The 57403-nt window shown below is 53.0% G+C and carries 56 protein-coding genes (1 of these 56 cut by a window edge); 34 read left to right on the forward strand and 22 right to left on the reverse strand.

Features of this window, described 5'->3' with window-relative positions; genetic code table 11:
- The 4 genes from R3I13_RS21685 to R3I13_RS21700 all read right to left on the reverse strand — a co-directional run.
- The coding region (locus R3I13_RS21685; protein ID WP_346320332.1) for a DUF6443 domain-containing protein at positions 1-477 on the reverse strand (477 nt) is incomplete at its 3' end.
- A gap of 208 nt (positions 478-685) precedes the next feature.
- On the reverse strand, positions 686-2116 hold the full coding sequence (locus R3I13_RS21690) for a hypothetical protein (protein WP_346320071.1): 1431 nt from the start codon (positions 2114-2116) through the stop codon (positions 686-688).
- The gene (locus R3I13_RS21695; RefSeq protein WP_346320072.1) at positions 2074-4404 is read right to left on the reverse strand and encodes a hypothetical protein; all 2331 of its coding nucleotides are present in this window, start codon (positions 4402-4404) and stop codon (positions 2074-2076) included. The genes R3I13_RS21690 and R3I13_RS21695 overlap by 43 nt, the downstream gene beginning before the upstream one ends.
- Before the next feature lie 491 nt (positions 4405-4895).
- The gene (locus R3I13_RS21700; RefSeq protein ID WP_346320073.1) at positions 4896-6692 is read right to left on the reverse strand and encodes a long-chain fatty acid--CoA ligase; all 1797 of its coding nucleotides are present in this window, start codon (positions 6690-6692) and stop codon (positions 4896-4898) included.
- 202 nt (positions 6693-6894) lie between these two features.
- On the opposite strand from R3I13_RS21700, the gene ggpS reads away from it, so the two are divergent.
- A complete protein-coding gene (gene ggpS / locus R3I13_RS21705) occupies positions 6895-9168 on the forward strand; it encodes a glucosylglycerol-phosphate synthase (RefSeq protein WP_346320074.1) in 2274 nt (757 codons plus the stop codon).
- Positions 9169-9218: 50 nt separating this feature from the next.
- Here ggpS and R3I13_RS21710 read toward each other — a convergent pair whose 3' ends face one another.
- The 3 genes from R3I13_RS21710 to R3I13_RS21720 form a co-directional block, all read right to left on the reverse strand.
- A complete protein-coding gene (locus R3I13_RS21710) occupies positions 9219-9683 on the reverse strand; it encodes a DUF5362 family protein (RefSeq protein WP_346320075.1) in 465 nt (154 codons plus the stop codon).
- An 18-nt stretch (positions 9684-9701) separates the two neighbouring features.
- Positions 9702-10334 (reverse strand): hypothetical protein, encoded by a 633-nt coding sequence (locus tag R3I13_RS21715; RefSeq protein ID WP_346320076.1) that lies wholly within the window; start codon positions 10332-10334, stop codon positions 9702-9704.
- 168 nt (positions 10335-10502) lie between these two features.
- A complete protein-coding gene (locus tag R3I13_RS21720) occupies positions 10503-12236 on the reverse strand; it encodes a cellulase family glycosylhydrolase (protein WP_346320077.1) in 1734 nt (577 codons plus the stop codon).
- Between the two features lie 220 nt (positions 12237-12456).
- Here R3I13_RS21720 and R3I13_RS21725 point away from each other — a divergent pair, with 220 nt between their 5' ends.
- The 13 genes from R3I13_RS21725 to R3I13_RS21785 all read left to right on the forward strand — a co-directional run bounded on the left by R3I13_RS21725 (position 12457) and on the right by R3I13_RS21785 (position 25646).
- Positions 12457-13701: an HlyD family efflux transporter periplasmic adaptor subunit gene (locus tag R3I13_RS21725; RefSeq protein WP_346320078.1), complete on the forward strand. Its 1245-nt coding sequence runs from the start codon at positions 12457-12459 to the stop codon at positions 13699-13701.
- Positions 13698-15245 (forward strand): TolC family protein, encoded by a 1548-nt coding sequence (locus R3I13_RS21730; RefSeq protein ID WP_346320079.1) that lies wholly within the window; start codon positions 13698-13700, stop codon positions 15243-15245. The genes R3I13_RS21725 and R3I13_RS21730 overlap by 4 nt, the downstream gene beginning before the upstream one ends.
- On the forward strand, positions 15223-15888 hold the full coding sequence (locus R3I13_RS21735; RefSeq protein WP_346320080.1) for an ABC transporter ATP-binding protein: 666 nt from the start codon (positions 15223-15225) through the stop codon (positions 15886-15888). Before R3I13_RS21730 ends, R3I13_RS21735 begins: the two co-directional genes overlap by 23 nt.
- 16 nt (positions 15889-15904) lie before the next feature.
- Complete coding sequence (locus R3I13_RS21740) at positions 15905-17143, forward strand: FtsX-like permease family protein (RefSeq protein ID WP_346320081.1); 1239 nt, start codon at positions 15905-15907, stop codon at positions 17141-17143.
- 9 nt (positions 17144-17152) lie between these two features.
- Positions 17153-18325, forward strand: a complete 1173-nt coding sequence (locus tag R3I13_RS21745; protein WP_346320082.1) for an ABC transporter permease — start codon at positions 17153-17155, stop codon at positions 18323-18325.
- An 18-nt stretch (positions 18326-18343) separates the two neighbouring features.
- Positions 18344-19717, forward strand: a complete 1374-nt coding sequence (locus R3I13_RS21750; RefSeq protein ID WP_346320083.1) for a sigma-54 dependent transcriptional regulator — start codon at positions 18344-18346, stop codon at positions 19715-19717.
- On the forward strand, positions 19698-20939 hold the full coding sequence (locus R3I13_RS21755; protein ID WP_346320084.1) for an ATP-binding protein: 1242 nt from the start codon (positions 19698-19700) through the stop codon (positions 20937-20939). The genes R3I13_RS21750 and R3I13_RS21755 overlap by 20 nt, the downstream gene beginning before the upstream one ends.
- Positions 20940-21046: 107 nt before the next feature.
- Positions 21047-22444, forward strand: a complete 1398-nt coding sequence (locus R3I13_RS21760) for an ATP-binding protein (RefSeq protein WP_346320085.1) — start codon at positions 21047-21049, stop codon at positions 22442-22444.
- Positions 22445-22462: 18 nt separating this feature from the next.
- Complete coding sequence (locus tag R3I13_RS21765; protein WP_346320086.1) at positions 22463-24124, forward strand: FAD-dependent oxidoreductase; 1662 nt, start codon at positions 22463-22465, stop codon at positions 24122-24124.
- Position 24125: 1 nt separating this feature from the next.
- Entirely contained in the window at positions 24126-24395 is a 270-nt protein-coding gene (locus R3I13_RS21770; protein WP_346320087.1) for a UBP-type zinc finger domain-containing protein, read from the forward strand.
- Positions 24396-24476: 81 nt separating this feature from the next.
- Positions 24477-24686 (forward strand): hypothetical protein, encoded by a 210-nt coding sequence (locus tag R3I13_RS21775; RefSeq protein ID WP_346320088.1) that lies wholly within the window; start codon positions 24477-24479, stop codon positions 24684-24686.
- Between the two features lie 43 nt (positions 24687-24729).
- Positions 24730-25338, forward strand: a complete 609-nt coding sequence (locus tag R3I13_RS21780) for a hypothetical protein (RefSeq protein WP_346320089.1) — start codon at positions 24730-24732, stop codon at positions 25336-25338.
- Between the two features lie 62 nt (positions 25339-25400).
- Entirely contained in the window at positions 25401-25646 is a 246-nt protein-coding gene (locus tag R3I13_RS21785; protein WP_346320090.1) for a hypothetical protein, read from the forward strand.
- On the opposite strand, the gene R3I13_RS21790 is transcribed toward R3I13_RS21785, so the two are convergent.
- The gene (locus R3I13_RS21790; protein ID WP_346320091.1) at positions 25643-25984 is read right to left on the reverse strand and encodes a cytochrome c; all 342 of its coding nucleotides are present in this window, start codon (positions 25982-25984) and stop codon (positions 25643-25645) included. The genes R3I13_RS21785 and R3I13_RS21790 overlap by 4 nt on opposite strands.
- Positions 25981-27423: a PQQ-dependent sugar dehydrogenase gene (locus tag R3I13_RS21795; RefSeq protein WP_346320092.1), complete on the reverse strand. Its 1443-nt coding sequence runs from the start codon at positions 27421-27423 to the stop codon at positions 25981-25983. The genes R3I13_RS21790 and R3I13_RS21795 overlap by 4 nt, the downstream gene beginning before the upstream one ends.
- Positions 27424-27732: 309 nt before the next feature.
- Here R3I13_RS21795 and R3I13_RS21800 point away from each other — a divergent pair, with 309 nt between their 5' ends.
- From R3I13_RS21800 to R3I13_RS21820, 5 genes are read left to right on the forward strand one after another with little or no spacing between them, the layout of a single operon-like run.
- Positions 27733-28713 carry a glycosyltransferase gene (locus R3I13_RS21800; RefSeq protein ID WP_346320093.1) on the forward strand — a complete coding sequence of 327 codons (981 nt, stop codon included), beginning with the start codon at positions 27733-27735 and terminating at the stop codon, positions 28711-28713.
- Positions 28710-30596, forward strand: coding sequence for a glycosyltransferase (locus R3I13_RS21805; protein WP_346320094.1), 1887 nt, complete (start codon positions 28710-28712; stop codon positions 30594-30596). Before R3I13_RS21800 ends, R3I13_RS21805 begins: the two co-directional genes overlap by 4 nt.
- Before the next feature lie 19 nt (positions 30597-30615).
- A complete protein-coding gene (locus tag R3I13_RS21810; RefSeq protein ID WP_346320095.1) occupies positions 30616-31176 on the forward strand; it encodes an HAD family hydrolase in 561 nt (186 codons plus the stop codon).
- 4 nt (positions 31177-31180) lie between these two features.
- The gene (gene rfaE2, locus R3I13_RS21815) at positions 31181-32650 is read left to right on the forward strand and encodes a D-glycero-beta-D-manno-heptose 1-phosphate adenylyltransferase (protein WP_346320096.1); all 1470 of its coding nucleotides are present in this window, start codon (positions 31181-31183) and stop codon (positions 32648-32650) included.
- 3 nt (positions 32651-32653) lie between these two features.
- A complete protein-coding gene (locus R3I13_RS21820; RefSeq protein WP_346320097.1) occupies positions 32654-33736 on the forward strand; it encodes a glycosyltransferase family 9 protein in 1083 nt (360 codons plus the stop codon).
- Here R3I13_RS21820 and R3I13_RS21825 read toward each other — a convergent pair.
- The 4 genes from R3I13_RS21825 to R3I13_RS21840 all read right to left on the reverse strand — a co-directional run bounded on the left by R3I13_RS21825 (position 33706) and on the right by R3I13_RS21840 (position 37792).
- Positions 33706-34668, reverse strand: coding sequence for a glycosyltransferase family 9 protein (locus tag R3I13_RS21825; protein WP_346320098.1), 963 nt, complete (start codon positions 34666-34668; stop codon positions 33706-33708). The two genes, R3I13_RS21820 and R3I13_RS21825, sit on opposite strands and share 31 nt — an antisense overlap.
- Complete coding sequence (locus R3I13_RS21830) at positions 34665-35624, reverse strand: glycosyltransferase (protein ID WP_346320099.1); 960 nt, start codon at positions 35622-35624, stop codon at positions 34665-34667. The genes R3I13_RS21825 and R3I13_RS21830 overlap by 4 nt, the downstream gene beginning before the upstream one ends.
- 1 nt (position 35625) lies before the next feature.
- Positions 35626-37338 (reverse strand): carbamoyltransferase C-terminal domain-containing protein, encoded by a 1713-nt coding sequence (locus R3I13_RS21835; protein ID WP_346320100.1) that lies wholly within the window; start codon positions 37336-37338, stop codon positions 35626-35628.
- Positions 37339-37522: 184 nt separating this feature from the next.
- Positions 37523-37792: a helix-turn-helix transcriptional regulator gene (locus tag R3I13_RS21840; RefSeq protein ID WP_346320101.1), complete on the reverse strand. Its 270-nt coding sequence runs from the start codon at positions 37790-37792 to the stop codon at positions 37523-37525.
- A gap of 276 nt (positions 37793-38068) precedes the next feature.
- Between R3I13_RS21840 and R3I13_RS21845 the strand changes: the two genes are divergently transcribed.
- The 3 genes from R3I13_RS21845 to R3I13_RS21855 all read left to right on the forward strand — a co-directional run bounded on the left by R3I13_RS21845 (position 38069) and on the right by R3I13_RS21855 (position 40558).
- Positions 38069-38929, forward strand: coding sequence for an AraC family transcriptional regulator (locus R3I13_RS21845; protein WP_346320102.1), 861 nt, complete (start codon positions 38069-38071; stop codon positions 38927-38929).
- A gap of 53 nt (positions 38930-38982) precedes the next feature.
- Positions 38983-39381 (forward strand): DinB family protein, encoded by a 399-nt coding sequence (locus R3I13_RS21850; protein ID WP_346320103.1) that lies wholly within the window; start codon positions 38983-38985, stop codon positions 39379-39381.
- A gap of 196 nt (positions 39382-39577) precedes the next feature.
- The gene (locus R3I13_RS21855; RefSeq protein WP_346320104.1) at positions 39578-40558 is read left to right on the forward strand and encodes an alpha/beta hydrolase; all 981 of its coding nucleotides are present in this window, start codon (positions 39578-39580) and stop codon (positions 40556-40558) included.
- 230 nt (positions 40559-40788) lie between these two features.
- On the opposite strand, the gene R3I13_RS21860 is transcribed toward R3I13_RS21855, so the two are convergent.
- From R3I13_RS21860 to R3I13_RS21870, 3 genes are read right to left on the reverse strand one after another with little or no spacing between them, the layout of a single operon-like run.
- Complete coding sequence (locus R3I13_RS21860; protein WP_346320105.1) at positions 40789-42537, reverse strand: c-type cytochrome; 1749 nt, start codon at positions 42535-42537, stop codon at positions 40789-40791.
- 1 nt (position 42538) lies between these two features.
- Positions 42539-43636, reverse strand: coding sequence for a plastocyanin/azurin family copper-binding protein (locus tag R3I13_RS21865; RefSeq protein ID WP_346320106.1), 1098 nt, complete (start codon positions 43634-43636; stop codon positions 42539-42541).
- A gap of 9 nt (positions 43637-43645) precedes the next feature.
- Positions 43646-44929: an enolase C-terminal domain-like protein gene (locus tag R3I13_RS21870; protein ID WP_346320107.1), complete on the reverse strand. Its 1284-nt coding sequence runs from the start codon at positions 44927-44929 to the stop codon at positions 43646-43648.
- 211 nt (positions 44930-45140) lie between these two features.
- Between R3I13_RS21870 and R3I13_RS21875 the strand changes: the two genes are divergently transcribed.
- From R3I13_RS21875 to R3I13_RS21890, 4 genes are all read left to right on the forward strand, one after another.
- Positions 45141-45698: a dihydrofolate reductase family protein gene (locus tag R3I13_RS21875; protein ID WP_346320108.1), complete on the forward strand. Its 558-nt coding sequence runs from the start codon at positions 45141-45143 to the stop codon at positions 45696-45698.
- A gap of 42 nt (positions 45699-45740) precedes the next feature.
- Positions 45741-46238: a response regulator transcription factor gene (locus R3I13_RS21880; protein WP_346320109.1), complete on the forward strand. Its 498-nt coding sequence runs from the start codon at positions 45741-45743 to the stop codon at positions 46236-46238.
- A gap of 98 nt (positions 46239-46336) precedes the next feature.
- Positions 46337-46873 (forward strand): DUF4199 domain-containing protein, encoded by a 537-nt coding sequence (locus R3I13_RS21885; RefSeq protein ID WP_346320110.1) that lies wholly within the window; start codon positions 46337-46339, stop codon positions 46871-46873.
- Positions 46874-47019: 146 nt separating this feature from the next.
- Complete coding sequence (locus R3I13_RS21890) at positions 47020-47754, forward strand: class I SAM-dependent methyltransferase (RefSeq protein WP_346320111.1); 735 nt, start codon at positions 47020-47022, stop codon at positions 47752-47754.
- Between the two features lie 48 nt (positions 47755-47802).
- Here R3I13_RS21890 and R3I13_RS21895 read toward each other — a convergent pair whose 3' ends face one another.
- Positions 47803-48210 carry a hypothetical protein gene (locus tag R3I13_RS21895; protein WP_346320112.1) on the reverse strand — a complete coding sequence of 136 codons (408 nt, stop codon included), beginning with the start codon at positions 48208-48210 and terminating at the stop codon, positions 47803-47805.
- 120 nt (positions 48211-48330) lie between these two features.
- Positions 48331-50190, reverse strand: a complete 1860-nt coding sequence (locus tag R3I13_RS21900) for a heparinase II/III family protein (RefSeq protein ID WP_346320113.1) — start codon at positions 50188-50190, stop codon at positions 48331-48333.
- A gap of 187 nt (positions 50191-50377) precedes the next feature.
- Between R3I13_RS21900 and R3I13_RS21905 the strand changes: the two genes are divergently transcribed.
- Entirely contained in the window at positions 50378-50590 is a 213-nt protein-coding gene (locus R3I13_RS21905) for a hypothetical protein (RefSeq protein WP_346320114.1), read from the forward strand.
- An 11-nt stretch (positions 50591-50601) separates the two neighbouring features.
- Here R3I13_RS21905 and R3I13_RS21910 read toward each other — a convergent pair whose 3' ends face one another.
- Positions 50602-51006, reverse strand: a complete 405-nt coding sequence (locus R3I13_RS21910; protein ID WP_346320115.1) for a hotdog domain-containing protein — start codon at positions 51004-51006, stop codon at positions 50602-50604.
- 95 nt (positions 51007-51101) lie between these two features.
- On the opposite strand from R3I13_RS21910, the gene R3I13_RS21915 reads away from it, so the two are divergent.
- Positions 51102-51680: an alpha-ketoglutarate-dependent dioxygenase AlkB gene (locus R3I13_RS21915; RefSeq protein ID WP_346320116.1), complete on the forward strand. Its 579-nt coding sequence runs from the start codon at positions 51102-51104 to the stop codon at positions 51678-51680.
- Here R3I13_RS21915 and R3I13_RS21920 read toward each other — a convergent pair.
- The 3 genes from R3I13_RS21920 to R3I13_RS21930 are packed head-to-tail and all read right to left on the reverse strand — an operon-like array spanning position 51664 to position 52598.
- On the reverse strand, positions 51664-51828 hold the full coding sequence (locus R3I13_RS21920; RefSeq protein ID WP_346320117.1) for a Gfo/Idh/MocA family oxidoreductase: 165 nt from the start codon (positions 51826-51828) through the stop codon (positions 51664-51666). The genes R3I13_RS21915 and R3I13_RS21920 overlap by 17 nt on opposite strands.
- Positions 51829-51863: 35 nt before the next feature.
- Positions 51864-52109 carry a hypothetical protein gene (locus tag R3I13_RS21925; protein ID WP_346320118.1) on the reverse strand — a complete coding sequence of 82 codons (246 nt, stop codon included), beginning with the start codon at positions 52107-52109 and terminating at the stop codon, positions 51864-51866.
- Between the two features lie 9 nt (positions 52110-52118).
- The gene (locus R3I13_RS21930; protein WP_346320119.1) at positions 52119-52598 is read right to left on the reverse strand and encodes a hypothetical protein; all 480 of its coding nucleotides are present in this window, start codon (positions 52596-52598) and stop codon (positions 52119-52121) included.
- A 318-nt stretch (positions 52599-52916) separates the two neighbouring features.
- Between R3I13_RS21930 and R3I13_RS21935 the strand changes: the two genes are divergently transcribed.
- The 6 genes from R3I13_RS21935 to R3I13_RS21960 form a co-directional block, all read left to right on the forward strand.
- Complete coding sequence (locus tag R3I13_RS21935; RefSeq protein ID WP_346320120.1) at positions 52917-53351, forward strand: DUF2147 domain-containing protein; 435 nt, start codon at positions 52917-52919, stop codon at positions 53349-53351.
- A 98-nt stretch (positions 53352-53449) separates the two neighbouring features.
- Positions 53450-54058, forward strand: coding sequence for an START domain-containing protein (locus R3I13_RS21940; protein ID WP_346320121.1), 609 nt, complete (start codon positions 53450-53452; stop codon positions 54056-54058).
- A complete protein-coding gene (locus R3I13_RS21945) occupies positions 54055-54843 on the forward strand; it encodes an SDR family NAD(P)-dependent oxidoreductase (RefSeq protein WP_346320122.1) in 789 nt (262 codons plus the stop codon). The genes R3I13_RS21940 and R3I13_RS21945 overlap by 4 nt, the downstream gene beginning before the upstream one ends.
- Positions 54840-55826: an NAD-dependent epimerase/dehydratase family protein gene (locus tag R3I13_RS21950; RefSeq protein ID WP_346320123.1), complete on the forward strand. Its 987-nt coding sequence runs from the start codon at positions 54840-54842 to the stop codon at positions 55824-55826. Before R3I13_RS21945 ends, R3I13_RS21950 begins: the two co-directional genes overlap by 4 nt.
- The gene (locus R3I13_RS21955) at positions 55826-56908 is read left to right on the forward strand and encodes a histidine kinase (RefSeq protein ID WP_346320124.1); all 1083 of its coding nucleotides are present in this window, start codon (positions 55826-55828) and stop codon (positions 56906-56908) included. The genes R3I13_RS21950 and R3I13_RS21955 overlap by 1 nt, the downstream gene beginning before the upstream one ends.
- Positions 56905-57403 carry the 5' portion of a LytTR family DNA-binding domain-containing protein gene (locus R3I13_RS21960; protein ID WP_346320125.1) on the forward strand. Its footprint extends 260 nt past the window's final position, so the window shows 499 of its 759 coding nt (coding positions 1-499); its start codon is at positions 56905-56907; its stop codon lies off the right edge, out of view. The genes R3I13_RS21955 and R3I13_RS21960 overlap by 4 nt, the downstream gene beginning before the upstream one ends.

Genomic DNA, 57403 nt, shown 5'->3' on the forward strand with positions numbered 1-57403 from the left:
GATCACCTGGCCTTCTTTGTCTTTGTATTCCACCACGGCGTTGCCGGCTTCATCGGTGGTCACGTTTTTATAGAGTTCGCCGGCGTTGTAGCGGGTGATGCTGGCCGGCACACTGCCGTCGGCGGCTGCGATCGTCCAGATGCGCACCGAATCGCTCACCGCGTTGACCAGGTATTGCTGGCTCACGCCCACATTGGATCCGGCCCAGCTGTTGCCGGGGGCCATCGTTTGCAGCACACGGTTAAGGGGAGAAGCTTCAAAGACGGTCTGGTTATAAAATACCTGTTCACCGGGGTAGATCGGTGTGCCGGAGGTAGGCGCGTAGAAATTCTTCTGATCGTTGAAAGGGTTAGTCTTAAAAGCACCATCACCGGCCGTGGATACATAGGGCAGGTATTGATACTGCTCGCGGCCAAAGGCATCGTAGATCACCGGGGCCACTACATCTTTTTTTGCCGGGGAGCCGCCTTTGGTCACCGTTTGCAAANAGCCGGTTGTGTTTGCGTGTTGGGTTTCTGAGCAAATGTTTGACCTGCCAAGAGTAACAAACAAATTACAACGGGTATTGTTTTCGGGAATCTTTCAAAGGTTATAATCATACTTCATAAGTATTGGCTGTTATTATCGGATATCTTCAAATGCTCGTAGAAAGCCTACTTCAAAGGCAAATTCCAGAAATCCCAAGCTAAAACATCGCCTGAAGCTTGTATTCGTGCTGCCTTAGTATCTTTCCTTCGTCATCTTTTACAGTCCGAAGCCTTCCCAGTTCGTCATAATCATAAAACTTCAGCCGATGTGCTCCGGTACATTCAGAGCTCATACCAAGTAATGTTTTGAATGCAAACGTCCGCATTACAGCACCTTGCGGATGTAATCGCAATTCGTCAATACTTCCGCTGCCTGTAACCTGGATAGTAGTTTGCCCTGTCACCAAATGCTCATGCAACGTCCAAGTAATTCCATTCCTTACAATGCTGCGAAGCAGTTTAGGGTAACCAGTCTGAGTACCCGGAACATTGTACGCGCCGTTTCTACTCCAATAGGTTACAATGTATTTTGTATTTGCGGAAAGTCCCGCTTTAGAAAATGAAAACCCTGTCCCTGAAAAACACTTTTCACCGGTAATTCCACCAGTTATTCCTACAAATGATGAAGCCCCCCAATTTCCGTTTTCTATAGTTTCAAAACTTGTGTATGCAATGTCTTGCTGTTGAGCTCCTGTTACCTCGGCTATAAGTAATGTACCTGCATAGCCCCAGATAAGAGAAACAGGAATATCATCCGTCTTCCTTAACTGTACCGGGTTCCCTTTTTCATACTTTGTAAACTCCAACCTCTCTTCAGGCAATGCAGATAATTGAGAGACTTTAACCTTCCATGGCGTCACGTAGTCGCCACTCTGCCAAAAATAATCAGTCACTTTGGTCTGCATCAATACATTATTTGTTAATCCCTTTTCCTCGATAACCGGCAATATGTTGTTCAGCTCCAGCATCCTGCATATGGCCTGTTCACTTTCCGACAAGTTAATCTTAATATTAGCGATACAACTAACACGGTTAAACCGGCAAGTGGCATTGTTATTTGCTGTAGCTAGTTCCAAAGTTTTCATTTGTGATTGATCGTTCAAAAACTGCGTCTTGGCATAACTTATCTTCTCAGGATAAAGCGGCATATATGCAGCATCCCGCAGGCGAACATAGTAGTAAAATGTGTCCAACCATTGCTTTTGCTGAGCAAAATAAGTACCACGGGCATTTAACAAGCCTGCATCAAGCTGCGTATCACAATTAGTACAAGCCGTAAAAAAATTATAATCTTGCGGCCTTTTAAAATAATTTACTAGACTATCGCCTTTGCTATTTTTACTGCGAATACCGGTAACCTGGATATGTAACAGATTGTCATAGTCAAACTTCTGGCTTTCTGTTACTGCACTACCGGTTTCCGGATGATAGACCGTTGAGTGGAGCTCAGAACGGACAATACGGGGAGAACGATACGTTAATGTATCAAGCTTGAAGCGAGTGTTCCAAAACGCTTCACAATAGATGCAGTTATTTTCCGGAAAGTTTAAAGCGGGTGCTCCGTCATAATCTCCGCCGAGCCATAACATCTCAGAAACATATGAACGAACTTCATTGTTTTTTCCAGTAAGTCCATCATCAAGGTTTTATAAATCATAGAGTCACGTTGGATCAACTGCATACCTGATTCGGTATTCCGGTAGATCTTCTTTGTCAGCAGTTGATTGCGTATATGGTCATAATCCAGCTTATAGAAAGGCATCCACCTTGGTACATAATCGGTTGCCAAATTAAAGCGGTATGAAATTTTCCCAAGCGTGTCACCACTTTCAGGATCTTTGTCATATTCCTCAACGATCTCGTTCGCCAAAGACGTTCCATATATAGACCCTAATGGAACCGAAAGATTCTCATGCCAGGTTTTATAAAATGGTCTCGGAGCATCATGTACCCCTGCACCACGGCGTAATCTATCATGAGAAAAAGTAGAGTTGGCAAAGCCATTAAAATCCCCGTTAAAATAATCGGAATTCCAATAACTTCTGGGATAAGCATATTCTTTCAATGAGCGCTTGCCGGTACCGTCAGCGTGAATAATCTGCTTTATTCGCATTCCGCCCCCCAATACTGTTTCTACGACGGGAACTGTTGTATGTGAAAGATATTGATCACCTTTGACAACTGCATCAAGATTATATTGCGGAAGTTGCCCGGTTCCTACATTGCCGGGATCGGGTAATACCAGTTGATATGTATGCCCTACTATCAGATCAAAAAAACGCTTTTCAATACTTGTTTGCTGATTATAAGCCGGCAACCATATTTCAGCAACAAGCGTTTGCCCGCTTGTTACATCCAACAATCTTACACGAACCGTATTTGGAACACACCATGGCTGTTGAGGAGAACCGGGGGTACAGGTACGATTGATATTCAATGTAAGTTCCGCATTACTTTGAACACCCCCACCGCGATTTTTTGTAGTCAGTGGCTGAGTAACTGTAAATGTAACCGAAGGCTGAGCGTTTCCGTATGTTGGAATCCAGGTATATACCCTGTGGCTTATAGTGTTCCAAATAGTATCATTGCGATAGGTCTGGTAAGTCGTTTTGTTCGGTTCAAAAATAAACTCAGAACTCCCGCCGGTGGGGTATGTTATTTTCTTTATCTGTCCATATTGCATATACTCTTCATTTGGCATCCTGCGCTCAATGACAGATACCGGAGCCGGCATTCCGTTTATTCCGTCTACCCAAAGCAGATCTGGGTTATTATCTTTACCATTGTAGAATCCCCAAAGGTCCCGGCCATTTGAATTATAAGGAGGCCGAACATATTGTCCTGAGGCATTGCCAACATAGTCGATCTTAAAGGCAGGTAGCGGAATTCCATTTGTACCTACCTGCCTTAGACTATCAAGCTTCTCCGCATCGCGAAAAAACTGCCATCGGAAAACTTGTTCTTCTAAAGCTGAATTTATTGCTACAACTTTTATTTCCTGAAGCCGCCTGTTCGCATCATAAGTGAATCTCACTTCGCCATTCTTAAATCGAATGGTTTGCAGCAATCGGACGTTTGTAGTATAATCATACTTGTTACTGGCCGGAGACTTGGAAAACTGCAGGCTTAGAGGATTAGTGTCATCATGGACCGTTCCCGTAAGTGTAACGGGGTTACTTTCTGTCACATCATTTCCCGGTGTTGTATATATAAATCTGATAGTATCGTTTTTATCAGGAGAGACCATGCCCGCAAGGAACCATGCCGCACGATGTTCAGCACTCCATGAAGCAAATCCCTCATATCGGTAAAAGCCTTCTACACAACTATTCCCTTCATAATCCTTACCAAACATATATTCCGTACCGTCTGAATCGGTAATACGGAAATATCCGTCATAGATAGAATTCGTATCAATTTTGATGGGGTCATAGGGAATAGTCATAAAGCCCGGATGCATGTCAACATACTTTTTGTTCTTGTGCATAAACTTTCCGGTTTTACCGGGTAAACTATACATAAATATATCCGGCTGCAAGTCCGTCTGATACATACCGGTCACATATTGACTGAAAATTGCCTGGCAGCGGAGTTTTTCGTTAAACCCAGGATCGTCGTTATCCAATACCTGTTTCAGAAAACCATACTGAGAATTTTCGTCAGGTATTCCCTGAACGACTCTATTGATAACCCCACCAGCATTAAGGGCCCACCCCAGTCCAACAGGGCTTGCCTTATCTGTAACACGGATGCCACCACCATGAAAACTAATGCTGATTGGCAACTTTTGATTACCTGTCACCACTTCGTAGATAGGTATTTGAATATTAGGAATACCACTTTGTAAAGTCACCGGAATTTCCCCGTATCTTCCCAAAGATGCAGCTGTTGGAGAGGGTGAAGCGTAACCGGGTAAACGAAACTGATTTTCCGGGGCAGGTAACTGTGCGTAGAGCTTCTCTATGCAAATGGCGAACGAAAGCAGAAGAAAAAACCTTTCATGAATAGTTTATTCGTTGAATATTGCCGCAATAAGACGTTTTGAACAGATAAATCATATAATCCGAAAGCACGTAACGGTACGCTGGTAAAGTTGGTTTCCAGTTGCCGGTTGTATAGTCAAGGACTTAAACCAGGCAACAGACAAGTTAACAAAATACTTAGCTGTATAATTACCGGGTTAGCACTACCAACAATAAACAATACACCATAGGTAAGGTCACTTGTATTCCGCAGTCAGATAACTTATTAAGTGGTGGGTAACGTAATCAGTTACCTGTCTTAAAGAATAGGGATACCATTTCACTAGATATTTCGCTGCAAAGTATAAATTTATTTCTAATAATGAAATTTTCTTATAAATAAGATCTACCCCTCATAAATCTCATCCACCACCCCCTTATACTTCTCCAATATCGCCTTCCTCCTCAAACTCAATTTCGGCGTCATCTCCCCTGTTTCCACGCCCCATTCATGCGGCATCAGCCTGAATTTCTTCACCTGCTCCACATGATTGAAACCTGCATTATACCGCTCGGCGATCTTCTCGTACATCGCGATCACTTCAGGGCGTTTGCATGCGTCTTCGTTGGACACAAAAGGAATATTATTCTGTGCCATCCAATTCTTTAGTATGTTAAATGAAGGCACTACCAGCGCACTGACGAATTTACGTTCGTTGCCCACTACCATGATCTGCTCGATGAAGGGGCTTTCTTTCATTTTATTTTCGATGGGCTGCGGGGCAACGTATTTGCCGCCGCTGGTTTTGAACAGTTCTTTCTTGCGGTCGGTGATCTTGAGGAATTTCCCATCCACCAGCGTGCCGATATCACCGGTGTGCAGCCAGCCGTCGATGATGGCTTCCGCGGTGAGGTCGGGACGTTTGTAGTAGCCTTTCATCATGCTGGGACCTTTCACGCAGATCTCGCCGTCTTCGGTGAACATCAGCTCCACGCCTTCGATGAGCGGACCGGTGGTGCCGAACTTTGTATTGCCGGGCGGGTAACGGCGGTTAACACTGATCACGGGACTGTTCTCAGTTGGACCGTAGCCTTCATACACCGGTATTTTTGCGGCGTTGAAAATGCGCAGTAGGTTTTCCTGGCAGGCCGCGCCGCCGGTCACGATGAAAGCGACCTTTCCACCCAGCGCTTCGCGCCATTTGGAAAAGATCAGTTTATTGGCAATGGCCAGCTGGATGTTATACCAGAGACCGCCGCTGATGTTGTTGTCATACTTTTTGCCCAACGCCACTGCCCAGAAGAACAGGCCGCGTTTGATGCCTGTCAGCTCGTTGCCCTTGCTCATGATCTTCTCATACACTTTTTCCAGCAGGCGGGGCACGGTGGTGAAACCATCGGGTTTTATCTCGCGCAGGTTATCCGCGATCTTGTCCAGGCTCTCTGCGTAATAAATGCTGATGCCGCTGAAAAGATAGATGTAAGTAACCATCTTCTCGAAAATATGATTGAGTGGCAGGAAGCTGAGCACCTTGCAGGACGGGTCGTCCGGGAAGGGGAAGCTTGCTTTGGAGAAAAATACGTTACTCGCGATATTCTTATGCGACAGCATCACGCCTTTTGGCGTGCCGGTGGTGCCGGAAGTGTAGATCAGCGTAGCCAGGTGCTCTTCGCTGATCGTAGGGCGGATGGCCTCCACTTTGTTCAGCAGGTCGTCCGTCGATGCATCGAGGATCTTGTTCCAGTGCGCCGCGCCGGGCACTTCGTCGAATGTATAAATGTTCTGCAGGCTGGGCACCTCTCCCATCAGCGCCCTGATCTTGTCGTACATTTCTGTATTGCTCACGAAAATGTACTTTGCCCCCGAATCGTTCAGGATGAATTTGATCTCCAGCGGGTTGGTGGTGGGATATAAAGGCACCAGGATAGCGCCCGTCTGCTGCACCGCGAGGTCCGCGATCACCCATTCCGGCCGGTTATTGCTGATAATGGCGATCTTGTCCGCATTTTCAGGTGTAAGGTCGTTGCCGCTTACACCAAGACTGAGCAGCCCCGCGGAAAGGCGGTTAACGGTCTCCTGCACCTGTGCGGTGCTCCATGGTTTCCACTCGCCGTTCACCTTGGAAACGAGCATGTCTGTTTTCGGGAATTTCTGCTGCTGGATAGCTACCGCGTCAAATAATCGTTTTGGCTGTATCATCATAGCCAAGTTAGTAAAAATATTCAGCAGTACAAGTGCCTAATAGTCACCTTTTTCGCCAAGTTGTCACCCTTTCTCTCCCTATTTATCCGTACCTTTGTGGTCCCAATCAACAACCGATACTTCTTGTATCTACCTCAGAAAACCATGGCATTAGCCAAAGCCAGCAGCTTTAATGCCTTATTCTTTCACCAAATAAACAAGCATGATCTTAGCAACAGACCTGGACGGTACATTTTTAGGCGGAAGCGCGCAACACAGGGAACATTTATATAAAATCATACGGGAAAACGACGATTTCCGGCTCATATTCGTAACAGGGCGCGGCGTTGAAAGCGTGCTCCCTTTGCTCAGCGACCCCGTGATCCCCAGGCCTGATTATATCATCTGCGACGTGGGCGCCACGGTGCTCGACGGGCATACACTCCGTCCCGTCCAACCCATCCAGAACAATATCGAGCTGAAATGGCCCGGCAAACGCGCCGTGATGGACGCGTTGAAAAATGTCAAAGGCATCCGCCAGCAGGCCGTGCCCCAGCAGCGCCGTTGTTCTTTTTATTTTGATGACGAACGGATCAAGAACCAGGTTTCCCGGCTGGAAGCAGAACTGGGCTGCGATATCATCCTTTCCGCAGGTAAATACCTCGATGTACTGCCTTCTTCCGTGAACAAAGGAAGCACGTTGCAGCACCTGGTGAACCTCCTGCAGGTGCCGCAAAACGAAGTGCTCGTGGCGGGCGATACGCTGAACGATCTTTCCCTGTATGGGCGCGGTTTTCACGGCGTGGTAGTAGGCGAAGCGGAAGAAGCGCTCACCGAAGCAGCCAGCCTGCTGGATGATGTTTATATTTCAGAAACAACAGGCGCGGGCGGCATCCTGGAAGCATTGGCGCATTTCAAGCCTTTCAGGCCTTTTTATAAAGAAATGCCCGATGTAGTTACTTCGGAAAAAGAATCTTCACAACTCGTGATGCTTTATCACCGCTTTCCATTCGAAACAGTGGAAGAGAACGGGAAGAAAGTACGCCGCGCGCCCAAAAGCCCGAATGGCATATTGCCTACGCTTACGAACTTCTTCAAGACCGGCAGGCCCGGCCTCTGGATCGCCTGGCAGGAAGCGCAGGAGGAACAGGAAACGGCGCCTAATTTTCATATCGACAAAACGGTCTATCCCCATTTGCAGGCCAGTCCTGTGATGCTGCAAAAGGAAGACATTGATATCTTTTATAAACTTTTTTCGAAGGAAGCCTTCTGGCCCGCCATTTTTTCGTTCATCGAAAAGGTGCAGTTCAACCATACCCATTGGGAACATTATCTGAAAGTGAACCGCATTTTCGCGGAGAAGGCCGCGGCGGAAGCCGAGCCCAATGCAATGGTGTGGATACACGACTACAACCTCTGGATGGTGCCCGGTTACCTGCGCCGGATGCGGCCTGACCTCAAGATCGGTTTCTTCCACCACACGGCTTTCCCCGCTGCCAATACTTTCAACATCATCCCCTGGCGGAGCGAGATCATCCACAGCCTGCTACAGTGCGACTATGTGAGCTTTCACATCCCGCGTTACGTGGAAAATTTCGTGGACGTCGTGAAAAGCCTGATGCCGGTGAAGATCACCGAAGAAGTGAATACCGCCCCGCGCTTCCTCACTTACAGCTGCGCCATGGGCGCCGGCGTGATGACGCGCGAGATAGACACCGGCCGCCGCAAAGTGCGCCTGGGCGCCAATCCCGTTGGCGTACATGTGGATTATATCCGCGAACTGACGGAAAAACCCGCCACGCAGGCCATGATCGCACAGCTCAGGAAGCCCACCCACGGTAAAAAGACCATCCTCAGCATAGAACGGCTGGATTATGTGAAAGGCCCGCTGGAAAAGCTCAAAGCCTTCCACCAGTTCCTGGAAGAACATCCCAATCTTCACGGAAAGGTAGAGCTGATCAACATTTGCACGCCTCCTGCCAGCGGCATGAAAATATACGAACAGGTGCAGCAGGAAATGGAGCAGCTGATCGGCAAGATCAACGGGCAGTATTCCACTATGGACTGGGTGCCCATTCATTTCTTCTTCCGTTCTTTCTCCTTCGAAGAAGTGCTGGCCTATTATGCGATAGCAGACGTGGCCTGGATCACGCCGCTCCGCGACGGGCTGAACCTCGTGGCGAAGGAATACGTTGCAGTGCAGGGCCAGGACCCTGATTCAGCGGGCGTATTAGTGCTTTCTGAATTTGCCGGCGCCAGCGTGGAACTGCCCAATGCCGTGCTCACCAACCCATACGATAATGTATCCATGATCAATTCCTTACTGGAAGCTATTTCCATGAACCGCGCCGAAAGGCAGATCAGGATGAAGCGGCTGTACCAGATCATCAGCCATTACAACATCGAGTTCTGGGCAGATGAGTTCATGCACGAACTGAGCGGGTTCAGCGAGGAAGCGGCGCTTCCCGAAAATGAAGAAATTCTGATAGCAGAATAATAAAAGGCCTTGCAGATCGCAAGGCCTTTTCTTTATTCCAGGAAACCTGTTTATGCGTTCATATAAAATATCCCGATCACGATCGACCCGAGTATCATCAGCGCCCCGAATGCAAGGCCAATGATCATGATCACGCCCATGAATTTAAACAGCGATTTGAGGTTGAGGAATGCCGCGCCCAGCACTGCCTGGTCTCCTGCCTGGAGCGCCTGCTTCGTCCTGTTCGAAAACCGTAGCAGGAAAAGGCAGGGAAAAATATACAGGATGCCCGTCAGCAAATAAATGATCAGCACAAAACTGCGGCTGGCCGTAGCGCTGGTGCCATACATATCTCCCATCTGCGCCATGTAAGGGTTTTGCGCGGGCATTAAGCCGAATATCAACGCGAAGAGGAAAAAAAAGCCGCAGCCTATAAACCCGACAATCGCCAGGAACTTTGCCCAGCGCGCGGTTTCAGAGAGATAACCGGATATCTCGGCATCCACGTTCAGGTCGAACAGATTGATCTTTTCCATGTATTCAGGTTTTAGGATTTAATATGCGGCAGGCGTCATCACCCTGATGTCTGCTTCAAAATACCCGCGCATTTCCTGGAATACATCCAGCAGCGCACGGTGATCTACCGCCAGTTCGGGCCTTTCAAGCTCTTTGAACTTTTCCCCGCGTTGAAGGCGCGGCCAGAAAATGTATTGGTAATAATGCGCAACAAACGCCTCAATCACAGGGTGCTCGCGGAATGCCTGCAGGTGGTCGGTCGTTTTAAGGGAATTGGCATAATCGCCGAAGAGGTCGATGAAATTGGATAAGGCGTCCATCACTTTCAGGCTGAGCTTTTTCCGGCGCAGGGCGTTGGCAATGTAGTCCATGTCGTACATGTTGCTCACGGAAGGCTCCAGGCCATTCACCTGGTCCAGCCAGCGGACGATCTTATCGGTATGTTGAAGGGAAGTAAGCCTGGCCTCTGCCTCCGCGGGCAGATGCGCAAGGTCCGTTGTCGCAAAAATGCCGGTTTTCCTGAACATCAGCAGCTTGTCTCCCGTGGAGTTGTCCGTATACCAAACGAGGTAATACGTTTGCGTGAATGCAGACGACCTGTAGGCTATGATCCATGTATCACAAGCCACGCAGCTGGTCTCGAACCGCTTTATGACAGATTGTTCGGGCATTTGTGTTGCTAAATAGGCAATTTTCACATCTAATATATATTAAATTTTTATTACTTCATAATTTATGTTGAACAAATGCATTATGGTGGGAAATAACAATGCCGGGCTGGAAACCCGGCCCGGCACTGCATATGGATATAACTGTTTAATACTGAATGGCCACGCGGTTCATTCGAACCGGATCTCCCGCAGCCTGTAACCGCCTGCTTCCGCGCGTACCCTGAAAGGCAGCGGACCTTTCTTTAAAGGCACACCGGGTATTTCCAGCACCTGCCAACCGCTTTCGTTGCCCAGCGCTTTCGCAGGCGCAAGTGTCGCGCCATTGCCCAGCAATTGAATGCTTGCGCCCACGGTATCAGCCGCCACCAATAATTTTACGGTATAAGTGCCCGTTTTCCGCACATCTATCGTGTATTGCAGCCATTCGCCTTTCGCAATATTGATCACGGCATACCCGGTATCATCCCGGCGGATGTCTACCCCATCGTTACGGAAAGCGCCGCCACGGTTGCCGCCGGTGTGGTTCGGATTGGATACGCGGTAGTTGGCAGTATCGGTATCGTAATAAGCGAAACCGTTTGCACCGTAATCATATTCCACTGCCGGGATCACTGTGCCGCTCTTCAGTTCAACCTTTGCATAGGGAATGGCTGCAGGATTGGCCGGCTGGCGCAGCATGGCATCCAGTACGTCTTGATGAAGCACGTTGTGATGAAAATTAGTCGCCATAGCAAGGTCCATCAGGCCACGGTATGCAGAATCCGCATGGGGCCTGGGCTTTGAAGGGTCCTGCCAGTACGCGAGCATCTGCTGGTAGTTGGCATTGCTTTTCACTTCCAGCGGGTTGTTGATACCGATCTTCTTCAGCGGCCACCAGGCCCAGCCGATATTGTTCTTCTCCAGCAGGCGGATGGCTTCGGTAAACCAGACGTTGGAGTTTTCGCCGGTTTCGCCGATCCACACGGGCACGTTATTTTCCTGCCGGTAACGGAGGATGTGAGCGATGGATTGATCATCGTTATAGTTCCAGTATTTGTGGAAACTCATCACCATATTCTTATCCCACAGCGGCAACACGCCGCTATAATTATTACCCCAGCCGTTGCCTTCAATGATCACGATATGTTTTTGATCCACTTCGCGGATAGCGGCGGTGATCTCCATCATCAGCTTGCGGAGGCGGGCATTGTCCTTTTCTTTCGTGCCGTTCTTGTCGCCCGCGGGATCGGTGAAACCGAAGTTGGGCTCATTGATGATATCGTAAGCGCCGATCCAGGGCTCGTTCCTGTAACGCTCTGCCAGCTTGCGCCAGAGGGCTACTGTTTTGCGCTGGTGCGCTTCATCTTCCCAGAGGGAAGGCTTGGAGCCGTCGCGGTCGGATATGTTGAGATCGTTGCCCTGCCCGCCGGGGGCGGCGTGCAGGTCGAGGATAAGATAGAGGCCATTGTCCCGGCACCAGGCCAGCAGGCTGTCCGTCATCCTGAAACCTTTTTCGATCCAGGTATCTTTTCCCGGTATCGGTTCTTGATCTGCCGGCAGCGTATAAAGATTGAAGTGCATGGGCAGGCGCACGGAGTTGAAGCCCCATTTTTTCATGGCTTCAATATCCGCCCTGGTGGTATGATTCGCCAGCCAGGCATCATAAAATGCCTCCGTTCTTTCCCGGCCAACAAGCGCGGCTATACGTTCTTTGATGCGGTACTGCTGCCCTTCGCGCGGCACGCGCAGCATATAGCCTTCCTGCAGCATCCAGCCGCCCAGGCCGATGCCGCGGAGTAAAACGTTTTCACCTTTTTCATTGACGATCTGCTGCCCCGAAGTCTTGAGGAAGCCCTGCGCGAAGAGGCTGGCGGGTATAAGGAATAGCAATGCCGAAAGCATCGTTCTTAATACAGTGTACATGGAATTTTAAATTTGATGTAATGACTGTCCCAAAATAATATATTCCCGGCAACGTTTGCAGGAATTCAGTTTACCAGCCGTCATAAAATTCCGGAACCGGAAAGTTTGTCCGTTATCGGACAGTTTTCGCAAGCGGATTTTTCATAACCAAATGATTTTAAACTATTTAATCCTGGCATTCTCATTGAAATAACAGGGCGGATAAATTTCAAACCGCCATATGGATAAAGAACTTCCTGCCGCCTGGGTTGCACAACGGAAAAGAAAACGCCTCCTCATACTGCTGGCCTGCGCCGGCGCGATTGCCGCGGGCGTGTTTCTGATCCGCAGCCTGCTGCATCCTTCTATCAGCCGCTCCGCCATTACTATCGCCACCGTGGAAACCGGCAGCATCGAAAACACGCTGAATGCGGCGGGAGAGATACTGCCGGAATTCGAAGCAGTGATCACCAGCCCGGTAAATGCCTCCATCCAGGAAGTGCTGGCCGACGCCGGCAGCAGCATCAAAGCCGGGCAGAGCCTGCTGAAGCTGGACAAATCCGGCATTGAAAGCGAATACGAAAAAGGGAAATTCCAGCTGGAATCCAAACAGAACGAGCTGCGAAAGCTCAAGCTGGCGCTGGATAAAAGCTACTTCGACCTTCAAAGCAACAACGAGATCAAGCAGCTGCGCATCAATGCGCTGCAGGCAGACCTGGAAAACAGCAAACGTTTGTTCAAAGCCGGCGGCGGCACGCGCGAGGATGTGGAGCAGGCTGAAATGAACCTCAAAGTAGCCCGCCTCGAAAAAGTGCAGCTGGAAAACGAGATACACAACAAGCAGCAATCCATGAAAGTGGAAATGCGCGAATCCGAAATATCCGCCGCCATACAGGCGCAGGAACTGAAAGAATTAAAACGGAAACTGGACCAGGCCAGCGTCACTGCCAGCCGCAGCGGCGTTGTGACCTGGATCAATAAGAACATCGGGACCATGGTGCGCGAAGGCGAAGCGCTGGCGCGCATTGCAGACCTGGGGAGCTTTAAAGCAACGGGCACTATAGCAGACAGCTACCTTAACCAACTCTCCGCCGGCATGCCGGTGGTGATACGCATACAGGATAAAGACGTGCGCGGCCGCATACAGACCGTATACCCGGCCGTGCAGAACAATGCCGTTACGTTCGACATACAGCTGGAAGAGCCGCATCACCCGCAGCTGCGGCCCAACCTGAAGGTGGACGTATTCCTCGTCACCGCCACCGGCAACAACGTGATGCGGATTACCAACGGGCCTGCGTTCAAAGGCGCTTCAGGCCAGCAGGTGTTCGTGGTGCAGGGTAATAAGGCAGTCCGCCGCACGGTGCATACGGGCATGAGCAATTTCGATTACGTGGAGCTCAAAGACAATGTGCGCCCCGGCGACGTGATCATCACCTCCGACATGAGCCAATTTAAGAACGCCCGCGAAATCACGTTGAAATGAAAAGGATGCTGATCATACTGCTCTGGGTAAAAGCATACGCAATGACGCTGCCTGCAAAGGCCATTGCTCAGACGAATACTTTGGAACACGATACTATACAGCCGGCAAAGGGCTCCGCACCGCAGAACGAAATGGAAGACACCATATCGCTTACCCTCCGGCAGGTCGTGAATATGGCGCGCAGCGGCTCCATCGCTTCCAAACAGGCTATCACCGTCAGGAAAACGAAGTACTGGGAATGGCGTACCTACCGCTCCAATTACCAGCCGCAGCTGGCGCTTACCGGCACATTGCCCGGGTTCATGAAAACCACCACCCCGGTTACCCAACCCAACGGCAGCGTGAAGTTTGAACCCATCCACAACAACAACTCCACGCTCAACCTGGCCTTCAGCCAAAGCATTACCGCCACCGGCGGCAAGATATACGGCGCCACGGAGCTGCAGCGCTTCGACGATTTCGACCGCAACACCACGCTTTACAACGCGATCCCCTATACGATCGGTTACAGCCAGCCGCTGTTCCAGTTCAACCAGCTGAAATGGGACAAACGCATAGCGCCCCTCCTCTACCAGGAAAGCCGCCAGCAGTATATTGCAGACATGGAGCTGATAGCCGTAAAGGCCAGCGGTTATTTCTTTGACCTGCTGCTGGCCCAGGTAAACCACCAGATAGCCGAGTCTAACCTGCAAAATACCCGGCAGATACAACGGATCGCAGACGAAAAATTTGCGCTGGGAAAAATTTCCCGCAATGAAATATTACAATTGCAACTGGAAGCGCTGAAAGCGGAAAAGTCCGTCGGCGCCTCCAAACGCAGCATGGAGATCGCCAGCCTCAACCTGCGGGCCTATACCGGCCTGCAACAAGCAAAAAAGATCGCGCTGGAGCTGCCGCCGTCGATGATCAACATGAACGTGCAGGCAGAACAGGTGCTGGCAGAAGCTTTCGCCAACAACGCGGAATCTATCGGCTACTTAAGGAGGATACAGGAAGCCAGGCGCGACGTAGCCAAAGCCCGCGGCGAAACCGGGCTGAACGCCACGCTCAACGCCAATCTCGGCTATACGAACACCTCGCCTTCCGTGTCCAAAGTATACCGCAACCCGCAGAACCAGCAGCTGGTGGAAATAGCGTTTTCCATCCCGATACTGGACTGGGGCCGGTCGCGCTCCCGCACCAAAACAGCGGAAGCCAACCTGGAATTTTCGCAGTATGAAGTGGAGCAGGATAAACAAAATTTCACGCAGGCCGTTACAACACAGGTAACCCTGTTCGACATGATGAAGGGGCAGGTAGCTCTAAGCGCAGTGGCAGACAGCATTGCCACGGAAAAGTACGAGATCGCGCGGAGCCGCTACGTGCTGGGCAACCTCAGCATTACGGACCTCAGCATTGCCTTCGCGGAAAAAGACCAGGCCAAACGCGATTTTATACTGGCGCTGCGCGACTTCTGGGGCGCTTATTACGAACTTCGGTATTTATCCCTATACGATTTTGAACAAAATAAAAAGATCACGTATGATACATTTACAGAACATTGAAAAAGTTTACCGGACAGACACCGTGGAAACGCAGGCCCTTAACAGCATCAATCTCAACGTGGCCAAAGGAGAATTCCTTTCCATCATGGGCCCTTCCGGTTGTGGTAAAAGTACTTTGCTGAACATCATGGGCCTGCTGGACGAGCCTACCCGCGGCAATATCAGCATTGGCGGCAACACTGCCGGCCACCTCAACGACAAGCAGCTGGCCAGGTTCCGCAACCGCGCCATCGGCTTCATTTTTCAGAGCTATCACCTCATCAACGACCTGCGCGTGCTCGACAACGTGGAGCTGCCGCTGCTCTACCGTAAAAGTTCTGCCAAGGAAAGAAAGCAGCTGGCGCTGGAAGCGTTGGAAAAGGTAGGACTGAGCAACCGCACGAAACACTTCCCCACCCAGCTTTCCGGCGGGCAGAAGCAGCGCGTGGCCATTGCCCGGGCCATCGTCGGCAAACCGGATATTATCCTGGCAGACGAACCGACCGGCAACCTGGACAGCGCCATGGGCAATGATGTGATGGACATCCTCGTGCGGCTGAACAAAGATGAAGGCACCACCATCGTAATGGTGACCCACGACGAAAACATGGCCCGCAAAACGCACCGCCTCGTGCGTTTGTTCGACGGATCGCAGGTGCAATAACCTTTAAACCTTACCCATGCTCAAGAACTATTTTAAAATAGCGATAGCCGTGCTGAAAAGGAGAAAGTTCTTCACCTTCATCAGCCTCTTCGGCATCAGTTTTTCCCTCACTATCATCATGGTGCTCACCGCGTTTTCGGACCACGTGGTAGACGCCTCCTACCCCGACGCCCACCGCGACCGCAACCTGTACGTGAGCATGATGCGGCTTACCGGCGAAAAACACGGCTTCAGGCAGAACGGTCCGCCCAGCTTCTATTTCCTGGACCACTACGTCAAAAAAATGAAGGCGCCGGAAAAAGTGGCCATCTGCTCATTCCACAAGCCAAGTAATACTTATATCAATAACAAAAAGCTGGTCATCGACCAGAAGTTCACCGACGATGCATTCTGGGAAGTGCTGGATTTCCGTTTCCTCGAAGGAAAGCCCTACACAGCGCAACAGATCAGCAACGCGGAAAAAGTGACCGTCATTTCTGAAAATCTCCGCAAAAAATACTTCGGCGATGTACCCTCCGTTGTTGGCCGGTATCTTGAAACGGACAACGTGAGGTACCGTGTGGCAGGCGTGGTTAAAAGCGTGCCCATTACCCAGTTCCTTACCTATGGCGACATGTATGTACCGCATACGCTGGCTAAAAAAGACCCGCTGGACAAAGGCCTGAACGGCGAATATTTCGGGATCCTGCAGGGAAGCAGCGCATCGTCTGTCCCCGCCATGGCCGCGGAATACGACGATATCATCCGCCGCCTGCCGGTAGATACCTCCCGCTTCGACAAAATATCCAGCCGGGCGGACCATTACGTGGCAGGCTACACCCGCCTGTTCATGGGCGACCAGGACAATTCCGGCGTTAACACGCTGCTGTTGTACACTGGCCTGGTGCTGCTTTTTTTCCTCCTCCTGCCCACGCTTAACCTCGTGAACATCAACATCAGCAGGATCATGGAACGCTCCTCTGAAATAGCCGTGCGCAAAGCCTTTGGCGCTTCCTCCGGTACGCTGGCTGTGCAGTTCATCGTCGAAAACCTGATCCTTACCGTGATCGGCGGGCTTATCGGCATCATTTTATCAGTCATCATTCTTACTGCCTGGAACAATGCCGGCCTGATAGAAGACGTGCACCTGTACCTGAATGTCAAGGTACTGGCCATCAGCCTGGCGGTATGCCTGTTGTTCGGCCTGATGTCTGGCGTATACCCGGCCTGGCGCATGAGCCGGCTGCATGTGGTGACCGCATTAAAAACTTATTAAACAGATTGTATGCTCAAGCATTTATTTACACTGATCTGGAACAAGAAAAAACAGCATGCCCTGCTGATCCTGGAAATGATCGTTTCCTTCATGGTGCTGTTTGCCGTGTTCACGCTGATCGTTTATTATTATACAAATTACCGAAGGCCCATGGGCTTCCGGTACGATAATGTGCTGGCCGTTTCTTTCAACAGCCAGCCGGGAGGCAGACCTAACAGGGATTCCCTTTATACGGTGTTACAGACGCTGCGGCGCAGTGTTATATCTATGCCCGAAGTAAAGGGAATGTCTTCCGTAAGCAGCAACAGCCCGTTTTCCATGAATACCAGCGGCAACAGCATTTATCACGGCGATGTGCACGTGATGACAAATTTTTACACGGTAGACGATCATTACCCTGAAGTACTGGAAGCCAAAATGCTGGAAGGCCGCTGGTTCAATGCCAACGACGCGCTGGGCAAGGAACCGCCGCTGGTGATCAACGACGTGCTCAAAGAAAAATTCTTTCCAAACGAAAGCGCCGTCGGCAAAACACTGAAACTGGGAGACGAATCGCACCGCATTACGGGTGTGGTGCAAACACTGAAAGACAAAGGGGATTATGCCCCGCTAAAGCCCGGTACCTACAAACGGGTGGGCGACAGCTCCTGGATGGAGCGCGTGCTGATCTCTTACGAACCCGGCGCGGACGCGGGTTTTGAAAGCAGGCTGTTCAAAACTTTCAGCGGCGTGCTGAAAACGTCTACCATCGAGATAGAGCGGCTGAAGGAGAAACGCGTTGACATGAACAATACCACCCTCGTTCCTATGATCCTGCTGCTGGTGGTAGGCGGGTTCCTGATCGTAAACGTGGCGCTGGGCGTGTTCGGCGTGTTGTGGTACAACGTGAGCAGGCGCAGGGCCGAGATCGGGCTGCGGCGCGCGATAGGCGCTACCGGCAACGGTATTTCTGGGCAGATCGTCAGTGAAACGCTGGTGCTGTCTACGTTTGCGCTCATCATCGGGGTATTCTTCGCGGCGCAATTCCCTTTGCTCAACCTGTTCGACATGCCTTCGGGCGTCTACATCACCGCTATCCTGCTTTCCGTGCTGTTCATTTACCTGCTGGTGGTGATCTGCGCATTTTACCCCGGCAGGCAGGCGGCACAGATATACCCGGCCGTCGCTTTACATGAAGATTAATATTACATTTACGAACGTATGATCCTGATCATTGACGACGATATAGCCGTAAGAACCTCGCTGCTGCTGCTTTTGCGGCAGGAAGGCTACGAAGCTGCCGCGGTGGGCGATCCCGCCGAAGCGATGGCCGCCATGCAACGCCACCGGCCCGGCCTCGTGCTGCTGGACCTGAATTTTTCCCTCGGCACCACCGGCCAGGAAGGCATGGAGATGCTGCAACAGATCAAACAGTTCGACAATACCATTCCCGTGATACTCATCACCGGCTGGGGCAGCATTGAGTTGGCCGTGCAGGGCATGAAACTGGGGGCTAGCGACTTTATCACCAAACCCTGGAGCAATGGCAACATCCTGCAATCCGTAAAGACCCTGCTGGACCTCAACGGGAAAAAAGCCTCACAGCAAAGCCGCCGCCAGCTCGATGCGCAGTTCGACTTTTCACATATCATCGGCGAAGATCCCGCCATCCTGCGCATTCTCGAAACCATCGGGCGCGTGGCCGGTACAGACGCCTCCGTGCTCATCATGGGTGAAAGCGGCACTGGCAAGGAGCTTATTGCCGAAGCCATTCACCAGAACAGCCAGCGGCGCAACAAACCCTTCGTGAAAGTGAACCTGGGCGGCATTTCCACCACCCTCTTCGAAAGCGAAATGTTCGGCCACATCCGCGGCGCCTTTACCGATGCGCGGTACGACCGGACGGGGCGGTTCGAGATGGCCAACAAAGGCACCATTTTCCTGGACGAGATCGGCGACCTGGACGCCGGCAGCCAGGTGAAACTACTGCGCGTACTGCAGGACAAGACCTACGAAGTACTGGGCAGCAGCCGCACCAAAACCGTGGACGTGCGCGTGGTATGCGCCACCAACAAGAACCTGCACCAGATGGTGGCCGAAGGCACTTTCCGGGAAGACCTGCTGTACCGCATCAACCTCATCACCATCAACCTGCCGCCCCTGCGTGAAAGGCCGAAAGATATACCCCTGCTGGTGAACAGCTTCATCCGGAACCTGCGGGAAATTTACAACCGGCCACAACTCAGCGTTACAAAGGAAGCCATGAAATGGCTGCAGCAGCTGCCCCTGCCCGGCAATATACGCCAGCTTAAAAATCTTACCGAACGCACGATACTCGTGAACCATACCGACGAGCTGGACATCCCCCATTTCCGTTCCCAGCTTGAATTGTCGCCCGTTAAAAAAGGGCAGTTGCAGCTGCCCGGCGTGGGCAGCGTAACGCTGGAAGAGCTGGAAGTGGAAATGATCCGCAGGGCCATGAACTTTCACCAGAACAAGATCGCCAAAGCAGCCGCCTCACTGGGGCTCACGCGCAGCGCGCTGTACCGCAGGCTGGAAAAATATAACATCCCGTATGATGAAGCTGAGGACTAAATACCTGTTGTTCGTTTCCATCCTGCACGGCGTGGCGCTCGTGCTCACCTATTATATTTTCCGGGAAAACCGCTGGCTGTTCCTCGTTTCGGAAGTATTTATCGCGCTTTCGCTCGTGGTGGCCTGGCGGCTGTACCGCCAGCTGATCGCCCCGCTGAAAATGCTCATGCAGGGCGTAGAAGCCATCCGCGACAAGGATTTCAACGTAAAGTTCCTCGCCACCGGCAAATATGAAATGGATCAGCTCATCAGCGTTTACAACCAGATGATCGACCAGCTGCGCCAGGAGCGGACCTTGCAGGAGCAGCAACATTTTTTCCTTGAAAAGCTGATCCAAACCTCCCCTACCGGCATCATCATCCTCGATTACGACGGCAAGCTGCAGCAGATCAACCCGCGCGCACAACAGCTGCTGCAATCGCTGCCTTCACTGCTGGAAGAAGTGCAGGCGCTGGGATCCGGCGAATCGCGCAGTATTTCGCTGAACGGGGTGAACACTTATAAACTGCAAAAGTCCCATTTCATTGACCGGGGCTTTCCCCGGCACTTCGTGATGGTGGAAGAACTGACGGCGGAAATATTGGCCGCGGAGAAAAAAGTTTACGGCAAAGTGATCCGCATGATGGCGCATGAAGTGAACAACACCATCGGCCCGGTGAATTCCATTATCGCTTCCACCCTCCAGGCCCAGCCGTTGGACGCGCAGCACCGGTCTGCCCTGGAAGTGGCCGCCGAGCGCAACCAGCACCTCAACCGTTTTATGCGCAACTTCGCGGATCTCGTGAAGCTGCCGCCGCCCGACCGCAAACGCGCCGACCTTTCCGCTATCGTTAAACGGGTGGCGACACTGATGGAAGTGCAGGCCACGGGGCGGGATATCCGCTTCAGCTTCCAACTGCCTGCGCAGGCCGTATGGGTGCAGGCAGACAGTCAGCAGCTGGAGCAGGCGCTCATCAACATCATCAGGAACAGCATGGAGGCCATCGGGCGCGGGGGCGACATTACATTCGGCATCCATGGCGCCGAGCTGGTCATAACAGACACCGGCAGCGGCATACAGGATCCTGCCAGCCTCTTCTCCCCTTTTTACAGCACGAAGCCAGACGGCCAGGGCATCGGCCTCACGCTGGTAAGGGAAATACTCCTCCATCACGGCTGGGATTTTTCCCTGGAAACACATGGAGAAAAAGACACACGGTTCACGATCCGCTTTGGATCGTGAATGGCATTCCATCCATTTTCCTGTATTTTGTTGTACGTTTCACCACATTCATAGTGACTTCCCGCAATACGCTGATTTATATTTATCTTTAGCGCAAAGGCAGGCACATGCAACCCGTTACTACACAGACCTTACAGGAATTCAATATATTAAAGGACGTTCCGGAAAACCAGCTGCAATGGCTCATAGAGCATTGCGAACGCGAAAAACGGGATGAAGGCGAATTCATTTACAAACCGGATATCCCGCTGCGCGGTATCCATTTTATCATCCAGGGCACTATCGAATTTTACCGGTTACAGAACGGCAACAAACAGGTGATCGCCGAGATCGGCAGCCGGCAGGTAACCGGGCTACTTCCTTTTTCAAGGGCTAACCTTTCGCTCGGGTTCACCATGTGCAAAACAGATGTGGACATGCTCGTGCTGCCCAAGCCCCTCATCAAAACCATGGTGGAACTGCATTACGAGCTTACACAGGTGCTGGTGATGGCCATGATCACCCGCGTGCGCGAGCTTACCGCCGCGGCGCAGCAGAATGAAAAAATGATGGCGCTCGGCAAACTGGCCGCGGGACTTGCACATGAGCTGAATAACCCCGCAGCGGCCATCGTGCGCGGTTCCAGCACGCTCAAACAACACCTGCAGCTCTTCCCCGAAACCTTCAAAAAACTCATTTCCGTGACCATGACGGAAGAGCAGGTGAACCTTGTGAGCAGCAAAATGATGGAAGCCATTCACCGCGAAAAACAGCACATCGGCCTCATGGACCGCAGCGCGCGGGAAGACGAGATCAGTGACTGGCTCTATGATCACGACGTCAAAGATCCCTGCGACATCCCCGAGAACTTCACCGAATTCGGGATCGGCATCAAAGACCTGGATGAATTTGCCGCGCAGATACCCGCGGAATACCTCCAGATCGTGCTCATCTGGATCAACAACAACCTCACCACCGAAAGAATGGTGGCGGACATACAGGAAGCCTCCCAGCGCATCTCCGAGCTCGTTAAGAGCGTCAAGATCTTTACCCACATGGACGGCGGGGCGGATAAACAGTATATAGACATCCATACCGGCATACGCAACACCCTCGTCATGATGCAGCACAAGCTCCGCAAAGGGAACATCACCGTCGTGGAAGAATTTGACGAAACATTGCCCAAAGTGCATGCCCTGGCGGGAGAGCTGAACCAGGTATGGACCAACCTCATCGACAATTCCATTGATGCAATGGAACCCAGCGGCAAGGGCACCATCACGATCCGTACGGAGAGGGACAAAGAATTCGTGAAAGCGACCGTAACCGACGACGGGCCGGGCATTCCGCCCGAGCACCTCACCCGGGTGTTCGACCCGTTCTTCACCACCAAAGAGATCGGCAAAGGCACCGGCCTCGGGCTGGATGTGGTGATGATGATCATCAAACAACATCACGGCACCGTGAAAGTCGCGTCTGAACCGGGCCGTACAGAATTTACCATCTGTTTCCCCATCAATGGGTAAACGACATCAACAACGATCATGAGCTTACCAATTATATTTTTAATCGACGACGACCAACAGGTACTGCGGGCCATGAGCCGCGACCTCCGCTCCAAGTACCGCGAACAGTACCGCATCCTTTCCACCGCCTCCGTACAGGAAGCGCTGGCCAGCCTTCCCGAATTGCAGAATAAAGGCGAAGAGGTCGCCCTTTTCCTCTCCGACCAGCGTATGCCTGAAATGGAAGGCGTGGATTTCCTGGAAAAGGCCATGCATATTTTTCCTGACGCCAAACGCGTGCTGCTCACTGCTTATTCAGACACAGACGCTGCTATCAAAGCCATCAACGAAGTAAAGCTGGATTATTACCTCATGAAACCCTGGGATCCGCCGGAGGAAAAGCTCTACCCTGTGATCGATGAAATACTCGACGACTGGCAGGCGGGTTATCACCCCGATTTCAAAGGTATTAAGGTGCTGGGATACCAGTTTTCGCCCAAGAGCCATGAGATCAAGGATTTCCTGGCGGGCAACCTGGTGCCTTACCTCTGGATGGATGTGGAGACACATGAGCAGGGCAAGCTGCTGGCGCATTCCAACGACCTGAAGCCCACCGATCTGCCCGTCATCATTTTCGAGGACGGCACATTGGTGAAAACGCCCGTGCTCAAAGACATTGCATCACGCATCGGCCTGAACCCGACCGTGAAGCAGGCTGTATACGATGTGACCATCATCGGCGCAGGGCCCGCGGGGCTTGCGGCGTCTGTGTATGGCGCTTCCGAAGGGCTGAACACATTACTCATCGAAAGGCGCGCGCCGGGCGGGCAGGCGGGTACCAGCTCCAGGATCGAGAATTACCTGGGTTTCCCGACAGGCCTCAGCGGGGCGGACCTCACACGCAGGGCCATCACACAGGCCACGCGTTTCGGGACCGAATTCCTTTCCCCGCTGTCCGTTAGTGAAATAAGGCTAAAGGACAATTATAAGATGATACTGCTGGACGATGGCACGGAGATATTCACCAAATCCATCGTGATAACCACCGGCGTAGACTACCGCAAGCTGGAAACGCCCGGCATCGGCGAATTTACCGGCGCGGGCGTGTATTACGGCGCAGCCAGTACCGAAGCGGCTTCCTGCCGCGATAAAGAAGTATATGTGCTCGGCGGCGGCAACTCCGCAGGCCAGGCGGCGATGTACCTCTCCAAATTCGCCAGGAATGTATACATCGTGGTGCGCAAGCCCAATCTCAGCTCATCCATGAGCTCCTACCTGATAGACCAGCTCAGCCATACGCCCAACATTCACCTGGTGCCCTGCGCGGAGATCACCGGCGGCTTCGGCGACCAACGGCTGGCCGGGCTGAAGATCATGGACCTGAATTCCAATACGGAAAACGAAGTGCCGGCAGATGCGCTGTACATTTTCATCGGCGCAAAACCATATACAGACTGGGTGGGCCTGGAGATCATCAAAAATGATAAAGGGTTTATCGAAACCGGCCGTGACCTGAAGAACTACCCCGGTTTCAAAAAGATATGGAAACCCGAACGCGACCCGTACATCCTTGAAACCAGCTGCCCCGGCATATTTGCCGCGGGCGACGTAAGGGCCGGCGCGATGAACCGTGTAGCCGCCGCCGTGGGCGAAGGTTCCATGGCCATCAGTTTTGTTCACAAATACCTAAACGAGATCTGACATGGGAGACTTACCCTGCAAACACATTACAGCGCTCGAAACGCTGCTGCAGCCCAAAGCATATGTATGCGAGGAATGCGTAAAACAAGGTACCGACTGGCTGCACCTGCGCACCTGCCAGACCTGCGGCGGCACCTACTGCTGCGATAATTCCCCCATGAAACATATGACCGCGCACTATCACGCCACCGCCCACCCCGTGATCATTTCAGCCGAACCGGGCGAACGCTGGCTGTGGTGCTACCCTGATGAGGCATTCGTTGAATATTGAGAAACAGGAGATTGGAATATTTTCCAGGGGAAGGTTTGTATATATAATTTTTAATTATTATATTTATTGAAACTATATCCTATGAAAAACGATCTCAGCGGCCTTCTTGCTGTCATTCTCCTTTTCGCAACTGTGGGTATCAGCGTGCTCACGGGCATTACCATGTACAACTGGATAGATCCTGATTCCCTGGGCGGCGGCCTGCTATTCATGGGCGCCTGGGCGCTTTGCTCCTATGCCGGTTACCTGGTCTTGTCCAGGCTGATCGGTCTTATACATAAGGAGAATTAGGCTTTTTTATAGTACTTTGCGGGATAATTCAACGTTTGTTCTCATGACAAAAAGATTATCCCTCTACCTGCCGCTTTTGCTGGCAACCGTGTTATTTTCCTGCGCTGAAAAAAGCGAGGAGCCAACACCTTCAGGCAAACTCAATGGCGATTACAACTTCGTTTCATTGTCTGTAGACGCCGTTACCACCAGCGAAACCATCTACCCCGATGAAACGCTGAAAGTGGTGGCGGAAGTCGTGTATACTACCAAAGACAACACCGGCACCTATAAATTTGACGGCGGGAAAGCCATTGGCAGCAACCTCTCCTACCGCGTGGATACTACGTTAAAAACTATCCTGTATACAGACGGCGTGGCGGAAGATCCCGTAGAGATCCCTTTTGCCGCTACCATCCCGGCTTACAGCGCTGCTGCGCCTTATAAGATCATCGGTGAAGATTCCATTCATTTTGAAGCGGGTTTCATCAGCGCGCCGATGAACAGCGGTATGCCCTCTTCGTCTGCAGGCGGCGGCGCAAAATTCTATATTTCCGGGAACACGCTCACCCTCCTCACCAAATTCTCCGCCAGCACCAGTACTTCGCAGATGGGCATCACAACGCGTTCCACCACCCACGGTACCATGAGCGTGGTGATGAGGAAACGGTAGTACATTTTTTTATTTATGGACCGGGCTTTGTGGTATGATATGCATCACCAAACCATATAGTCATGGACCAGCATATCATTACGGTGTATATAGACGATAAGCCCTACCGTTTCAGGGTGAACATCGATCATAAGCAGGAAAAGACCACCTATCTTGTTACCGCTGAAGATGACGAGGAATTTATTCCACAGGATTTCAGGATAGATGAGAACGGCCGTACGGATATTGAAGCAGGCCTGCGCACGGTAGAACGGGAGCAGATCGCGCGGCTGGTGTGGCAGGAAATCATCAACAAGGAGAAACCTTAGGACAGCCGTTTTGCCTTTTTCCTCGCATGCAGGTATTTGATCAGGTCCTTCAGGTCGCTGCGGCTGATCACATCCTTTTTAAAAGCCGGCATTGCGCCAAGGCCGTGGCGCACCTGGAACTTTTCGACAAAGCCCGGCGTTGGCTTGTTATTCAATGCGGGCCCCAGCCCTTCTTCTCCCATCGGGTGGCATTTCTGGCAATATTTCATATACTGGTGACGGCCGTTTTCCATGGAAGCCGTTTCCCGCGCGGCCTGCAGGTCTCCTTCCGGCATCCTGCGGGCAGAAGAGCAGGCAATACAAACCGCCAGGCCTGTTAATATCATCATCCGTTTCATAATGCAGCTTTTTTAGTGATCTTCCAGAGCACGCCCGTATTCTGTACCGGCCGCGATTCCCCGCTGTCTGTCATTTTCAGTATCCCGAAGTCTACTACATAGAGGCTTTGCCCGTTCGGGTCGAATTGTACGGATACCGGGCGTTCCAGGCCGCGGGTGCCCAGCTTGCTGGCAGGGCCGTTCTTTTTCCCGCGGTTCACCATAAAATCTTCTACGTTGCCGCTGGCCACATTCACACGCACCACGCGGAAACCCACCGGCGCGAGCACTTTCCCGACGCCGGGCGCCATATCGCCAAACTGCGCAATGAATGCCTCGCCTTTCCATCCGAAGGCTTCATTGGTAGAAAAATCAATACCGTTGGAAGAGGAATGGACCGACAGTGAAGCAACCGGCTTGGGCACTTCCCCGGGCTGCTGCTGCAATACATTCCGGATAGGCTCGCCGCCCGGCCGTTTGAACAGGTGAATGGGCTTGCCTTCCGCGTAATCAGGCCAGCCATACCAGCTGCCTTCCGTCACTTCCCAGAGCACATCGCCACAGCCCCAGATGGGCCTGCTTCCGCGAACGTCCGCACCGTTTTCAGTAACATATAATTTCCCCTCCGGCGATTCTGCCAGGCCATACGGATTGCGGAAACCCCAGGCCACCAGCTGTACCTCCTTTCCCTGCAACGGAAGGCGCAGCACAGCGCCCGTGCAGGGCAGCTTTCCTTTAATAACCATTCCCCCTGAAGAAGCCGTACCAAAGGGCAGATACGGGCCTGTAACAACCCTGGCGCCGTTCTTTTTAATTACATCTTCAGACTCATAATTCACGCCGGCGAGCGTAATGTCCTGGCAGGGAATATCATGCAGCTGCGGGAAACGCTGCAGCCAGCCGAACGCGGCATTGTCCGGCCCTACCACGGCGCTGTTCGTCACAGAACCTGTTCCGAAATAAATATGATCGTTCATGATCACGGGCCCGTTCACATGATGGTCGCCGTTGCCCGGAAGACCCTCCAGCAGCACGGTCTGTTTCCCTTCAGGCGTTACCCGCAATATTTTACCGCCTTCTTTCTGGCCGCCTTCGGCGATATAGAAATTGCCTTTATAATATGCAATGCCCGTCCATGGACCGTTTTCGCTGCCTTTCATCACCTCCTGCGCTTTCCCGTTCACGATCTTCAGCAGTTTCGGAGTAGTGAACACTTCGCCGTAACAGTAACCGGCTTCTATCACATAAGGAACGCCTTCTTCGTTGAAACACACGGCTGTGGGGAAGTTCAGGCCGGAGGCCACTACTTCGGCGGTATATCCTTCCGGCAAAACGATATCCGAAGGGTCGGTTTCACGGATGGCGGGAACGCTGGTCTGCCCGCCGCCTTTGGATTTGCGGGTGGAATAACAGCTTGCCAGCAAAACAACCAGCAGCAAGCAGCAGGTAATTGGTCGCATAAGCACCAGTTTATGCAAACGGTTCAAATAACATACCGTTTAACAACCGTTTGTATCATGAGATGCAGTATTACAAAGCGTTTATCAACTATGACCGTTTCGCTACAGATGAGTAATTAATTCAACAAAGCGCTTACCTTCAAATCACCCGTTCCGCCTGAGTTTCAAATATTCCGGCATCATAAAGCAACAGCAGAACTCCCATCTGTAAGCCGTTCTGAGAAGTAACAGCTTATCAATCCCTTGAATACCGCGATGCGCTTTGGTTTTATAATTGAAACCACTTCCTGAAAGCATCAGAATTTTTTTATGAGTATTCACGATCAGCAGCGGCCCAGGATCTTTACCTGGCATGTGCATGGAAGTTATCTGTATTATCTGTCGCAGGGAGATTACGATATTTTTATCCCGGTGTTGCCGGAGCGCATAGCCGGATATTACGGGCGGGGCCGCACTTTCCCGTTTGGTGCGAATGTGGTTGAAATACCGGCTGCCGAAGTAAGGAACCACGATTTCGATATCATTCTTTTCCAGTCTGAGCAAAACTATTTGCAGGACCAGTTCGATGTATTATCCGAAGAGCAGCGGCTGTTGCCGCGCATTTATCTAGAGCACAATACCCCGCTTGGCTCGCCGGTGGAAACCCAGCATCCTGTGCGGGAAGAAGACGTTACCGTTGTGCACGTCACCCATTTTAACAAGCTGGTGTGGAACAACGGGCGGGTGCCGGTTACAGTAATCGAGCATGGTGTAACAGCCGGCACAGAGGGTTACAACGGGCACCTGGAAAAAGGCCTCACGCTCATCAATCACCTTCCGCAACGCGGGCGCGCCCTGGGCTGGGATATTTTCAGGGACATGCGCAAACGCATTCCCTTAGACCTTGCCGGCATGGGAAACGGCAGCGAAGGCATCGGCGAAGTGCTGCACCCGCAATTGCCCGCATTCAGGAGCATGTACCGTTTTTATTTCCACCCGGTACGCCATACCAGTCTTGCCCTCGCCGTATGTGAATCCATGATGCAGGGCATTCCCGTCATTGGCCTTGCCACAACAGAGCTTTCAACGGTGATCCGCAACGGCGAGAATGGTTACATCCACACCAACCTGCAATACCTCGAAGAAAAAATGACCTTGCTGCTGCGAAACCAGCGCCACGCCTGGGAAATAGGCGACGCAGGCAGGCAAACCGCGGAAGAGTGTTTCGGGATGCAGCGCTTCACACGTGAGTGGGAACAGTTGTTCCGCTCCGTTATCACTCAACAGCAACATTTAAACGCAACTATATGAGAACCAGGATAGCATTCATCAGCGAACACGCCTCCCCTCTCGCCGCGCTGGGCGGGATAGACGCCGGGGGGCAAAACGTATACGTAGGAGAACTGGCCAGGCAGCTGGCCCGGAAAGGTTACCAGGTGGACATTTACACCCGCCGTGAAAATGCTCGGTACCCTGAATGCATCCCGTGGAGCAACAACATCCGCATCATCCACATCACAGCCGGTCCTGCTGAGTGCATCGAAAAAGAGCAGCTGCTGCCCTACATGACCGAATTCAGGGACCAGATGCTGGCTTTCATGCAAAGAGAAAAACTGCATTACCATCTCGTGCACGCTAATTTTTTCATGTCGGCCAAAGTAGCGATGGAGTTAAAGGAGATCCTGCGTATTCCTTACGTGGTCACTTTCCACGCATTGGGGCATATCCGCAGGCTGCACCAGGCCGAGCAGGACCGGTTCCCGCCGGAGCGCATCCGCATCGAACAGGAGGCTATCATGCAGGCAGACCAGGTGATCGCTGAATGCCCGCAGGATATGGACGACCTGGTCCAATACTATGACGCGCCCGCCGATAAGATCACGCTGGTGCCCTGTGGCGTAAACCCGGAAGAATTTTTTCCTGTCAGCAAAGAACTGGCGCGAATGGAGCTGAAAATACCAACAGATGAGGCTTTGCTGCTGCAGCTAGGCAGGATGGTACCTCGCAAGGGAGTGGACAATGTGATCGAAGCATTGGCCCGGCTGAAATATCCCGGGCGCAAAGTGCGGCTGATGATCGTAGGCGGCGAAGCGGAAACCTGTGGCACAGGCGTAAACCCCGAGATCAGGCGGCTGAAGGAAATCGCCGCCCGGCTCGGCGTACAGGCTGCCGTGACATTCACAGGAAAGAAGGGCCGCGAGGAACTGAAGTTGTATTATTCCGCGGCAGACCTCTTTATCACCACGCCCTGGTACGAACCGTTCGGCATTACCCCGCTGGAAGCCATGGCCTGCGGCACGCCGGTGATCGGGTCTATGGTGGGCGGCATCAAATACAGCGTGCTGGATGGAAAGACCGGCGCGCTGGTACCACCGCAAGACCCGGAAGCCCTCGCGGTGAAGATACACGGGCTGCTGACCGATCCCGCGCTGCTGCAAAAAATGAGCGAAGCCGCCGTGAAACGCGTCCGGGCCATGTTTACCTGGCAGCATGTGGCCGCCAAAATGTCGATGGTATATGAGCAGGTGCTTGCAAACGGCAACGAAGCGCTGGCTGGCACCACGTACGAGGATATGCGGATGATAGACCAGTCATTCCACCAGTTGTCTGCCGTTGCCGATGAATGCCGCAGGCTGCTTCGTATACCCGTTCGCGATGCCGCTCGGCTGATGTGCAATGCATTTTCCCACGGTAAAAAGATCCTCATTTGCGGCAATGGCGGCAGCGCTGCGGAAAGCCAGCACTTTGCCGCAGAGCTGGCAGGAAGGTTTGAAATACCCGACAGGCCTGGCCTGCCGGCGATAAGTCTTACCGCCGATACAGCGCTGCTCACTGCCTGGTCTAACGACATTGGGTTTAACGACATCTTCAGCCGGCAGGTGCAGGCGCTGGGGCGTAAAGGTGACCTGCTGTTCTGCATCAGCACCAGCGGCAATTCGCCCAACCTGTTGCGCGCCCTTGAAACCGCACGGCAGAAAGGCATAGCCAGCATATGCCTGCTGGGGAAAGACGGCGGTGAAGCGGCAGCGCTGGGCGATGTGAACATCATTGTGCCTTCTTCCAGCACCGTGCGCATACAGGAAATGCAGTTGCATGTGATCCACACATTGTGCCGCCTTGTGGAACAGCGGCTGTTCGGCGCCGCGTCATTCAACCGCACAAGGCTGCCCGATGCGCTGGCAGACAGTATTTAAAATATCAAGCAGGCAGGAAATGAAAAAAGCAATATTCCTCGATAAAGATGGCACCCTCATCCAGAACGTGCCATACAATACGGACATTTCCCGGGTAGTACTGACTGCCGGCGCTGCGGAAGCGTTGCGGCAGTTCCGGCACGCCGGGTATGCCCTGGTTGTGATCACCAACCAGTCCGGTATTGCCCATGGTTATTTTGACGAGGAAAAATTCCAGGCGCTGATGCAACAGCTGTGCGCCATGCTTCCTGTTCCACTGGACGGCTGGTATTGCTGCCCGCATCACCCGGAAGGCACAATTCCTGCATATGCAATAACGTGCAGTTGCCGTAAGCCGCAGCCGGGCCTCATCCTGCAGGCGGCGGAAAAGCTGGGCATCGACCTTTCCGCTTCCTGGATGATCGGCGACATTCTGCACGACGTGGAAGCGGGCAACCGCGCGGGTTGCCGCAGCGCATTGATCATAAACGGAGGCGAAACGGAATGGGAGCTTTCTCCTCTCCGCCAGCCGGTATTTTGCGCGGAAAACCTCGAAGAGGCCGCGCAGCACATCATACATCATTCAATCACGGAAACCTGATTATATGCATTATCAATTCATTACCCGTTTTTCTGACTATCGCGTGCTGGTAATTGGCGACCCGATGACAGACCGCTTTTACCACGGCCACAGCACCCGCCTGAGCCCTGAAGGGCCCGTGCCCGTAGTGGATGTGGATTACGTCAGCTGCACGCCCGGCGGCGCTGCCAATACCGCCGCCAACCTGGCCATGCTGGGCGCGCAGGTTACATTTTGCAGTGTGGCCGGCAACGACGACGAAGCAAGGCAGGCCATACACCTGCTGGGTACGCGAAACATTTACCCGCTGATCGCCATGAGCAGCAATCGCAGCACCATGGTCAAAAACAGGATCGTAGCCGGAGGGCAGATACTCGCGCGCTTTGACAGCGGAACTTCCGATCCTCTGGATGCCGCAGACGAAGCCGAACTGATCAGCCTGCTGGAAGAAGCGTACCAGGACTACGATGCCATCGTGATCTCCGACTACGACAAAGGCATATTAACGCCCGCCGTCATTGCCGCTTTACAGCGGCTGAGGGCGAAGCATGATTCTTTCGTCGCGGTAGATTCCCGCCGCCCCGCGAAATTCCGCGAACTGCGGCCGTCGTTCGTAAAGCCGAATTACGCCGAAGCGGCGTCGATGCTAAGCCTCCGGCTGCAAACACAGCACAGGGCCAGGCAGGTGTCCGCCGCCGGCGATGCATTGTTCAAAGCCACGCAGGCCGCCATCACAGCGCTTACGCTGGATGAAGAAGGAGCCGTATTGTTCAGTGAAGACAAACCCGTTTACACCGCCCACGCCAGGCCTGTGCAACATCCGAACGTAGTGGGCGCGGGAGATGTGTATACCAGCGCCTTCACCTTGTCTTCCCTCGCCGGCGCTACCATTCCTGAAGCCGCGGAAATTGCCGCTTCAGCGGCGGCGCTGGCGCTGAAAAAACAGACCACTGCCTGCTGCAACTGGCAGGAACTGCTCGCGGCGATGGCGGAAGATCGCAAACAGCTGGAAAGCACAGCCCAATTGCAGGCCCTGTGCGATATGTACCGGGCGCGCGGCAGGAAGATCGTATTCACCAACGGCTGCTTCGATATTCTTCACAGCGGGCATGTGCGTTACCTGGAGCAGGCGCGCAGCAAAGGCGACGTGCTCATCGTAGGCATCAACAACGACGCCAGCATCCGGCGGATGAAAGGTCCGGCCCGTCCTGTAAACAATCTCCAGGACCGCGTGCAGGTGCTCTCCGCGCTCGGCTCCGTAAACCACATCGTTTCCTTCGGGAATGAAAAAGACGACACGCCCTGCAGCCTCATCCGCGCCATCGTGCCCGACGTGTTCGTGAAAGGCGGCGACTATGCTATCGATGATCTTCCGGAAGCGCCGCTGGTGGAGGAACTTGGCGGGAAAGTGGAGATATTGCCGCTGGTGGAAGGAAGAAGCACGACCAATGTTATCCGCAAGATCAGGGAACTGCCTTTGCTTAAATCCGTATAGACCATGAAGGAAATACTCTGCATCAGGCTGGACAATATGGGAGACGTGCTCATGAGCACGCCCGCCATCCGCGCGCTGAAAAACGCCTACAGCAGCAGGATCACCCTGCTCACCTCCACCGCGGGCGCGCAGATAGCTGAAAGCATCCCTGAAATAGACGAAGTGATCATCAGCGATGTGCCGTGGATGAAACATGAAGACCTGAGTTTCACCTCACAGGATTTTATGGGCCTGGTAGATACGCTGAAATACCGCGGCTTCGACGCAGCCATCATATTCACCGTATACAGCCAGAACCCGCTGGCTACGGCGCTTGTAGCTTACCTTGCCGAGATCCCCATAAGAGTGGCCTATTGCCGGGAAAATCCTTACGGGCTGCTCACGCACTGGATACCGGAAGAAGAACCTTTCGCCTACATCCGCCACCAGGTGCAGCGCGACCTGGACCTTGCGGGATTGGCAGGCGCCGTTGCCGAAGATCAAACGTTGTCGCTGGAAGTGGACGAATCCCGCTGGCCGGCGCTGTTGCAGCAGCTCACGCAACGCGGCGTGAATGTTGAGCTGCCCTGGATCATCCTTCACCCCGGCGTGAGCGACGCCAAGCGCCAGTATCCCCTGCCGGCCTGGATGGGCGTGGCGCAGCGGCTGATAAAGGAAATGAACGTACAGTTGCTGATAACCGGTGTCGAAGAAGAATTTGAACTGGCGGAAATGATAAAAGAACAGGCAGGCGAAGGCTGCTTCAACCTCGCCGGGGCTTTCGGGCTGGAAGACTTTATCACGCTCATCCGCCACAGCAGGCTGGTGATATCGGTAAACACGGGCACCGTGCACATCGCCGCCGCCACCAATACGCCGGTGCTGGTGCTCTATGCACTCACCAACCCACAGCATACGCCCTGGAAAGTAAACGCTATGGTGCTGTATTTCGATGTGCCGGAAGACCTGATGAGCAGGAACGGAATTATCCGCTATGTGCACGACCGCTGCGTGGAAGAGCAACCGCCGCTGGCCACCGAGGAAAATATCATGCAGGCAGCCGCTTACCTGATGGTTCACAATGTGATGGCGTTCACCGCTTCCTGAAGAACGGCGGGGTATCCGGGGTTCAGCGTCCAGTCTATGCTGTGATGCAGTTGCTTATCCAGCGGCGCCCAGCGTTGTGTTTCGCCGTCCATGCTGATGATCACGCTCGGCGTTTTTACCGCGGCCGCAATATGGGCCACGCCGGTGCAATTGCTGATGAGGCCGCCCGCATTCCTGAGCAGGATAGCCAGGCTGCCGAGGGTTGTTTTACCCGCAAGGCTCACCGCTTCATATCGCATCGCCTGCTGCACTTCCGCTGCCAGCATTATTTCTTTCATACTGCCGGTAATGATCACGCTTTTGCCGCTTTCCGCGAAATGATCGCCGATGGCCGCAAAATGTTTTACCGGCCAGCGCCTTGCAGGCGTGCTGGATCCGGGATGCAGGCAAACGTATTCTCCCGGTTCAAGCCGCAGGTTGAGCACACGGAATGCTTCTCGGTCTTCGCTATACAGCGGGAACTCCAGCGCATCACCTCTGGACGGGATACCGATGGATTCCAGCAGCAACAGGTGGCGGTGTATCTCATGCACTGTTTCAGGGTATGGAAAAAGGGATTCTTCACCAGGCCGTTCTTCGGGTGGAAATTTGAAGCCCGCAAAACGTTTGGCCTGTATCCTTTCAAGTAATTCGTTTACGATCGTGCCGTTGCCGTGCATCTGCAGCAACAGGTCGAACTGCTCAGCCTTCATGTTCCCGATAAATCGCTCCGTTGCTTCCAGCACATATGGTTGCTCCGGCAAACCTTCATAGCCGGGGAATATAACCAGCCGGTCGAGATACATAGAAAAGCGGCGCACAAATTCCCCGGCCCAGGGCAGGCCGATCAACGTGATCTCTGCATCCGGGTAAGCATGCCGCAAAGCCCTGAAAGCAGGCACGGCGCAGAGCAGATCTCCCAGCTGAAGCGCCCTGAATACCACGATCTTCATAGCTTCCCGAATTTCCAGAGCCCGTAAAAATGCCAGTACACGGAAAGCATGGGGATAAAAGCAGAAGTCACCAGCATTTCCACCACATGCGGCAAAGCGCGGCTGGTGTAACGGAGCCGTTTAACGGCGAACGACATTATCAGCAGCAGCCACACGCCGGCGGCTACCAACGATCCGTTGTAATGCCCTGCCAGCCACAATCCTATTGTTAACACCAGCGCAACGACGGCGGCATAAAAATACCAGGGCGGCGACTGATGGATGTATTTCCTGTAATAACCAGGAAACTTGCGCATCAGCAACGCGTTGAACATCGTTTTTTTCTGCTCTTTCATGCTTACGCCCCAGCCCGCTTTCCGGACGGGATGCACTACCCTGGCGTACGGCAAGGCAACAACCGTTACATGATGCTGTATGAGCGAGAAGGCCAGGTCGCTGTCTTCTCTCCAGGCCATGCTGAACCTTTCATCGAAGCCGCCTACTTTTTCCAGCAGCTGCCGCGGGACGGCGCAGTTGGCCGTTACAAAATCCGCTTTTTCAAGCTGGGCGGTATTCCATTCGTAATCCACGGGATGGTCGGACACGGGCACGATGAGCTTGCCTGCAAACGCCGCCTGCGGGTACAGTTCATGCGCCGCCCAAAGACTTTCCAGCCAGAATTCATCCGGCACGCAATCGTCGTCCGTAAACGCCACCAGTTCCCCGGAAGCTATTTTCCATCCGGCGTTGCGGGCCGCGGCAGGACCTTTGTGATGATCCAGCGGGAAATAGGTCACATCCAGCAGGCCGGTATGCTCCCAGGAAGCGACTACGTTCTGCGTGAGCTTGTCCGGCCCGTCGCTGATCACCAGCACCTCGAACGACGAGCGGTCGAAACGCTGCCGGGCCAGGGCTTTCAGGCACTCCATCAAAAGCAGCGGGCGCCGGTAGGTTGGAATTACAACTGATATTTCCATCTTATTTTTCAATTAAATAACTGCCAATCACCAATGCATCGAAGGGCGAACTCCAGAAACATTCCACCGCGTCGCGCGGCGTGCAGACGATCGGTTTGCCCAGCGTGTTGAAAGAAGTATTGATCAGCACGGGCACGCCTGTACGTTCTTTGAACGCTTTCAGCAGGTCGTAATACCGCTGGTGCTGCCGGCTGTTCACCGTTTGTATGCGCGCGGTGCCGTCCACATGCGTAACGGCTGGAATGAGGTCTTGCCGGCCCTCTTTCACTTTGTATACAAACAACATAAAAGGCGAGCTGGCAGCCTGTTCGAACCATTCTCCGGCATCTTCTTCCAGCACGGCGGGCGCCACGGGCCTGAAGTCTTCCCTGTCTTTCACCATATTCAGCCTGGCCTGCATTTCCGCCTGCAGCGGCGAAGCCAGTATGGAGCGGCTGCCTAGCGCGCGCGGACCGAATTCCATGCGCCCCTGGAACCAGCCGATGATCTTTTGCTGCGCGAGCAATTCAGCTGTTTCCCCCGCCACATCTTCCATTTTGCGATGCGGTACTTTGGCCCATTTCAGGAAAGCGCGGATCTCTTCATCGTCGTAAGACGGCCCCCAGTAAGCATGTTCCATAAGGAAGCTGCGCCCGCTGTTTTCCCGGAGCCTGGCATCGGTCCACATGGCGGCGCCCAGCGCCGTGCCTGCGTCTCCCGCGGCGGGCTGCACCCAGATGTCCTTAAAAATACCGGCATCGCGGATGGATGCGTTCAATACGCAGTTGAGCGCCACGCCGCCGGCAAAACAAAGTTTGTCTGCCCCTGTTTCCTGTTGCAGCCAGCGGCTCAGTTCCAGCACGGTTTCCTGCAATACCACCTGCAGGGAATGCGCTATGTTGAAATGCTGCATGGTAAACGCTTCACCTTTCTGCCTCGGCGGACCGAACAGTTCAGTAAAATGTTCTTCATCTATTTCATAACCGCCATTGCCGGTGAGATGGATCATATCCCGGAATGGCTGTACGTACACGGGTTTGCCATAAGATGCCAATGCCATCACCCGGTACTCGTCAGATGAATGCAGGAAGCCGAGATAGCTGGTCACCTGCTCGTACAGCAAGCCCAGCGAATGCGGCATGTTTACCTGCCGGATCCGCTGCATGTCGTTGCCGCGGCCGATGCTGAAGGTGGACGTGGCTGTTTCTCCCCTGCCGTCCAGCGTCATCACGGCTGCTTCAGGGAACGGGGAAGGCAGGAAGGCGCTGGCGGCATGGCTGAGGTGATGGTCCACGAAATGCCACTGGTCTTCCGACAATTGCGCGCCTGCAAAACGCTGGCGGAGGTGATGAGGATAACCATCTACCAACTGTCCCGGCGCGTTAACGATCGACGTGATGAAAAGCGGGTCCCAGGGCGATTTCCATTTTTCCGCGAGGGGAATGCGTTTGTCTTTCAATGGCACCGCTATCTGCTCCGCTTCCGGCGTATCCAGCAACTGGTAAGGATCGAACGAATAAGCGACATGATCCACTTCGCGAAGATGGATGCCGCCTGCTTCCAGGCAATAGCTGATGGCATGGAAAGGCAGCTCGTATGCTGAAAAAGGAATCGGCCGTTTACCGTGTTTGATGTGCGTAAACCGTTCGTCTTCCGCCGCGGCCAGCAGTTGCCCGTCTTTCAGCAGGCAGGCGGCCGAATCGTGAAAGGCGGCGTTAATACCAAGGGTGTACATAAGCGGTGATTTTGAATACAGTTACAGGTAATACCTGTAATGACTGCAACGTTCAAAATCATGCCAGCCGCTGGTATGGTTGACAGCCATGACGATTGGGGCGCCTGCGCTACACTGCCGCCCAGTTACACCACAAGCTGTTTATAATGAGGTTTGTAAAGAGGAGAGTGAATTATCAGGCAGATCAGTTCCGCTGAGCCTGCTGCATTTTTTCGGTGGCGATCACGATGCGCATCATCCTGTATTCCGGTACTCCCAGCATTTCCGCCAGTTGTTTTACTTCCTGCAGGGTGATGTTGCTGATGTTGTGCAGCCATTCCCTTACCTGGGAAGGTGCTATGGAGGCGTCTTTGCACAGCTGGTCCAGTGATATCCTGAGAATGATTTCCGGGAAGGTGGTGATGCTGTTGTTCCAGATAAGTGTCCTGATGGTGGTATACGGCTGGTGTATCATACGGTCTTTTTGGGTTCGGCTAATAATTAACAAATTTGAGGCCTTAAAATTCTGTCAGGCTGTTATTCACTGAAAATTAAAGGTTAACGGCCGGATGGTGGTTGTACTGTCCCTGTTTTTTGTTGTAGGTTAAATTCCACATTCCGGCATAGGACTAAAATAGAAATTATTTTTAATTGCGGAAGTTAATTTTTCTCCCGGCATTTATCCCCCTCCCTTTTCGTGTTATAGCCCCGGATATCCGTATCTTTAAGAAGGATTTTATTTGATTCAGCCATGGACGCGGACATCCATCATCTATACAGCTCAGGCTTCTACCAGGTGCTCGATTTCAAATGCCGCTGCACCGCCTGCACCACTTCCAAACCGGAGTACAATACGGCATTCTGCATCAGCTTCGTGCGGAAAGGCAATTTCCTGTTCAATGTCTTCCGCCGTTCGCTGGACTCCTACACCGGCTGCGTCCTCATTACCAAACCCGGCTTCGAAAGAACCGTCACACATGCGCATGCTGTGCCCGATGAATGCACTATCTTCGAAATGAAACCGGCCTTTTACCAGGAACTGCTGGAAACGTACGGCAAAACCGCCTTCTTTTCCAGCCAGGACCTTCATTCCACCCTGCTCTTCGCCCCTCCCGCCCTCGAATACCTGCACCTGCTCGTTATGCAGAACATCCTCAGCAAAAGCCTGCACCGCCTGCAAACGGACATGCTCGTTACCGAGATCATCCACAAAGTGCTGGGCGGCATCACCGATTACAACCCCGACGAAAAGATCAGTCCCCGGTTCAAGAAAAACCACCTCGGCACGATAGAGAACGCAAAGGCTTACCTGATGGAGCATTTCAACGACGACGTTTCCCTGCAGGAGCTGGCGGACCATTGCCATGTAAGCCCTTTCCACTTCAGCCGCATCTTCCGCACCTTTACCGGCCATTCGCCGCACCAGTTCCTGCTGCATGTGCGGCTGAAGAATGCGGCCGTGTATCTCCGGAACACAGACCTCCCTGTGTCCGACATTGCGTTTACCTCCGGCTTCAACAGCATCGAACATTTCACGGCGGCTTTCAGGCAGCGGTATCATTGTCCGCCCACCGCCTACAGGACCTCCCCGCAAAAGAGCAGGATTCCTTAAGTGCTTGCCCCCGCGCGGGAATACCTTCGTGTTGTAATAAAAACACACATTTTATGAAAGCACAATTCCTGGAACATCTTGCCATTTCCCGCGATTATACGCTGAATGTTGCCAGCCTGATGCCCGAAGAAGCATACGGATTTTCTCCTGCTCCCGGCGTGTGGAGCTTCCGTGAGCTGATGCACCATATTGCCTACGGCATTCACTGGTGGAAAGACAATTACATCCTGCAGCAGGAAACACCCTGGGCCCCTCCTTCCGCCGAAGGCAACAAAGCGAAGATCCGCAAGGAACTTGAAAAGGCATATGCTACGCTGGAAAAAACAGTGGGCGAAAGCGGCAACATCCACAACGGTTTTCACGCCACACTGGATCATATCAGCCACCACCGCGGCCAGGCGACTATCTTCCTGCGCATGCAGGGCATCGAACCGCCAGCCTATAATTTCTGATTGACTTGCAACCGGGAGCCTGCGCTCCCGGTTTTTTCAACTGTATTTCGTGACTGCGCGGCCCGCCGCAACGGCCCGCCGTGTTTCCTTTATCGTGGAAGATGATATACGATTGATTGTCAGCCGCTAACAATCCTGGCATTTTGTTCGTTATCCAATGGCAAACATTTCAACCCAAAAAAAAATTTGTTCTGCCATGAGTAAAAATCACACCCCGGTGGATTATGCGACCGATCCACATCTTACGCCACAGGTCAAAGCTTTTTTAGATGTGCTGAACGCGTCTGACACGCCGGTAGAAAGTCTTTCCACTGAAGATGCGCGCAACGTGCTGGTGAACGCACAGCAATCAGTGAAGGTGGACGTTTCCGGCGTTACCGTTACGGAAAAGACCATCACCCCCGATGGTTACAACATCAAGCTGCATATCATGAAGCCGGAAGGCGCAACAGGCACGCTGCCTGTGTTCATGTTCATCCACGGCGGCGGCTGGATACTGGGCGATTTCCCCACGCACCAGCGGCTGATGCGCGACCTGGTGGTGCTGTCCGGCTATGCGTCTGTATTCGTGAACTACACCCGCACGCCGGATGCGCCTTACCCGCTGGCTATCCATGAAATTTACGCGGCTACCAAATGGGTGGCTGAAAATGGCCAGGAGATCGGCGTAGACGGGAAGAACTTGGCAATAGCCGGCAACAGCGTAGGCGGCAATATGTCTGCCGTTACCACCCTCCTCGCCAAAGAACGCGGCGGCCCGGAGATCAAGTTCCAGCTGCTGATGTGGCCCATCGTGGATGCGGACTTTGATAATAAAAGTTACCGCAAATTCGGCACGCAGCGCTTCCTTACCAGGTCGCTCATGAGCTGGATGTATGACATGTATATCCCTGATCCCGAAAAACGGAAAGACATTCACGCCTCTCCCCTGCAAGCCACGGTGGAACAGCTGAAAGGCCTGCCCCCGGCCCTGATCCAGGTAGCGGAAAACGACATCCTCCGCGATGAAGGCGAGGCCTATGGCCGCAAACTGGCTGAAGCCGGCGTGCCGGTGACCACCATCCGTTATATCGGCGTCATCCACGATTGGGGCATGCTGAACGGGCTGGCGCACATCCCTGAAACGCGTTCGCTGGTGGAACATGGGGCGGCAGAGTTGAAGAAATATCTTGGATAGATGCGAATATAGTATTACTACCAGCCCGGTCACCTGCCGGCATCCTCCTATCATCCTCCTACCATCCTCCTACCATCCTCCTATGGTGTTCAATGCTCACAAGGGTTTGAAGGTGTTTGGCAGGAGGATGATAGGAGGATGGTAGACGCTAAATAAAAGAGATCAACCTGTCATTGCGTTAACTGATAATTTTTTCTCACAAACGAAGGCCGTCTTCTCCCGGTCTATTTTTACAAGGAAAGGATGTACTTCATAATCTTTTGGGCATCTGAAACAGGCATATTGCTGTGCGGCAACATCTGCACCGGCCCCCAAACCCCGCTGCCACCTTTGATGATCTTTTCTGCAAGGCGTTTTACGTTTGCTTCGTTAGCCGCATATTTGGCTGATATATCGGCATAAGAAGGCCCTACCAGCTTAACATCCGGCCGGTGGCAGGCTGCGCAATCCGATGCGGCAACGAACCTTTTACCCGCTGCAATATCCGCGGCTGCAAACACGGCGGGCTTTACCACGGGCGCAGTGAGCAACTTGTTGAGGGTATAGCAGATGAGTTTATTCACCAAAGGCAGGCCCTGCCTTGATGTGATGCTGTCCAGCTTTATTTCGTACACAAAGCCGGGTGCGAGACCGTCCAGCGCGAGAGACACACGTTTCCCGTCAGGCGTGGCTTTTATCGATTTAATATGGATGGCCTGCACGTCTAATTGCGGGGAGCCGTATTTTTTATGGTAAGCATAACGGTAGCGGCGGATGTGATAATTGCCGGGTTTCAGCGCTGCGGCAGTCACGGGCTGGGTGAACACCAGGTCGAAGCCTTTCGCCGTTAAGCTCATCCGGAGAATATCCAGCTGCAGCTTACCGGTAAAAACGATGCGTTGTATGCCATCGTCGCCCAGCCAGCCATGCGAGCTTTGGCCGGTATACAAACTGCCATCCGGCCCGAAAACCAGTCGGTTATTGCCTTTGCGCAGGCCTTGTTTGTCCAGGAACGGAATGCAGGCGCCCTGCCACTCGCCTCCTACTTTTTCGAGGATCACCCTTACGATCCTTTCCTGGTTCATTTCACCGATGAGCAGCTGTCCCGCAAAGGGGCCGAATTTTCCTTTTGTATTGTCCACAACGGGCTCTGTGGGTGAATTGGCGATGATACCGTGTGGGAACAATACCACCGGCTTCGTGCGCATGCTGTCCAGCTCGTTAACCGGCAGCGCAAACGGCGAACCCTTCTTCCATCCTTTGGTCCATACGAGGCTGGCGGGATGGCCATAGAAGCGGCCTTTCCGCACATGATACAATGGGCTGGTACCCACCCAATCCCCCTGGTTATCCGTTGTAAAAAGATTCCCCGACAGATCGAAGCCGATGCCGTTGGGCGAGCGGAAGCCTGAAGCCCAGGGCAGCAGCCGGCCCTGCGGCGTGAGCTGCATGATCCAGCCGCGGTAAGGCACGGCGGAAAACATCTGCCTGCGGCCATCCGTGCTATCGCGCCCGTCCGGGTTCACTGTGCCGCGCACTTCCGGTCGCATGCGCCCATTGGGCGAAGAAGCGTTGAGCGCGATGTAGAGGTTGCCGTTCTTATCTTTAACGGGACCGTAATTGAATTCATGATAATTGCCCGTCAGCCCGAAGGCGTCGGTTACGTTTTCGTAGAGGTCCGCGCTGCCGTCGCCGTCTGTATCTTTGATGCGCGTCAGTTCCGGGCGTTGCATCACCAGTATTTCCGAATTGCTGACAACCAGCATGCCCAGCGGATCGTGCAGCCCTTCCGCGAAGAGCTTCCACTGCCGGGTACGCGGGTGCCAGGTCATTATTTCACCACGGGTGAATGCAGCCACCAGCCTGCCGTCCGGGAAAAAAGCCAGGGCGCCGTTCTCCGCTTTCAGGCCTGGCGGCATGGGGATCGTTTCCACTGTATATGATTGCGCGTGCAGGCATATGGCGGAGAAAAGAAAAATGAAGGGAAGGAAATATCTCATGCTAATGCGCTTTAATGGTCATAATGATGCTGAAAGCCCCGGCCTCTGCGGCGCTGAGCTGAAGTGTGCTTCCCATCCATGTTCCGGCTGAGCTTTCCATTTGCATATGTTCATTGTTTTCTCCATGAAAGACCAGCGGCTTCGTATTGCCCGGTATCCTGAAAGAACGGACAATGCCGCTGCCATCTTCCTTCGGTTTGATCATTTCATACACGTGCATTCCGTTTACGGTATAATAGAATTCCGGGAACCGGTTTATAAGGCGGTAACCTTTGTAACGCACTTCCGCGCCCGGCCCGCCCAGCGGGTAACCGGTGGAATCCTGGAAGAACTTTGTGCCAACGACCTTCGCCAACGCATCGCCTTTGCCTTTCCAGAGATCGGAATTGTCCAGGAAACCGCCATGCCAGGCAAAACGCAGCTTGCAGGCCGAAGCATCCCAGCAATAGGCAAGCTGCATGGGCAGGCATACGGCGATCGCGGCAGGGCTTGCTCCTTCAATGAACACGCGGTACAGGTAAGGCGCTTTCGTTTCGTAGGGGTGCAGCGCAGCCATATCATGCCCGTGATGGCCGCTGTGATACACTTCTTTTTCTTCCAGGGAAATATCATCCTGCCGGCGTTGCGGGGGGATGTTCATGTCTGTTGCAAGATACGGAAGCGCGGTATCGGCCGTCACGTACATGGCGCCATACATCACGGTTCCGTGGCCCGGGTACGTACACACAAATGGATAAACATCAGGCGTTTTTGGCGCGGTGAACTCCAAAGTTCTTACCTGCTCCGGCGCTACCACGGGTAATGCCCACAGCACGTTCGGCGATGCGGGAATGTAATCTGCTTCCGGGCCTTTTTCACCCAGCTGCAATGCCTCGTTCACCACCTGTTCCCGCATGCCCGGTTTCACGATCAGCAGGTTGTGGTTCATATCATCGGTATTGGTAAACACGATCTTCACATGCGCGCCGGGCGGCACGCGGAAGCGCACTACGTCGAATTGCAGGCCTGTCATTACGCCCATAGGTATGGTCACGCTCTGCGCCCGCGGCTGTTGCAGCGGCAGCAGGGCCAGCAGCAGGAGCCCTTTCAGGTATCGCATGAATATTGTTTATGATTGTTTAAAAAGTGCTTCATAATGCGGCAACGGCGATAAAATGCCGCCGCTCTGCGCGTAAAAATCAGGCCCCAGGTGAAACACGCCCTGCTCCGCATCCGTCCAGCTGCTGCCGGCGGCGGGATGTTGCTGCTTCATGGCCGCCCAGCGCGTGTAATTCATATCCCCGTTGGTTTCCATCATGCCCATGCCGATGCCGGGGAAAGGGCTGAGCCGCGCGGCCAGGTTCTTGTGCCAGTCTACCAGCACCGGGTTCACCGTCAGGTCGGAGCACATGCAGGGCACGCCGCGTTCCGCGGCCAGCTTCGCAATGCGCATGGACAGGCTCAGCGTTTTGGCAATACCCTTCAGCACCAGCGCGGTGTAGCCCTGGTCCAGCCGCTGCAGGGCATCTGCTTCTGAATGCACGCTTTCATCCACCGCCAGCCGCAGGCCGATATCGTGCACGGGGGCTGTGAATTCCTCGCGGAAAGGTTCCTCGTAGAGCAATATCCTGTCGAACGCGCCGATAGCCAGCGCATGGTCCAGGTAGCGGAGCAGCGTGTCTTTCGCTTCATAACGGCCGTTCGCGTCCATGGTGTAGCGCACGGGGCCGTGCGGCGTGTGCAGGTCTTTCACTGCTTCGTGTATTTCGGTAAGCCGCGCGCTGTCGAAGGCCAGCATTTCTTCCTGCGTGCCCGGGTATCCTGTTTTGATCTTGATCACGAAATAACCCGCCTTCACTGCGTTCACCACATCTTCCACGGGCATGTTGTACGACACCTGGAACATGACGGCAATGCGGTCATTCCGGTGCCGCAGCGCCTCGCGGTATGGCGCGGGGATCATCTCATCAAAGTTTTGCAGGCTGTTTTCCCGCGCGTAGAGCAGCCATGCGGCATTGTCCGCGCTTACCAGCGAATTCAGGATGAAATTGATGTGAATATCCGGTTTTCCGGTTACGTACCCGGAATTGGCCATTACAAAAGGTAGCAGTTCCTCCAACAAACTGATAGGCGTGGTGAAAGGCATCTGTTTCATCATCAGCAGCGCTTCCTTCGTAAGCGAGAACATCTTTTCATTCCCGGCCTGTTCGGAATGCGCGGCGAAGAAGTCCGCATCGCCGTACAGCACGCTTTGCGTGGCCAGGCCTATGGCGGAATGGCCGTTGGAAGAAGTAATGCGGCTTACGGCCTGCCATAATTCCGTAAGGTAATTGCCTTTGAAGCCAAAGGGGCGGATGAGCGGTTCCCGTTCCGCCACCGCAGCAGTATGTTGAACTTGAATAACAGGGAGCATGGAATCTTTTTAATTTTTCCCGAAGCCGGGAGGCACAGGCAAACAATATACGGAACCCGGGGCCAATAATACAAGCGAAGCGCTAAAAATCCTGCTTCATCTCAACGCCTGTGGCCTTTTCACCTCCTTATATTGACGTTTCCTCCCCTCCTCCGTATTGCCCTATGGTGTTAGCTTTGCTGTATATCACTGATATTTAAACATACCAGATATGGGAAAACTATCCGTATTCAATTTCCTGACGGTGAACGGCTATTATGAAGGCAAAGAAAAAGGCGACATCAGCTGGCATACGCACCAGCCCGGCGGCGAAGAGGGCCAATATGCCGCGGAAGGCGCAGGCTCCGGCAGCACGCTGGTATTCGGCCGGGTGACCTACGAAATGATGGCCGGCTGGTGGCCCACACCCATGGCCATCGAAACCATGCCGGATGTTGCAAAGGGCATGAATGAATCAGAGAAGATCGTTTTTTCCCGCACACTCAAAAAGGCGGACTGGCAAAATACCAGGATTATCAGTAACAACATCGGCGAAGAGATCAAAAAACTGAAGAAAGACAAAGACCTCACCATCCTGGGCAGCGGCAGCATCGTAACGCAATTGTCGGAACTCGGGCTGATAGACGTATACCAGCTGATGATAGACCCCGTGGCCATCGGCGCTGGCAGCTCCATTTTCAACGGCCTGAAAAAGAAGCTGGACCTGGAACTGGCAGATTCCAGGATCTTCAAAAGCGGGGTGGTGTTGCTTACTTACGTACCGGCCTGACCGGATGCAGATACCTTCCTTCCCACAAAATTTATATTAATTTTGACGGGTAAACCAAATGTGCATACCGTGCTGAAATGGTTCGCCAGGCATCGATCCACTATTTTATATACCGTTCTGCTGGCCATATTGCTGTTCCTCATCCGATGGCTCGAGCTGCGGTTTATCGTGCTTAACTACGCCCTTGAATTTTACATTGGCGGCGTTGCTATTTTGTTTACCGCGCTGGGCATCTGGCTGGCGCTGAAGCTGTCGCGCCCGAAAATAAATACCGTGGTGGTCGAAAAAGAGATCTACCTCCACCGCTCCCCTGAATTCACCATCAACGAAAAAGAACTGGAAAAGACCGGCCTCAGCAGCCGGGAGCTGGAAGTATTGCAGCTGATGGCCGAAGGACTGAGCAACCAGGAGATCGCGGCAAAGTTGTTTGTATCCCTGAGCACTATTAAGACCCATTCTTCCAAAGTGCTCGAAAAAATGGACGTGCGCCGGCGTACACAGGCCATCGATAAAGCTAAAAAGCTGAATATCATACCTTAACGATTTCATACTTTGGTCTGATTTACTCAAAATCAGTCTTTAGTATGAGCGAAAAGTCGTTCCGTTCATCCATTTTTGCAGCATAAAACCTACAATCAATGAAAAAAGTCGTATTCATTTTCGGATTGATCGCCGGGCTGATCGTTACCACGATGATGCTCGGTACCACCATCGCCTGTTACCGCAACCAGGATTTCCAGGGCAATATGGTGCTCGGGTTCATTCTCATGGCCATTGCATTTTCGATGGTGTTCGTGGGGATCAAAAATTACCGGGACAAATACCTTGGCGGCGAGATCAGTTTCCTGAAGGCCCTGAAAGTGGGTTTACTTATCACGCTTGTGGCTTCCAGCATGTACGTGCTGGTTTGGGTAATAGAATATTACGTCTTTATTCCTGACTTCCTGGACAAGTACGAGATCTCCCGGCACAAGATGGCCGGGGCCGAAGGCAGGGCAAAAGTTGAATCGGAAATGGCCATGTACAGGGCATGGTACAAAACACCTTTTGGAGTGATCCTTATTACATATATGGAGATCTTACCCATGGGCATTATTATCACGTTGATCAGCGCTTTGATCCTGAAAAAACGCAGGAAGAATGAAAATACCAGTTACCAGCGCGTCGGCGCCTGACCAGGAAAAGGCAACCTGAAATGATGTAACAGCAACCGGCAAATAGCCTGCATTGGCGCGACGCCAGTGCAGGCTTCACCGTTATTTGGGAAAGGGCTGCCCTGCAACAGGGATATTGCCTATTTTTGCAGTATAAACCCTCCCCCATGAAAGATAATTTTTCCGTCCACGCCGGGAAATACGCAAAATTCCGCCCCCAATACCCGGAAGCGTTATTCGATTATCTCCTGGACCTTGTACCCGAACGGAATGCTGCCTGGGATTGCGGTACAGGGAACGGGCAGGTGGCTTCCAGGCTCGCACAGCACTTCAATAAAGTATATGCCACCGACATCAGCCGCCAGCAAATAGAGCAGGCAAAACCCAACCCGAAGATCGAATATTCCGTTCAGCCAGCGGAAGAAACCAATTTCCCTGATCGCTCCTTCGATATAGTGACCGTTGCGCAGGCCATCCACTGGTTCGACTTCGACGCATTTTACCGGGAAGTGAACCGCACGCTGAAAAAAGGCGGCATCCTTGCGGTGACCGGTTACGGGCTGCTGCACGTCACGCCCGCGGTAGACACGGTGATCAGGAGGCTCTACGTACAGATCGTAGGCCAGTACTGGGACCGCGAAAGGAAATACATAGACGAGAATTATATGACCATCCCCTTCCCGTATACCGCTCTTCCCTCCCCTTACTTTGAGCATACCGAAGAATGGTCGCTGGAGCACCTGAAAGGATACCTCTCCACCTGGAGCGCGGTGGATCATTACATGCAAGACCGCCGCACCGACCCCGTAGAGCTTATTTCAGACGACCTGAAAGCCGCATGGGGAAAGGAATCGCTGCTTACCGTACGGTTTCCCATCCTGCTGAGAACAGCCAGGGTGTAAAATAACTGAAGCCCCTGCGGTGCATTGCCACAGGGGCTTTTTCATGCCTTAATACACAATGAATTCAGGCGTAACGCTTTCCACGCTCCACCAGCTGTTTACAACTCCATGGATCATGGCGTCCACGATGTAATCGCCATCCGGCCCGGGAATGGAAACATGAAAGCCGTCCACATTCGGGATAGGCCCTGACCCGGGCGAATGTGAAGTGTTCGTCATCGGGAACGAACCGAGGCCGGCGATGGTCGCAACCGGCGTGGAATAAATGCCGCCGGAAACGAAATACGTGATCGTAACGTCTGCGCTGCGCCCGTTGATGGTGAAATAATACGTGTCTGTCGTGGTCACTGAAGCCACTGCTTCTGTTGCCGTGGTAGCGGCGGGGTTCTTAAAGCTGCTTGCGAAAAACAGGGCTCCGGCCAGCAGGCCAAAGCACAGGATGTTCTTTCTTGCCATTGGGTTTTGGTTTGTATTGAAGAAATCGGGTGAAACGCTAACAATAAAGAGTACTGCACAATAAAGAGTACTCAAATATGCATGTTTATTCCCATATTTCATAACCCCATGACAGGAATTTTATTTCGAAGCAGGCCATTCCGCCAATGCCTTTACTGCAGCGGGTTGTATGTCTTTCCGCGGCAGCAGGAACACGTTGATGGCGCCTTTGAAACCCGCGGGCACTTTCATTTCGAAGCCGGTGAGGATAGTGCCTTTATTCGGCGCGTCGTAATCTTTGTCTGACTGTGTGCTCCAGGTCTTCATCTCCACCGGCAGGGGCGCATCCACTTTCAGCGTAAGCGATTTGCCGTTCTTCGTAAGCTCCGCGGTATTATTGCCGGTGATCTTCACGTCTGCAGGCGTCAGCAGCGTCCAGCGGATGAGGGTTTCTTTTCCCGGCGCCGCCACTTCATCGCGCACCAGCACATATTGTTTGTTCACGACCGCGATGCCGCGGATGGCTTTTTCGAGATCGCCTTTGTACAGCGAGGTAATATCTGTAGTGGCCTGCATGAAATTTTCCGCGCGGCTGAACGCGGTGATGGGTGCATTGCCTTCCACCGACTGCAAATGCCCGTTGACAGTAAGCGTATTATGAACGAAGTTGTTGTAGCGGAATACTTCCCAGCGCTGCGAATTCTGGGCGCTGCCCCAGATCTTCACACCTTTTGATTCCAGGGAGTTATAGTCCTGCATGCCGAAGTCCATCGCCCAGCGCACGCCGTCGCTTTCCATCACGAAAGAGCCTGCGTCCATGTGCGCGTGGTTCACGGAAGGCGAGCCGCCTTTCATGCCAACGAATATGGCATTCTTATCCGTCCAGGAAGTGCGCATCATCGCCACGGGATTTTTCCCCGCGCCGGTCCACATCAGTGCGGAAGGCGGTTTGATGGAAGACAGGCGGATGTTATTGTTCCAGAGCATGATGGCGGGCAGCAGGCGGTCGCGGGTATGGTTCTTCCCGCTTTCCATCCAGCTTTTTTCCACCCAAAGCAATGAAGGGTCTTTTGTTTTGCCGGCAAACCAGAACATGGCGGCATTCAATCCGCCGCCATTACCCGCGTCGGAGTAATTGAAAGGCAGGCCGGTAGGACCTGTCATATTTTCAAGGTAGGCAGCGGTTTGCAGGAAGCCGGGTTTGGCCGTGAGCCCAAAGTCTTTCCCGAAAAGCTTTTCCAGCGCGCTGATGAAGAGCACATTGAAGCTGGTGCCGTAGCCCCAGTATCCGTATCCTTCAGGATAAGCGCCATCCGGCAGGTAATCCTTCATAGGCAGCTGGATGGAGGCGATGCCGCGGTTGATGATCTGCAGTGCAAGCTCAGGCTGCTGTTCGTAGATCGCCAGCGCGCCGTACATCATGCCGGCGTTGCACACCTGGTTCCAGTTGTGCGAAGCGCGCAGCCATCCGTTATTTTTCGTTTCCAGCGAAGTTTTCACGCCTTTTTCGAGAATGGCGTCGGAGATCGTTTTGCGGGAAGCGGCTGAAAGCCTGCCGTAGAGCCAGTCGTAGCCAATGGCCATGCCCAGCGTCATTTCAGCGACGTCCAGGAAATGCGATGGATTCCAGTCTGCAAAAGCGGCAACGCCCAGCATTTCAGCTTCGGCGCGGGCAAAATATTTTTGCTCGCCGGTGGTGCGCCAGGCATAGGAAAGATAAAATACGCGGCGGATACATTCCCGGGAAACGCCCAGCAGGCGGCGGCCTTCCACTTTACGTTCGAGGTTAGGCAGACTTAGCATGGCATCGCTTTCGGCGAGGATGGCCTTGTGCATCTTCTGCCAGGCGGGATCTGCGGCAGTGGCTTCCCGGAGCTGCGTTTCCTCTCCTTTCAATAATAAGATACGCGGATGTTCCGGCACGGTAGTGCCTTTAGGCAGGGTATCCTGCCGGGCAAAGGCAGGCAGGCTCAATATGAGCAGCAGGGTGGCAAGTTTCATAACTGGAATTTTATTTTAATGCGTATCAAAATACAAATATTTCGATATTTCTCCTCTCCGCTCATCCCCAATTTGCCGTGGGAATTCCACAAACGGCCGGCCACAGCCGTTGCGGGAAGCAGGCGCCCGCCGGATTTCCGGGTTCTGGCACAAAATTGCGGATATAAGGGTAAATGAAACGTGCGCTATGGAAAATACCAGGAAAATCAAACACAGCGTTCCCATGCAGGAACTGATGCGCCTGGCCGTAAAGTTTAATGTATCCCTGCAAAAAGTGAAAGCGGCCATGTATACGCTCGGGCACGACCTGAAAGATATCGAGGCATGGTTCCTCGCCCGCAAACAGAAACAGGAAGTGGATTACTCCTGGAATGACCCGTCGAATATCTCCTGCGGATAAGTTGAATTCGCCTACCGTTCACCCGGCGCTTCGCGCAGGCGTTCATCCGTATACGTTATTTCCGTTTTGCCGTGCGGCTTGGGAATGCCTTTGTCGTCTACGCTTACAAAAACGATCTTGTCGATCGTGAGGATGGATTTCTGCGTGATCTTGTTGCGTACTTCGCAGGTAAGCGTGATAGACGTACGCCCGAAGTGCGTGGCTTTGATGCCCAGCTCCACGATGTCGCCCTGGCGGGCTGAATTGATAAAATTGATCTCGGACATAAACTTCGTCACACACCCGTTTGTTCCCAGCTGTATAATGGCATAGATCGCCGCTTCTTCATCGATCCAGCGCAGCAGGCTGCCGCCGAATAAAGTGCCGTGCGCATTCAGGTCTTCGGGCTTTACCCACTTCCTTGTATAAAAATTCATCGTCCGGAAATTTGGGGCGAAATTAAGGAAATCCGCCCTATTAATCCGCAAGATACGGGTGGCGCATTTCCGCATGCCGCCTGTATCTTTGTTTTATGAACAACCTGTTGCCCGTGGACGGTGAAGCGGTTTTATACCCCGCGCTGTTCACCCGGGAAGAAAGCGGCCGTTATTTACAATTATTGCAGGAAACCATCAGCTGGAAACAGGAGCCTGTGATCCTGTTCGGGAAAACGATCATGCAACCGCGGCTGACGGCCTGGTATGGAGACGAAGGTAAAGCTTACAGCTATTCCGGCATCACTATGCAGCCGCAACCCTGGACAGATGCGTTACTGGCCATCAAAACAAGAGTGGAGGCAGTAGCCGGGCATTATTTCTACAGCGCGTTAATGAATTTCTACCGCGATGGCCGGGACAGCATGGGCTGGCACCGCGACAATGAAAGTTCTCTCGGCCTGAACCCCGTGATCGGTTCAGTGAGTTTCGGTGCGGAACGGGAATTCCAGTTCCGGCATTATATGAACCGTTCGCTGAAACGCTCTGTGCTGCTCACACACGGCAGCGTGTTGATCATGGCGGGCGCCACGCAACACTTCTGGCAGCACGCTGTTCCGAAAACGGCAAAGCCGCTCGGTGCGCGCATCAATATCACTTTCAGGAAAATTTGTTAGATCCCACCCTCTTCCCGGTTTCCATGGAACGGTAAATGGCCTGCAATATCTTCACGTCCTGCCGGCCCATTTCACCGGGTACGGGCGTAGGCCTTCCTTCCATGATGGCTTTGGCAAAATCGTCCATCTGGAGGGCCTGCTGGTTCACCTGCGGGAATATGAACTGTATTGCATAAGCCTTATTTAATCATGCCCCAGCTGTTTTACCAGCTTGTTGTAGATCCCGAAAAGCAGGAAAGGCGCCGCCCATTGCCCCACAAAGAGGCTCGCATGTTTGCGGCCGAGGCATTGCAATGCCAGCGCCACGCTCATGGCACCAATAGAAGCCCAGAGAAAAGCGTCGGAAGGCAGTTTCGCGGTCTGTTCTTCAATAGCTTCCGCTACGGGGCCTTCTCCATGTTCTTCAAGAATGTTGTTCTTCTTTGCCATAAAAAAATTTTAATCGTTCTTATCAATACTGTACTCGTTGTTCTCTTCGTCCTCCGCGCCTGTGTCTTCCCGCTGATCGTCGTCTTCACTGCCGGGCACATCCAGCTCTTCGCCTTCATTCAGCGGGTCGCCGTCCGTATCGGTCATGTCCACTTCCGCGCCGTGCATGCGTGTTTCTTCTTCGTAAGACGGGTCGCGGCTGGCGGCGTCTTCCAGTGCGCGGCGCTCTTCTTCCGTTACATTGCTTTCCCCTTCCGTGAGTGGTTCATTGTTGTTGTCCGCATCGGTTTCATTGAGATCGTCCAGCAGGCCGGCGCCTTCTTCATCTGCGGAGGAAGCGGTGGTATCGGCCAGTTCGCCCATCGGTGCGGGTTTGATGTTTTCCTGGCCGGGTATGTCGTGCATCTGCGGCAGGTCCATCTTTGCGGTGTTGCCTTTCATGCGGTCCTCATCGCGTTTATTGTCGGTAAGATCGTTTCCCTTTGCCATGGTATGATGTTTACTGAAAACGGGAAAGAACCATGCCACCCGGAACAGCAGCAGAAAGCAGGGCATCCGCGGCCGATAATTGTAGAGATAATTACGCACCGCAACCGGGTGGTGTGGAACGTTGACCAGCAAAGCCGTCATTGCGAGGAGCAATGGGAAGTTCCGGGCGGCAGAAAGCGCGACGAAGCAATCTCCAAATATTGGGTATATCAATTCAATGCAGGAGATTGCTTCGTCGCCCTCCCGCTTTGGCTCGGCAACTCCTCGCAATGACGCGCTTTTTCCCGATATTTGAAGGGCGAATCAAAACAACCGTCCATGAAAAACTTACTGCTGGCAACCATGCTTTTACTGATGATCCCGGTGTATACCAAAGCCCAGAATGCGGATGCTATTGTTGGCTTCTGGCTGAACGAGGAAAAAGACGCAAAGATCCAGATCTACCGCAGCGGCGATGAATTTTCCGGGAAGATCGTATGGATCGCCAACCAATTTGAAGCAGACGGGAAAACACCCCGGAAAGACACCAGGAACACCGACCCGGCCCTGCGCAACCGCAGCATCCTGAACATGGTCATACTGACCGGTTTTGAATACGACGACGGGGAATGGGAAGACGGCAAGATCTACGACCCAAAAAGCGGCAAAACCTATAGCAGTAAAATGAAATTAAAGGGCAATACGCTGGACATCCGAGGGTACGTGGGCGTTTCCATGTTCGGGCGCACCACCACCTGGACCAGGGCGCAATAAGGCCCTTTCAACAACTCAACCCCTCAACTCTACAATTCGGCGGAAAATCTATGGCGGCGCGCATGCTTCGGCTCAAATTTGCCTTTAAATGCCAAAGCATGAAACGTATCATAACCATATTAATCATGAGTGCGGTCTTTATCCAGCCACTGCTTGCCAGCGCGCCTGCGGAAGAGTTCAGGCTGGTGAAACAATCAGGGAACATATTCCTCTACGAACGCTGGATCGCCGCCGGCAACGATGAAAAGGTCAGGGAGATCAAAGCCGTATTCCTCGTAAGGGCCAGCAGGACCAGTCTTATCAGCCTGCTGAAAGACCCCGCCAAAGGCCGCGAATGGAACGTGAACGCCAAAGAATACCGCGTGCTGCCGCTTCCTGAGGCCAACTGCTGGATCAGCTACATACAGTACGACATTCCCTGGCCTTTCGACAACCAGGACTGCTGCCTTGCATTCCAGTGCACAGACAGCGAGGTGAGCTTTCAAAGCGCGCAGCACAGCGCCTTCCCCGAAAAGTCAGGTATTATGCGCCTTTCCGGCACCCGGGGAAAATGGTTGCTGGAAAACATGCATTCAGGGAATGTGAAGGTCACCTATCTCATTACGACAGACCGGAGCCGGAAGATCCCCCGCTGGGTTTCTGACCCGATCGTGCACAACAATCTCATCAAAACCATGTCCAAGTTCAAAACATTAGCCGAACAATGAAATACACGCTCATTACCGGCGCCAGTTCAGGATTGGGCCGGGAGTTCGCCATACAATGCGCCCGCATGGGCATGCACATCATCCTCATTGCACTGCCCGGCGGCAACACCGCTTCGCTGGCGGAGCAGCTGATGCTCGAATACCGCGTGGACGTGCGCGTCTATGAATTCGACCTCACTGATACGGATGAGCTGCGATCGAACATGGATGATATTATTGCAAACTATCCCGTCAATTTCCTGATCAACAATGCGGGGATTGGTGGAACAGCGGCCATTACAGACGCTTCGCTCGAAAAGATAGACCAGATCATCCTGCTGAACGTGCGCAGCACCGCGCTCATTACCCGGCTGCTGATACCGCATATGCTGCAGCATGAAAAGAGCTTTATCATGAACATCTCCAGCATGGCGGCTTTCACGCCGATCGCGTACAAAACCGTGTACCCGGCTTCCAAGGCTTTTATTTCCGTATTTTCACTGGGGCTGAAAGAAGAGCTGGCCGGCACCAGCCTCTCCGTGAGCGTTGTATATCCCGGCCCGATACTCACCAATTCCGGCACTTCGCGCAGGATCATCAGCCAGGGCCTGAAAGGCAAGATGGGCCTGATCCCCACACATGAAATAGCACGGAAGGCCATCAGGATGACGCTGGCGGGATACCCTGTCATCATTCCCGGCGCTATGAACAGGATCAGCCATTTCCTGATGCAGTTGCTCCCGACAGGGGTCAAGCTGCGCCTGGTGTCCAGGGAAGTAAAAAAAGAAATCAGTTATTCGATATGACCAAAGTGCTGATCACAGGGGCCAACGGCTTCCTCGGCTCCAACCTTACCCGGGAAATGTACCGCCTGGGTTATGAAGTAAAAATACTGGTGCGGCCCACCGCCGGCCTCAAAGCGATCGCAGACATTCCCTGCGAGATATTCTTTGGCCGGCTGGACGATGCAGAGCAGGTCATGCAGGCCGTGGAAGGCTGCGACGTTGTAGTACATGCGGCCTGCATCACAGACCAGTGGGGCGTTTCCTTCGAAGAATATGAAAAGATCAATTTCACCGGCACGCGGCATATTGTACAGGCGTGCCTGCATCATAAAGTGAAAAAGCTGGTGTACGTCAGCACCGCGAACACCATCGGGCCGGGCAGTCTTGCCAATCCCGGAAGCGAACTGAACGGGTTTTCGCTCTTCAATGCCAATTCAGGTTACATCAACAGCAAATACCTCGCGCAGCAATACGTGCTGGAACAGGTGGAACATGCCGGGCTGCCTGCCGTGGTCGTGAATCCCACTTTCATGATCGGGCCGAATGACGTGAAACCCAGTTCCGGCAAGCTATTGCTCTACGGCGTCGGCAAAAGCGTTGTGTTCTACCCGCCCGGCGGGAAAAATTTCGTGCATATCCACGACGTGTGCCTTGGCATCACCAGGGCGATAGACAAAGGGAAGACCGGCGATTGTTACCTGCTGGCAGGCGAGAACCTCAGCTACCGGGAGTTTTTCCGGCTGGTAGACCAGGCGCAGCGCCGGAAAACAATATTGATAAGGATTCCTTCCTTTATACTCAAAACAGCCGGGATGGCCGGTTCTGCGCTTGCCCGGCTCACCGGCCGCTCTCCCCGGCTCAATTATACTTCGGCCTATCTTTTATGCCTGCAAAACTATTATTCAGGCCGTAAATCTGAACGGGAGCTGCAATTGCAGTACACGCCCGTGGAAACCGCGGTGAAGGATGCATTCTGCTGGTTTAGGGAAAATGCATATTTTTAATGAAGCGAACCAACGATATGGATTTCCAGAAGCACGACAAACTATTTACCAGCAAGCTTTTCCGCTATCTCACCAGGATGCTGATCCTCTTCATCCTCAGCACGATCTTCAAGTCATTCGACCATACTTTTGTTGAAGACATGCACGTGTGGAGCATGCGCGGGCACCTGTTCAGCCTGGTGTACGTCGTGTATGGCCTCGCCGCCTGGGAAGGCGCTATCCGGCTGGGCGCCTGGGTAGAGCAGCACACCGGGCCCAAAAAGATACTGATCCTCGCACTCAGCCTGCTGGCATACGGCATGTTCGTTTCCACCGGGTTCGGTTTCGTCTATTCCGCATTCGACGTGCTTTTATTCAACCGGTACGAAGCCTGGGAAAGTGCCAGCAGCTTCAGTTACGACCTCAATTTCGGGACATTCCTTTTTTACCTGCTCATCCTTACTTTTAACGGCATTATTTATTATTACAAAGGCTGGAAAGAATACCAGCTGCAAACGGAAAGGCTGATGCGGGAGAACATCCAGGCGAAATATGATGCCTTACGCAACCAGATAGACCCGCATTTTTTCTTCAATTCCCTGAGCGTGCTCACCAACCTGGTATACAAAAGCCCGGATGTGGCCGCGGATTACATCACCCAGCTGGCCAAAACCTACCGTTACATCCTGGATAAAAAATTCGAGAACCTGGTTCCCGTGCAAACCGAGCTGGACTTCCTCGATTCCTATTTGTTCCTCATCCGCATCCGCCACCAGAACAGCATCCGCTTTTCCGCGGAAATAGAGGAAAGGATCAGGACGAAAGGCCTGGTGCCGCCCGCCACCTTGCAATTGCTGGTGGAGAATGCCATCAAGCACAATCGTTTTTCTTCCAACGACCCGCTGCTGATCACGATCAAAAGTGAGGGTGACGAGCTGGTGATCACCAATAAAGTGCGGGCCAGGAGCAATCCTGAAACGCCCTCCGGCATTGGGCTGGAGAATATCCATAAAAGATACGAGCTGGCCATTGGCAGGGGCATACAGGTGTTCCCCTCCTATGACCTGTTCATTGTTAAAATACCGGTTATCCTGCAATCATGAAAGTAGTGATATTTGAAGATGAAGTGCATAACGCGGAACGGCTCATCCAGCTGATCCGGCAGTGCAACCCGGCCGTGGAAGTGCTGGCCATCATAGAATCCATTGCGCAGGGCGCAGCCTGGCTGGCGGAAGGGCATCCCGCAGACCTGATGTTTATGGATATCCAGCTGTCTGACGGCAATTGTTTTGAAATGTTCACCCACACCAAAGTGCACACGCCCGTGATATTCACCACGGCGTACGACGGCTTTGCCCTGCAGGCTTTTAAGCTGAACAGCATCGACTACCTCATGAAACCTATTGAGCAGAAAGAACTTTGCAACGCCCTGCAAAAGTTCGAACAGTTCAGGCCCGCGCCCAATTACCAGGTAGACATCACGCGCATTGCCGCGGAGTTCCTGCGCCGCGACCATACCCGTTTTATCGGCCGCATCAACAACCAGCTGATCTATGTAAAAGCGAAAGACATCGCTTACCTGCAATTTTCCAAAGGCG

Origin of the sequence: Chitinophaga sp. YIM B06452 (assembly GCF_039655965.1) — a bacterium.
Classification (GTDB): Bacteria; Bacteroidota; Bacteroidia; order Chitinophagales; family Chitinophagaceae; genus Chitinophaga.

Bases quoted from the DNA above. Each gene is read 5' to 3' on its own strand.
- R3I13_RS21690 (WP_346320071.1), bottom strand. From the start codon at position 2,116: ATGTTATGGCTCGGCGGAGATTATGACGGAGCACCCGCTTTAAACTTT.
- R3I13_RS21700 (WP_346320073.1), bottom strand. From the start codon at position 6,692: ATGATGATACAGCCAAAACGATTATTTGACGCGGTAGCTATCCAGCAG.
- ggpS (WP_346320074.1), top strand. From the start codon at position 6,895: ATGATCTTAGCAACAGACCTGGACGGTACATTTTTAGGCGGAAGCGCG.
- R3I13_RS21710 (WP_346320075.1), bottom strand. From the start codon at position 9,683: ATGGAAAAGATCAATCTGTTCGACCTGAACGTGGATGCCGAGATATCC.
- R3I13_RS21715 (WP_346320076.1), bottom strand. From the start codon at position 10,334: ATGCCCGAACAATCTGTCATAAAGCGGTTCGAGACCAGCTGCGTGGCT.
- R3I13_RS21720 (WP_346320077.1), bottom strand. From the start codon at position 12,236: ATGTACACTGTATTAAGAACGATGCTTTCGGCATTGCTATTCCTTATA.
- R3I13_RS21725 (WP_346320078.1), top strand. From the start codon at position 12,457: ATGGATAAAGAACTTCCTGCCGCCTGGGTTGCACAACGGAAAAGAAAA.
- R3I13_RS21730 (WP_346320079.1), top strand. From the start codon at position 13,698: ATGAAAAGGATGCTGATCATACTGCTCTGGGTAAAAGCATACGCAATG.
- R3I13_RS21735 (WP_346320080.1), top strand. From the start codon at position 15,223: ATGATACATTTACAGAACATTGAAAAAGTTTACCGGACAGACACCGTG.
- R3I13_RS21740 (WP_346320081.1), top strand. From the start codon at position 15,905: ATGCTCAAGAACTATTTTAAAATAGCGATAGCCGTGCTGAAAAGGAGA.
- R3I13_RS21745 (WP_346320082.1), top strand. From the start codon at position 17,153: ATGCTCAAGCATTTATTTACACTGATCTGGAACAAGAAAAAACAGCAT.
- R3I13_RS21750 (WP_346320083.1), top strand. From the start codon at position 18,344: ATGATCCTGATCATTGACGACGATATAGCCGTAAGAACCTCGCTGCTG.
- R3I13_RS21755 (WP_346320084.1), top strand. From the start codon at position 19,698: ATGATGAAGCTGAGGACTAAATACCTGTTGTTCGTTTCCATCCTGCAC.
- R3I13_RS21760 (WP_346320085.1), top strand. From the start codon at position 21,047: ATGCAACCCGTTACTACACAGACCTTACAGGAATTCAATATATTAAAG.
- R3I13_RS21765 (WP_346320086.1), top strand. From the start codon at position 22,463: ATGAGCTTACCAATTATATTTTTAATCGACGACGACCAACAGGTACTG.
- R3I13_RS21770 (WP_346320087.1), top strand. From the start codon at position 24,126: ATGGGAGACTTACCCTGCAAACACATTACAGCGCTCGAAACGCTGCTG.
- R3I13_RS21775 (WP_346320088.1), top strand. From the start codon at position 24,477: ATGAAAAACGATCTCAGCGGCCTTCTTGCTGTCATTCTCCTTTTCGCA.
- R3I13_RS21780 (WP_346320089.1), top strand. From the start codon at position 24,730: ATGACAAAAAGATTATCCCTCTACCTGCCGCTTTTGCTGGCAACCGTG.
- R3I13_RS21785 (WP_346320090.1), top strand. From the start codon at position 25,401: ATGGACCAGCATATCATTACGGTGTATATAGACGATAAGCCCTACCGT.
- R3I13_RS21790 (WP_346320091.1), bottom strand. From the start codon at position 25,984: ATGAAACGGATGATGATATTAACAGGCCTGGCGGTTTGTATTGCCTGC.
- R3I13_RS21795 (WP_346320092.1), bottom strand. From the start codon at position 27,423: ATGCGACCAATTACCTGCTGCTTGCTGCTGGTTGTTTTGCTGGCAAGC.
- R3I13_RS21800 (WP_346320093.1), top strand. From the start codon at position 27,733: ATGAGTATTCACGATCAGCAGCGGCCCAGGATCTTTACCTGGCATGTG.
- R3I13_RS21805 (WP_346320094.1), top strand. From the start codon at position 28,710: ATGAGAACCAGGATAGCATTCATCAGCGAACACGCCTCCCCTCTCGCC.
- R3I13_RS21810 (WP_346320095.1), top strand. From the start codon at position 30,616: ATGAAAAAAGCAATATTCCTCGATAAAGATGGCACCCTCATCCAGAAC.
- rfaE2 (WP_346320096.1), top strand. From the start codon at position 31,181: ATGCATTATCAATTCATTACCCGTTTTTCTGACTATCGCGTGCTGGTA.
- R3I13_RS21820 (WP_346320097.1), top strand. From the start codon at position 32,654: ATGAAGGAAATACTCTGCATCAGGCTGGACAATATGGGAGACGTGCTC.
- R3I13_RS21825 (WP_346320098.1), bottom strand. From the start codon at position 34,668: ATGAAGATCGTGGTATTCAGGGCGCTTCAGCTGGGAGATCTGCTCTGC.
- R3I13_RS21830 (WP_346320099.1), bottom strand. From the start codon at position 35,624: ATGGAAATATCAGTTGTAATTCCAACCTACCGGCGCCCGCTGCTTTTG.
- R3I13_RS21835 (WP_346320100.1), bottom strand. From the start codon at position 37,338: ATGTACACCCTTGGTATTAACGCCGCCTTTCACGATTCGGCCGCCTGC.
- R3I13_RS21840 (WP_346320101.1), bottom strand. From the start codon at position 37,792: ATGATACACCAGCCGTATACCACCATCAGGACACTTATCTGGAACAAC.
- R3I13_RS21845 (WP_346320102.1), top strand. From the start codon at position 38,069: ATGGACGCGGACATCCATCATCTATACAGCTCAGGCTTCTACCAGGTG.
- R3I13_RS21850 (WP_346320103.1), top strand. From the start codon at position 38,983: ATGAAAGCACAATTCCTGGAACATCTTGCCATTTCCCGCGATTATACG.
- R3I13_RS21855 (WP_346320104.1), top strand. From the start codon at position 39,578: ATGAGTAAAAATCACACCCCGGTGGATTATGCGACCGATCCACATCTT.
- R3I13_RS21860 (WP_346320105.1), bottom strand. From the start codon at position 42,537: ATGAGATATTTCCTTCCCTTCATTTTTCTTTTCTCCGCCATATGCCTG.
- R3I13_RS21865 (WP_346320106.1), bottom strand. From the start codon at position 43,636: ATGCGATACCTGAAAGGGCTCCTGCTGCTGGCCCTGCTGCCGCTGCAA.
- R3I13_RS21870 (WP_346320107.1), bottom strand. From the start codon at position 44,929: ATGCTCCCTGTTATTCAAGTTCAACATACTGCTGCGGTGGCGGAACGG.
- R3I13_RS21875 (WP_346320108.1), top strand. From the start codon at position 45,141: ATGGGAAAACTATCCGTATTCAATTTCCTGACGGTGAACGGCTATTAT.
- R3I13_RS21885 (WP_346320110.1), top strand. From the start codon at position 46,337: ATGAAAAAAGTCGTATTCATTTTCGGATTGATCGCCGGGCTGATCGTT.
- R3I13_RS21890 (WP_346320111.1), top strand. From the start codon at position 47,020: ATGAAAGATAATTTTTCCGTCCACGCCGGGAAATACGCAAAATTCCGC.
- R3I13_RS21895 (WP_346320112.1), bottom strand. From the start codon at position 48,210: ATGGCAAGAAAGAACATCCTGTGCTTTGGCCTGCTGGCCGGAGCCCTG.
- R3I13_RS21900 (WP_346320113.1), bottom strand. From the start codon at position 50,190: ATGAAACTTGCCACCCTGCTGCTCATATTGAGCCTGCCTGCCTTTGCC.
- R3I13_RS21905 (WP_346320114.1), top strand. From the start codon at position 50,378: ATGGAAAATACCAGGAAAATCAAACACAGCGTTCCCATGCAGGAACTG.
- R3I13_RS21910 (WP_346320115.1), bottom strand. From the start codon at position 51,006: ATGAATTTTTATACAAGGAAGTGGGTAAAGCCCGAAGACCTGAATGCG.
- R3I13_RS21915 (WP_346320116.1), top strand. From the start codon at position 51,102: ATGAACAACCTGTTGCCCGTGGACGGTGAAGCGGTTTTATACCCCGCG.
- R3I13_RS21925 (WP_346320118.1), bottom strand. From the start codon at position 52,109: ATGGCAAAGAAGAACAACATTCTTGAAGAACATGGAGAAGGCCCCGTA.
- R3I13_RS21930 (WP_346320119.1), bottom strand. From the start codon at position 52,598: ATGGCAAAGGGAAACGATCTTACCGACAATAAACGCGATGAGGACCGC.
- R3I13_RS21935 (WP_346320120.1), top strand. From the start codon at position 52,917: ATGAAAAACTTACTGCTGGCAACCATGCTTTTACTGATGATCCCGGTG.
- R3I13_RS21940 (WP_346320121.1), top strand. From the start codon at position 53,450: ATGAAACGTATCATAACCATATTAATCATGAGTGCGGTCTTTATCCAG.
- R3I13_RS21945 (WP_346320122.1), top strand. From the start codon at position 54,055: ATGAAATACACGCTCATTACCGGCGCCAGTTCAGGATTGGGCCGGGAG.
- R3I13_RS21950 (WP_346320123.1), top strand. From the start codon at position 54,840: ATGACCAAAGTGCTGATCACAGGGGCCAACGGCTTCCTCGGCTCCAAC.
- R3I13_RS21955 (WP_346320124.1), top strand. From the start codon at position 55,826: ATGAAGCGAACCAACGATATGGATTTCCAGAAGCACGACAAACTATTT.